The 57,319-nt window shown below is 63.7% G+C and carries 48 protein-coding genes (2 of these 48 cut by a window edge); 24 read left to right on the top strand and 24 right to left on the bottom strand.

What is annotated here, in order from left to right; translation table 11 throughout:
- Positions 1-258 carry the end of a universal stress protein gene (locus IC234_RS09100; RefSeq protein ID WP_190923667.1) on the top strand. It extends 654 nt beyond the left edge of the window, so only the last 258 of its 912 coding nucleotides appear in the window; the start codon falls outside the window, past its left edge; it ends in the stop codon at positions 256-258.
- Between the two features lie 105 nt (positions 259-363).
- Here the strand turns inward: IC234_RS09100 and IC234_RS09095 are convergent, their stop codons facing one another.
- Positions 364-1,779: a cytochrome P450 gene (locus IC234_RS09095; RefSeq protein WP_190923665.1), complete on the bottom strand. Its 1,416-nt coding sequence runs from the start codon at positions 1,777-1,779 to the stop codon at positions 364-366.
- 148 nt (positions 1,780-1,927) lie between these two features.
- Here IC234_RS09095 and IC234_RS09090 point away from each other — a divergent pair, with 148 nt between their 5' ends.
- Positions 1,928-2,230, top strand: coding sequence for a hypothetical protein (locus IC234_RS09090; protein ID WP_190923663.1), 303 nt, complete (start codon positions 1,928-1,930; stop codon positions 2,228-2,230).
- 189 nt (positions 2,231-2,419) lie between these two features.
- Here IC234_RS09090 and IC234_RS09085 read toward each other — a convergent pair whose 3' ends face one another.
- Positions 2,420-3,427, bottom strand: coding sequence for a polyprenyl synthetase family protein (locus IC234_RS09085; protein ID WP_223827581.1), 1,008 nt, complete (start codon positions 3,425-3,427; stop codon positions 2,420-2,422).
- Between the two features lie 124 nt (positions 3,428-3,551).
- On the opposite strand from IC234_RS09085, the gene IC234_RS09080 reads away from it, so the two are divergent.
- Together IC234_RS09080 and folK are read left to right on the top strand one after the other, a co-directional pair.
- A complete protein-coding gene (locus IC234_RS09080) occupies positions 3,552-4,409 on the top strand; it encodes an alpha/beta hydrolase family protein (RefSeq protein WP_190923661.1) in 858 nt (285 codons plus the stop codon).
- Positions 4,406-4,897: a 2-amino-4-hydroxy-6-hydroxymethyldihydropteridine diphosphokinase gene (gene folK, locus IC234_RS09075; RefSeq protein ID WP_190923659.1), complete on the top strand. Its 492-nt coding sequence runs from the start codon at positions 4,406-4,408 to the stop codon at positions 4,895-4,897. Before IC234_RS09080 ends, folK begins: the two co-directional genes overlap by 4 nt.
- A gap of 99 nt (positions 4,898-4,996) precedes the next feature.
- On the opposite strand, the gene fabD is transcribed toward folK, so the two are convergent.
- The 3 genes from fabD to IC234_RS09060 form a co-directional block, all read right to left on the bottom strand.
- The gene (fabD, locus tag IC234_RS09070) at positions 4,997-5,881 is read right to left on the bottom strand and encodes an ACP S-malonyltransferase (protein ID WP_190923656.1); all 885 of its coding nucleotides are present in this window, start codon (positions 5,879-5,881) and stop codon (positions 4,997-4,999) included.
- A gap of 138 nt (positions 5,882-6,019) precedes the next feature.
- Positions 6,020-8,971 carry a T9SS type B sorting domain-containing protein gene (locus IC234_RS09065; RefSeq protein WP_190923646.1) on the bottom strand — a complete coding sequence of 984 codons (2,952 nt, stop codon included), beginning with the start codon at positions 8,969-8,971 and terminating at the stop codon, positions 6,020-6,022.
- Between the two features lie 228 nt (positions 8,972-9,199).
- Positions 9,200-12,157: a T9SS type B sorting domain-containing protein gene (locus IC234_RS09060; protein WP_190923644.1), complete on the bottom strand. Its 2,958-nt coding sequence runs from the start codon at positions 12,155-12,157 to the stop codon at positions 9,200-9,202.
- 264 nt (positions 12,158-12,421) lie between these two features.
- Here IC234_RS09060 and IC234_RS09055 point away from each other — a divergent pair, with 264 nt between their 5' ends.
- From IC234_RS09055 to IC234_RS09045, 3 genes are all read left to right on the top strand, one after another.
- Entirely contained in the window at positions 12,422-13,174 is a 753-nt protein-coding gene (locus tag IC234_RS09055; RefSeq protein ID WP_190923642.1) for a succinate dehydrogenase cytochrome b subunit, read from the top strand.
- Between the two features lie 98 nt (positions 13,175-13,272).
- The gene (locus tag IC234_RS09050) at positions 13,273-15,207 is read left to right on the top strand and encodes a fumarate reductase/succinate dehydrogenase flavoprotein subunit (protein ID WP_190923640.1); all 1,935 of its coding nucleotides are present in this window, start codon (positions 13,273-13,275) and stop codon (positions 15,205-15,207) included.
- A 160-nt stretch (positions 15,208-15,367) separates the two neighbouring features.
- Positions 15,368-16,123 (top strand): succinate dehydrogenase/fumarate reductase iron-sulfur subunit, encoded by a 756-nt coding sequence (locus tag IC234_RS09045; RefSeq protein WP_190923638.1) that lies wholly within the window; start codon positions 15,368-15,370, stop codon positions 16,121-16,123.
- Positions 16,124-16,181: 58 nt separating this feature from the next.
- Here the strand turns inward: IC234_RS09045 and IC234_RS09040 are convergent, their stop codons facing one another.
- The gene (locus tag IC234_RS09040) at positions 16,182-17,351 is read right to left on the bottom strand and encodes an MFS transporter (protein WP_190923636.1); all 1,170 of its coding nucleotides are present in this window, start codon (positions 17,349-17,351) and stop codon (positions 16,182-16,184) included.
- Positions 17,352-17,532: 181 nt separating this feature from the next.
- Here IC234_RS09040 and IC234_RS09035 point away from each other — a divergent pair, with 181 nt between their 5' ends.
- Complete coding sequence (locus IC234_RS09035; protein ID WP_190923634.1) at positions 17,533-18,789, top strand: MFS transporter; 1,257 nt, start codon at positions 17,533-17,535, stop codon at positions 18,787-18,789.
- 111 nt (positions 18,790-18,900) lie between these two features.
- A complete protein-coding gene (locus tag IC234_RS09030) occupies positions 18,901-19,428 on the top strand; it encodes an NADPH-dependent FMN reductase (protein WP_190923632.1) in 528 nt (175 codons plus the stop codon).
- Here the strand turns inward: IC234_RS09030 and IC234_RS09025 are convergent.
- Positions 19,425-19,979 carry a DUF2062 domain-containing protein gene (locus IC234_RS09025; RefSeq protein ID WP_190923630.1) on the bottom strand — a complete coding sequence of 185 codons (555 nt, stop codon included), beginning with the start codon at positions 19,977-19,979 and terminating at the stop codon, positions 19,425-19,427. The genes IC234_RS09030 and IC234_RS09025 overlap by 4 nt on opposite strands.
- A gap of 106 nt (positions 19,980-20,085) precedes the next feature.
- Between IC234_RS09025 and IC234_RS09020 the strand changes: the two genes are divergently transcribed.
- From IC234_RS09020 to IC234_RS08990, 7 genes are all read left to right on the top strand, one after another.
- Positions 20,086-21,027, top strand: a complete 942-nt coding sequence (locus IC234_RS09020; RefSeq protein WP_190923628.1) for a YihY/virulence factor BrkB family protein — start codon at positions 20,086-20,088, stop codon at positions 21,025-21,027.
- Between the two features lie 110 nt (positions 21,028-21,137).
- A complete protein-coding gene (locus IC234_RS09015) occupies positions 21,138-22,589 on the top strand; it encodes a DEAD/DEAH box helicase (RefSeq protein WP_190923626.1) in 1,452 nt (483 codons plus the stop codon).
- A gap of 135 nt (positions 22,590-22,724) precedes the next feature.
- A complete protein-coding gene (locus tag IC234_RS09010) occupies positions 22,725-23,051 on the top strand; it encodes a low molecular weight protein tyrosine phosphatase family protein (protein WP_190923623.1) in 327 nt (108 codons plus the stop codon).
- A 25-nt stretch (positions 23,052-23,076) separates the two neighbouring features.
- Positions 23,077-24,387, top strand: coding sequence for a hypothetical protein (locus IC234_RS09005; protein WP_190923621.1), 1,311 nt, complete (start codon positions 23,077-23,079; stop codon positions 24,385-24,387).
- 41 nt (positions 24,388-24,428) lie between these two features.
- Entirely contained in the window at positions 24,429-25,706 is a 1,278-nt protein-coding gene (locus IC234_RS09000) for a hypothetical protein (RefSeq protein ID WP_190923619.1), read from the top strand.
- Between the two features lie 35 nt (positions 25,707-25,741).
- Positions 25,742-26,683 (top strand): M90 family metallopeptidase, encoded by a 942-nt coding sequence (locus IC234_RS08995; protein WP_190923617.1) that lies wholly within the window; start codon positions 25,742-25,744, stop codon positions 26,681-26,683.
- 127 nt (positions 26,684-26,810) lie between these two features.
- Complete coding sequence (locus IC234_RS08990) at positions 26,811-28,661, top strand: M2 family metallopeptidase (RefSeq protein ID WP_190923614.1); 1,851 nt, start codon at positions 26,811-26,813, stop codon at positions 28,659-28,661.
- A 76-nt stretch (positions 28,662-28,737) separates the two neighbouring features.
- Here IC234_RS08990 and IC234_RS08985 read toward each other — a convergent pair whose 3' ends face one another.
- Positions 28,738-29,754, bottom strand: coding sequence for a fasciclin domain-containing protein (locus tag IC234_RS08985; RefSeq protein WP_223827579.1), 1,017 nt, complete (start codon positions 29,752-29,754; stop codon positions 28,738-28,740).
- 179 nt (positions 29,755-29,933) lie between these two features.
- Here IC234_RS08985 and IC234_RS08980 point away from each other — a divergent pair, with 179 nt between their 5' ends.
- Positions 29,934-30,839, top strand: coding sequence for a hypothetical protein (locus tag IC234_RS08980; protein ID WP_190923612.1), 906 nt, complete (start codon positions 29,934-29,936; stop codon positions 30,837-30,839).
- 71 nt (positions 30,840-30,910) lie between these two features.
- On the opposite strand, the gene IC234_RS08975 is transcribed toward IC234_RS08980, so the two are convergent.
- The 7 genes from IC234_RS08975 to IC234_RS08945 form a co-directional block, all read right to left on the bottom strand.
- Positions 30,911-31,633, bottom strand: a complete 723-nt coding sequence (locus IC234_RS08975) for a pirin family protein (protein WP_190923610.1) — start codon at positions 31,631-31,633, stop codon at positions 30,911-30,913.
- 179 nt (positions 31,634-31,812) lie between these two features.
- Positions 31,813-32,634: a LexA family transcriptional regulator gene (locus IC234_RS08970; protein ID WP_190923608.1), complete on the bottom strand. Its 822-nt coding sequence runs from the start codon at positions 32,632-32,634 to the stop codon at positions 31,813-31,815.
- 116 nt (positions 32,635-32,750) lie between these two features.
- The gene (locus tag IC234_RS08965; RefSeq protein WP_190923605.1) at positions 32,751-33,557 is read right to left on the bottom strand and encodes a hypothetical protein; all 807 of its coding nucleotides are present in this window, start codon (positions 33,555-33,557) and stop codon (positions 32,751-32,753) included.
- Between the two features lie 86 nt (positions 33,558-33,643).
- The gene (locus IC234_RS08960) at positions 33,644-34,567 is read right to left on the bottom strand and encodes a hypothetical protein (RefSeq protein WP_190923603.1); all 924 of its coding nucleotides are present in this window, start codon (positions 34,565-34,567) and stop codon (positions 33,644-33,646) included.
- Complete coding sequence (locus IC234_RS08955; RefSeq protein WP_190923601.1) at positions 34,564-35,238, bottom strand: DUF2306 domain-containing protein; 675 nt, start codon at positions 35,236-35,238, stop codon at positions 34,564-34,566. Before IC234_RS08955 ends, IC234_RS08960 begins: the two co-directional genes overlap by 4 nt.
- Positions 35,239-35,331: 93 nt before the next feature.
- Positions 35,332-37,575, bottom strand: coding sequence for a DNA helicase RecQ (gene recQ, locus IC234_RS08950; protein WP_190923599.1), 2,244 nt, complete (start codon positions 37,573-37,575; stop codon positions 35,332-35,334).
- Between the two features lie 58 nt (positions 37,576-37,633).
- Entirely contained in the window at positions 37,634-38,812 is a 1,179-nt protein-coding gene (locus IC234_RS08945; RefSeq protein WP_190923596.1) for a THUMP domain-containing class I SAM-dependent RNA methyltransferase, read from the bottom strand.
- 343 nt (positions 38,813-39,155) lie between these two features.
- Here IC234_RS08945 and IC234_RS08940 point away from each other — a divergent pair, with 343 nt between their 5' ends.
- Together IC234_RS08940 and IC234_RS08935 are read left to right on the top strand one after the other, a co-directional pair.
- The gene (locus tag IC234_RS08940) at positions 39,156-39,854 is read left to right on the top strand and encodes a hypothetical protein (protein ID WP_190923594.1); all 699 of its coding nucleotides are present in this window, start codon (positions 39,156-39,158) and stop codon (positions 39,852-39,854) included.
- Positions 39,855-40,008: 154 nt separating this feature from the next.
- Positions 40,009-41,403, top strand: coding sequence for a sugar MFS transporter (locus IC234_RS08935; protein ID WP_190923591.1), 1,395 nt, complete (start codon positions 40,009-40,011; stop codon positions 41,401-41,403).
- A 9-nt stretch (positions 41,404-41,412) separates the two neighbouring features.
- On the opposite strand, the gene IC234_RS08930 is transcribed toward IC234_RS08935, so the two are convergent.
- On the bottom strand, positions 41,413-41,958 hold the full coding sequence (locus IC234_RS08930; protein WP_190923589.1) for an RNA 2'-phosphotransferase: 546 nt from the start codon (positions 41,956-41,958) through the stop codon (positions 41,413-41,415).
- A gap of 239 nt (positions 41,959-42,197) precedes the next feature.
- Here IC234_RS08930 and murB point away from each other — a divergent pair, with 239 nt between their 5' ends.
- From murB to IC234_RS08915, 3 genes are all read left to right on the top strand, one after another.
- Complete coding sequence (murB, locus tag IC234_RS08925) at positions 42,198-43,232, top strand: UDP-N-acetylmuramate dehydrogenase (RefSeq protein WP_190923586.1); 1,035 nt, start codon at positions 42,198-42,200, stop codon at positions 43,230-43,232.
- A gap of 119 nt (positions 43,233-43,351) precedes the next feature.
- A complete protein-coding gene (locus tag IC234_RS08920; protein WP_190923584.1) occupies positions 43,352-44,353 on the top strand; it encodes a fibronectin type III domain-containing protein in 1,002 nt (333 codons plus the stop codon).
- Positions 44,354-44,472: 119 nt separating this feature from the next.
- A complete protein-coding gene (locus IC234_RS08915) occupies positions 44,473-46,821 on the top strand; it encodes a phospholipase D-like domain-containing protein (protein WP_190923581.1) in 2,349 nt (782 codons plus the stop codon).
- 83 nt (positions 46,822-46,904) lie between these two features.
- Here IC234_RS08915 and IC234_RS08910 read toward each other — a convergent pair whose 3' ends face one another.
- The 5 genes from IC234_RS08910 to IC234_RS08890 form a co-directional block, all read right to left on the bottom strand.
- A complete protein-coding gene (locus tag IC234_RS08910) occupies positions 46,905-49,811 on the bottom strand; it encodes an MSEP-CTERM sorting domain-containing protein (RefSeq protein WP_190923578.1) in 2,907 nt (968 codons plus the stop codon).
- Positions 49,812-50,014: 203 nt separating this feature from the next.
- Positions 50,015-50,617 (bottom strand): CDP-alcohol phosphatidyltransferase family protein, encoded by a 603-nt coding sequence (locus tag IC234_RS08905; protein ID WP_190923576.1) that lies wholly within the window; start codon positions 50,615-50,617, stop codon positions 50,015-50,017.
- A 42-nt stretch (positions 50,618-50,659) separates the two neighbouring features.
- Complete coding sequence (gene yiaA / locus IC234_RS08900) at positions 50,660-51,100, bottom strand: inner membrane protein YiaA (RefSeq protein ID WP_190923574.1); 441 nt, start codon at positions 51,098-51,100, stop codon at positions 50,660-50,662.
- 262 nt (positions 51,101-51,362) lie between these two features.
- Positions 51,363-51,644, bottom strand: a complete 282-nt coding sequence (locus tag IC234_RS08895; RefSeq protein WP_190923572.1) for a hypothetical protein — start codon at positions 51,642-51,644, stop codon at positions 51,363-51,365.
- Positions 51,645-54,089, bottom strand: coding sequence for an endonuclease MutS2 (locus IC234_RS08890; RefSeq protein WP_190923570.1), 2,445 nt, complete (start codon positions 54,087-54,089; stop codon positions 51,645-51,647).
- Between the two features lie 603 nt (positions 54,090-54,692).
- Between IC234_RS08890 and IC234_RS08885 the strand changes: the two genes are divergently transcribed.
- Positions 54,693-55,103, top strand: coding sequence for a hypothetical protein (locus IC234_RS08885; protein WP_190923568.1), 411 nt, complete (start codon positions 54,693-54,695; stop codon positions 55,101-55,103).
- 34 nt (positions 55,104-55,137) lie between these two features.
- Here IC234_RS08885 and IC234_RS08880 read toward each other — a convergent pair whose 3' ends face one another.
- Positions 55,138-55,335 (bottom strand): hypothetical protein, encoded by a 198-nt coding sequence (locus tag IC234_RS08880; protein WP_190923565.1) that lies wholly within the window; start codon positions 55,333-55,335, stop codon positions 55,138-55,140.
- A gap of 114 nt (positions 55,336-55,449) precedes the next feature.
- On the opposite strand from IC234_RS08880, the gene IC234_RS08875 reads away from it, so the two are divergent.
- On the top strand, positions 55,450-55,842 hold the full coding sequence (locus tag IC234_RS08875; RefSeq protein WP_190923563.1) for a hypothetical protein: 393 nt from the start codon (positions 55,450-55,452) through the stop codon (positions 55,840-55,842).
- Between the two features lie 193 nt (positions 55,843-56,035).
- On the opposite strand, the gene IC234_RS08870 is transcribed toward IC234_RS08875, so the two are convergent.
- Positions 56,036-56,695, bottom strand: a complete 660-nt coding sequence (locus tag IC234_RS08870; protein WP_190923561.1) for a hypothetical protein — start codon at positions 56,693-56,695, stop codon at positions 56,036-56,038.
- A gap of 209 nt (positions 56,696-56,904) precedes the next feature.
- Positions 56,905-57,319, bottom strand: partial view of a hypothetical protein gene (locus IC234_RS08865; RefSeq protein ID WP_190923559.1) — the 3' portion only. Its footprint extends 251 nt past the window's final position; 415 of the gene's 666 nt are visible here — the last part of the coding sequence; the start codon falls outside the window, past its right edge — the gene reads right to left on this strand; it ends in the stop codon at positions 56,905-56,907.

Here is a 57,319-nt window from a genome sequence, read left to right as displayed (position 1 = left end):
CCCCCCTGCGAGATGAGCGAGGTCAACGCCAGCCGCACCGCTACCGGCATCGAGCAATACGCCGAGCAGGTGAAGGCCGATTTGGTGGTCATTCCCACCCACGCCCGCTCCGGGCTCAGCAGCTTCTTCCACACCAGCATTGCCGAGGCCGTGGCCACGCACGCCTTCCCGCCGGTGCTCACCTACCACTTCAGCCACGTGCAGCCCGCCGCCGAGCCCATCCCCGCCTCCGAATACGCTTACCCCATGTTTGTGTAAGCGACTAAACCTTCTGTCATCCTGAGCGCCGCGAAGGACCTTCTCACCGAAGAACAGTTTGCAGCCACTCAATCGGTGCTGACGTGAGAAAGTCCTTCGCGGCGCTCAGGATGACAGATGACGTAGGCGCAGCCGCACCTGGAAATCGCCTTTCGGCCGCAGCGTGACGAGCGGCTGCATGGTCGCGGGGGGCTGCCCTGCTACCCATTCTATCTCAAAAAGCCGCAGCAGCTCCAGCGTGACGAGCTGCATTTCGGTGAGGGCAAACTGCATGCCGATGCACAGGCGCGGCCCGCCGCCGAAGGGCACGTAGGCAAACGGCTGCACCGGCCGCGCCTGGCCCGGCGCAAAGCGGCGGGGCCGAAACTCCTCGGGCGCGTCCCAGTACTTGGCGTCGTGGTGCAGGCCGTGGAAGTAGAGCGAAAACAGCGTGCCTTTGGGGATGCGCAGGCCCTGGTACTCGTCGTCGGCCAGGGCCACGCGGTCCACCATCCAGGCGGGCGGGTAGTGGCGCATGGTTTCCTGCACGGCCCAAAGGGCCTGGCCCAGGCGCGGCAGGTCGTCGAAGGCGGGCGCGCGGCCGGCCAGTACGGCGTCGGCCTGGGCGCGAATGGCCACGGCTTCGGCCGGATGGTGGGCCAGCAGGTAGGTGAGCCAAGTGAGGGCGTTGGCGCTGGTTTCGTGGCCGGCCACGAGCAGGATGAGGGCCTCGTCGAGCACGCGGTCGGGCGTCATGGGCTCGCCGGTGTCTTCGTAGCGCACGTCGAGCAGCATTTGCAGCAGGTCGTCGGGCGGGGTGGCGCCGGGCTGGGCGTTGGCCTGCTGGCGCTCGGCTATGAGGCGGCCCAATAAGGCGCGCAGCTCGGCGGCCAGCGCGTCGTGGTACCGGAACCGGCCCCGCAGCCGAAACCACGGGTTGAGGTAGGGCTGCCGGATGGTGCGCACAAAAAACGCCTGAATCTCGGTGATGAGCCGGGCCAGGCGGTCGAGCTCCGCCTCCGGAAAGTTGGTGCTGAACACCGAGCGGGCAATGATGCGGAACGTGAGCCGCGTCATCAGCTCGTGCACCTCCACGGCGGTGGCGCCGCCCGCCTGCCGGGCCCGGGCCACCAGCGGCGCCAGGGTTTCGGCGGTTATTTCCTGCATCAGCCCCGTGAGGCCCGCCACCCGCTGCCGATGAAAGCCCGGCTGAATGAGCCGGCGCTGCCGGAGCCAGTCGGGGCCGTCGTTGGTGAGCAGGCCGTGGCCTATGTAGCGCGAAAAGCCCTGGGTGAATTTCGACTTGGCGTAGTTGCGGTTGTTTTTCTGCAGAATGTGCTGCGTCAGGCCGGGGTCGCGGGTGAGGATGCTTTTCTCCACGCCGCCGATGTACAGCTGCACGGTGTCGCCGAAGTGCGCCAGGGTAGCGTCCAGCACGGGCAAGGGGTCTTTGGCCAGCGCAAACGAGCGCAGCAACGAGCGCCAGCGCGGCACCCGCGGCAGCTGAAACGCGCCGGCGGTGGCTTTTTCGGAAGCTTCCATGTTCATGTTGTTTGGGCCCGCCACGCGCCGGCCACTCAAAAATACCACCCGCCCGCGGCCACTTCATACTTTTTCGGCCCGGCCGCGTAAACCTCAGCCGGGCCCCGGCCCACGTCCACCTTTTCTTTCCTCCAACCCCCTTGCCCTTATGTGGATTCAGCAAAACCCCAGCACGCCCGCCCCGCTCGCCGATTTGCAAGGCCGCGCCGTGGGCCTCAAGTTTGAGTGCCAGCACTGCAACACCGAAGTCTTCACCGACCTCATCGGCGTGCCCGCCCCCAACGACCAGGCCGACTCGCCCGAGCACGCCGACAACCACGAAATCGAGGAAATTAAGTGCCCCGGCTGCGACATGACCCACCAGCTGGAAGTCGACAGCACCTTCGACGGCGTGACCTTCAAGGTGAGCGACGCGAAGCAGGTGAGCTACCAGGTAGCGGAATCGAAATAGCCGTCTGTCATTGCGAGCGCAGCGCGGCAATCCGTCTTGTTCTCAGCGACTCACCTTCTACTGTGATAAAGCCCTAAACGTGAAAAGCCCCGGCACCATTTCGGTACCGGGGCTTTCTGGTGAAAGAGCGTGTCTGGTTTTGACAGGACGGATTGCTTCGGCCTGTGGCCTCGCAATGACAGCCGCGGGCTACTTCTCCCGCTCAATGGTGTAGTTAATCAGCTCTTCCAGCGACGTGCGGCTCGGCGACTCCGGGAAGGTGTGCAGGATGGCCAGGGCGTCGTCGCGGTACCGCTTCATCGTGTTGATGGCGTAGTCCAGCCCGCCCGATTTCTTCACGAATTCAATCACCTGCTGCACCCGGTCGCGGTGGCCTTCGTTGTTTTTCACGTTGAAGATGACCTTGCGCTTTTCCAGCCAGGAAGCATGCTGCAAGGCATAAATCAGCGGCAGCGTCATCTTCTTTTCTTTGATGTCGATGCCCACGGGCTTGCCGATTTCGGCGGTGCCGTAGTCGAACAAGTCGTCTTTTATCTGAAACGCAATGCCGACTTTTTCGCCGAATAAACGAGCGCGCTCAATCGTTTCCTTGTCGGCCCCCACCGAAGCCGCGCCCACGGCCGTGCAGGAAGCAATGAGCGACGCGGTTTTCTGCCGAATGATGTCGAAATAAACGTCTTCGGTGATGTCTAATTTCCGGGCCTTTTCAATTTGCAGCAATTCGCCTTCGCTCAGTTCGCGCACGGCGTTGCTCACGATTTTCAGCAGGTCGTAGTCGTCGTTTTGCAGGGCCAGCAGCAGGCCGCGCGAGAGCAAATAATCACCGACCAACACGGCAATCTTGTTCTTCCACAGCGCATTGATGGAGAAAAACCCGCGGCGGTAGTTGCTTTCGTCCACCACGTCGTCGTGCACCAGCGTGGCGGTGTGCAGCAACTCGATGAGGGCCGCGCCGCGGAAGGACGAATCGGGCAGCGGGTCGCCGGTGTTGGGTTCGGGGCGGGCGGCGCGGGCCGTGAGAAACACGAACATGGGCCGAATCTGCTTGCCCTTGCGCTTCACGATGTAGCCCATTATCTTGTCGAGCAGCAGCACTTTGGTGCGCATCGACTGGCGGAACTTGTGCTCAAACTCTTCCATTTCGGCCGCAATGGGCGCCTGAATCTGGTCGAGGGAGAAAGTGGGGTGTTGGGGCATTTCGGCAACAATGATACGGCAGAAATAGCAGGGTAAGCCGCGGCGCGGGCCAGAGTGTTTTGTCATTTTGCGCGCGGCTCGCCCGCTCACCATTTCCCCATCTCCCCGGCCCTACCTTCGCTGTATGCTCACTCACGCCTCTTTTTTGCTCAGCGGCCACGGCCACGGCCGGCCTTTCGAGGCCGACGCCACCTTCCGGCCCGATGGCCAGCCCAAGCCGGTGGCGCTGTTTGTGCATGGCTTCAAGGGCTTTAAGGACTGGGGCCACTTTCCGCGGCTAGCCGATTTCTTCGCTGAGCGCGGCTTCGTGTTCGTGAAGCTCAACCTGTCGCACAACGGCCTAGTGGTGGGCGGCACCGGCGATTTGGAAGACCTGGAAGCATTTGCCCGCAACAACTTCAGCATCGAGCTCGACGACATCGGCCAGGTCATCGACGCGCTGTTTGACGGCCACTCGCCCGTGCCCGCCGCCGAAATGGACCTCACGCGCCTGGGGCTGGTGGGCCACAGCCGCGGGGGCGGCCTGGTATTGCTCAAGGCCGCCGAAGACCCGCGCGTGCGGGCCGTGGCCACTTGGGCCGCCATTGCGGAGGTGCACCCGCACTGGCCCCAGGCCGTTTTCGAAGAATGGCAGCGCACCGGCGTGCTGCACGTGCCCAACACCCGCACGGGCCAGCAGCTGCCCATGCACTACCAGATAGTGGAAGACTACCACGCCAACCGCCCGCGCCTCGACATTGCCCACAACGTGCGCCGCAAGCTGCGCCAGCCCCTGCTGCTGGTGCACGGCGACGAAGACGAAACCGTGAACGTGGCCGCCGCCCACGCCCTGCACCAGCTCCGGCCCGATGCCGAGCTGCTGCTCGTGCCCGGCGCCATGCACATGTTTGGCGGGGCGCACCCCTGGCCGCACCAGCAGCTGCCCGAGCCCGCCCGCCTGGTGGCCGAAAAAACGGCTGATTTTTTCCTGCGCACCACGTGAGCGCCACCGTCACTGCCTATCTCCTGCTCGGCAGCAACCTCGGCGACCGGGCCGCGCTGCTGGCCGCCGCCCGCGAGCAGCTGGCCCTGGTGGCCGGCGAACTAGTGGCGGCCTCGGCCCTGTACGAAACCGCGGCCTGGGGCCGCGAAGACCAGCCGGCTTTTCTCAACCAGGCCCTGGCGGTGCGCACTTCGCTCACGCCGCACGAGCTGCTGGCCCACTGCCTGGCCACCGAGCAACGCGCCGGCCGCCAGCGCCTGGAGCGCTGGGGCAGTCGCACCCTCGACGTCGACATTTTGCTGTATGGCCCTGAAATCATCGACGCGCCAACGCTAACGGTGCCGCACCCGCGCCTGGCCGAGCGGCGCTTTGCGCTGGTGCCGCTGGCCGAAATTGCGGGTGGGGTGCGGCATCCGGTGCTGGGGCTGCGCGTGGCAGAATTGTTGGCGCAGTGCCCGGACCTGCTGCCGGTGCGGCGCTGGTATTGAACGTGTACCCCGAAGTTGTGCTTCGGCTCAGAGGAGAACGTTGTACATCGTTCTGCTGAACCGAAGCACAGCTTCGGGGTACATTCAATCGGCGCCTACCTAGCCAATCGTGGCCGTGGGCACAATTTTCTTCACCAGGCCTTGCAGCACCTTGCCGGGGCCGCACTCGATGAATTCGGTGGCGCCGTCGGCGGCCATGCGCTGCACCAGCTGCGTCCAGCGCACGGGGGCCGTGAGCTGGGCCAGCAGGTTGGCTTTGATTTCGGCCGGGTCGGTGTGCGGCAGGGCGTCCACGTTTTGGTACACGGGGCACTTGGCCGCGTGGAAGGTGGTTTTTTCGATGGCCTCGGCCAGGGCGGCGGCGGCGCTTTGCATGAGGGGCGAGTGGAAGGCGCCACCCACGGGCAGCGGCAGGGCGCGCTTGGCGCCGGCCGCTTTCAGGGCTTCGCAGGCCTTGGCCACGCCCTCCGAAGAGCCGGAGATGACGAGCTGGCCGGGGCAGTTGTAGTTGGCGGCCACCACCACGGAGCCGCCGCCGGTGATTTCCTGGCAGATGCGCTCCACCACCGCGTCGTCGAGGCCCAGAATGGCGGCCATGGTGCCGGGCTGCTCTTCGCAGGCGGCCTGCATGGCCTGGGCGCGGCGGGCCACCAGCGGCAGGGCGTCTTCAAACTTGAGCACGCCGGCCGCCACCAGCGCCGAGAATTCGCCCAGCGAATGGCCGGCCGTCATGCCGGGCTGCAGCTCGGGGCGGGCCACAAACTGGGCCACCGAGTGCACGAAAATGGCGGGCTGGGTGACGTCGGTGCGGCGCAAGTCCTCCTCCGAACCCGTGAACATGATGTCGGTGAGGCTGAAGCCGAGCAGGTCGTTGGTTTGGGTGAGCAGGGCGCGGGCGTCGAGGCTTTGGTCGAACAAGTCGCGGGCCATGCCCGGAAACTGGCTGCCCTGGCCGGGGAATACAATGGCGGAAGTCGAGCTCATGGCAATGAGTTGCTGAGGGAGGGAAAATGGATTGGGGGCGCAAGCTGCACAAAAACCCGCATTGCCCCAAAAAAACGGAGCGGACCCCAGGGCCCGCTCCGTGTGCTTTGGCGCCGCGCGCCGCACTGGCAACGGCAGCTATCGGACAATCTCCACCCAGCCCTTGTAGGTGCGCTTGGTGCTGGCCACGTCGGCAAACTCTACCTCGGCCAGGTAGTAGTAGATGCCATCGGCGGTTTTGCCGTCCTTGCCGCCCGAAACGTCGCCGCTAATGGGCCCGCCGCCGTCCCAGTTGATGAGGGCGGGGTCGTCGGCCGTGGTCGTGTTCTCGAAGACCTTGCGGCCCCAGCGGTTGAAGGCCTGGAAGTGCACGCTGCGCACAGGCGAGTTGTTCTTGGGCTTGAACACGGCATTCTGCCCGTCGCCATTGGGGGTGAAAATGTTGGGCAGCAGGAAGAACAGGCAGTTTTCCTGGCAGGCCACGTTGCTCGTGTCGCTCACCGCGCCGCCGGCGGCCACGGCCTGCACCGCGTAGCACCCGCCGGAGTTGGGCAGGTTGCCGTGGTTGAAGGTGGTCTGGCTGGTGGTGCCGATGAGGGCAAACGCGCCCGAGGTGCCCGGGCGGTAATACACGCGGTAGCTGGCCACGGCCGCGTCGCAGCCGGCCGGGGTGTTGCCCAGGGTCCAGCGCAGGGCGTTGGTGTAGGTCTGGCTGCCCGATGATTGGGGCAGCGCCGCCAGGCTGTCGCAATTCGTGGCTTTCAGGCTCAGTACGGGCGTGCAGGGCGGCGCAATCAGCGGGCGGCACTGCTCTTGGCTTTTGTTGAGCAGCGAGCTCAGGAAGCCGGTGAGGGTGTAGCGGCCTTCCGTCTGCACGTAGTAGCAGTAGGTCTGGCCCTTCACCAGCGCGGGGTCGCGGTCCACGTAGCTGCCGCCGCTCAGGCCCGTGGGGGCGGTGGCCACCTGCACGTAGGTGGGGCTGCCCGTGAGCTTGCGGAAAATCCGGACGGGCCGGGCCGAGTTGTCCCACGGCACGTTGTGCGTCCAACTCACCGTGAAGGCCGTGGGCGGATTGGCGGCCAGCACGGTGGTGCGCACGCTGCTGGCCGGCGCGCTGGTTTCGGTGATGCTGGACTGGCCATTGGGGAAGGAGCGCACAAACTCCAGCCGGTAGCTATACTGCCGGTCCAGGGTATTGAGGTTGGTGTCGACGTACGACGTGTCGTTGAGCGAGGTGAAGGTGCGCACCGGCACAAACGTGGCCGGGTTCAGCCCCTCGCCGCGCGAGAGCACGAAGCTGGGCGTGCCCGCAAACGAAGCCCCCGTGGCCGTGCGCGGCTGCGTCCAGCGCACCGCAATCTGGCCGGCGGTGGCGCTGGTGGTTTCCACGTCCACGTTTTTCAGCTGGGCCGCGCGGCCGGCAAAGGTCACGCAGGCCTCGTCCGAAGCCAGGCTGGCGCCGCCCGCGGGCAGCGGGAAGTCGGCGTAGAGGCGGTAGCAATACGTCAGGCCCCGGTCGAGGCCGCGCCCGCCGTTGTCATCAGTGAAGGTGGTGGCGCCGGGCAGCACCGTGCCGATGCGCACGTAGCCCGACGAAGCCGGAATGCCCGTTTCGCAGGCGCCCGGCGCTGGCCCCGGCCCCACTTTGCGGTAGATGTACATGTTGGCCGCGTTGGTGCACGTGTACCGGTCCCAGGTCAGGGTGGTGCTGTTGAGGCCCCCGGTGGTGGTGCTGGCCACGGCCTGCACGTTGCGCGGCGGCGGCCCCACCACCCGAATGCTCCACACCTGCTCGTCAATCAGGGGCTGGTTGGAGGGCGTGGACGCGCCGGGCGGCGTGTCCTGGGCCTTAAACACCACCAAGTAAGGCTGCTGGGCCACGTTGCTGCAGTCAGTGCGCCAGGTGAAGACGCCGCTGGCTACCGGCGGCCCGGCCTGGGTCTGGAAGAACGTAGCCGGCGGCCTGATGCCGGAGAAAGCGAACAACGCAATGGGCGTAGGCGCGGCGCTGGTGCTCGATGACCCGTCCACGGCCGTGACGGTGCCGGTCACGGTTTGGCCTGCCACCACGCACAGGTCGGGCGGCAGCGTCAGGATGGGCCGCAGGTTGTTGGTGTTGATGACCACAATCTGCATGTCGCGCACCACCTCTCCTATCTTGCGCCAGCCCAGGGGCGTGCGGCGCAGCTCTTCTACCCGGAAAGCAAAGTTGTAAGTACCGGCCTGCACGGGCGCATTCCAGGTAATTTGTCCGGGGTTGGCCCTTCGGTTGCTGATTTCAAAAATGGCCGGCACGTTGGGCACCTGCCCGGCCGGTATGCCATTGTAGGGCACTTGGTACGGCACGGTTGGCTGCGTGATGATGGGGTCGTTGGGGTAGCGGAAGTTCGGCACGTCGCTCACCTGTGGGTTGTTGTTGCCGGTAGCGCCGGCGCAGGGCGACCCCACAATTGCATCGGCCAGCAAGGTGGACTTTTGGCTGGGCTGCAGGGTATATACCAGGGAGTCACCGTCGGCGTCGTACGCGCCGGGGTTGTGCACGAACACTTGGTTTACGGCGGCTTTATCTACAGCCGGAGCAGTCAGAATGGGGGTGCGGTTTGCGGCGTAAACGGGCGCAATCTCAATGGTGGTGCTAATGTAAAACGACTGGTTGCCGGAGGCGGTCATGTTCAGCACCCCGGCCACCCGGTTTTCCCCCACGTACTTAATGGTGTATTGGCCGGCTGCGGGAAAGGTGTGCTCGAATAGGTAAATGTTATAGCTCGTATCCGAAAGGCCCGGCAGCGGCCGGCGGCCCCCCACGCGGTCCACGCCCTTGTAGCAGCTCGACGTGCCATCGCCGAAGAAAATGGTGACTTGGTTTTCGTCCACCACATTCTGCCCTTCGGTGGTATAAAGCACCATCTTGAAGAAGATGCGGCGGGGGTTGCGGGCCGCCGTGGTGTCCACTTTGGCCTGAATGTCGCCGGCCCGAATGTGGCTGGCCCGCGCGGCCTCGGGCCGGGCCAGCAACCCGGCCGCGGCCAGCAGCAACAGCAGCAGCAAACGGGCACCGGCGCCTGGTCGGAAGAGGAAAAATGCTTGCATGTCTAATCCAGCTGATGAAGCGCGGCCACGCCCCCGGCGGCCCCGAAAAACGAAAAGTAAAGGACTAACCCGACGCTTGGCGCCAGGTTTCGGCAAAGTAGGGCCTGCGCCCCAAAAATGTACTTACCCGCCCGCCGTACCGCCAGTTAATGCCCCAAAAATCAAGCCCAAAAAGACCTTCCGTGGAGAAGGCTTTTTGGGCTTGATTGCTACGCTTCCGGCCAGGGCCTACCGAACAATTTCGACCCAGCCCCTGTACGTGCGCTTGGTGTTGGCGAAATCGGCAAACTCCACCTCAGCCAGATAGAAGTAAACGCCTTCCGATACCGTCTTGCCCGCACCGGGCGAGGTGCCGCCCGGCGTTCCCGACTCCAGTTCGGGCCCGCCGCCGTTCCAGTTGATGAGGACGGGGTCGTTAGCCGTGGTGGTGTTCTCGAAAACTTTGCGGCCCCAGCGGTTGAAAGCCTGGAAGTGCACGCTGCGCACGGGCGAGTTGCTGCGGGGCCGGAACACGGCGTTCTGCGCGTCGCCGTTGGGGGTGAAGATGTTGGGCAACGAGAAGAACAGGCAGTTGTCTTGGCACGCCACGTTGCTCGTGTCGCTCAGCACGCCCCCCGTGCCCACGGCCTGCACCGCGTAGCACCCGCCATTGAAGGTGAGGTCAGCATGCACGTAGTTGGGCGTGATGGTGGTGCCGAGGAAGGTGAAGGCGCCGGTGGGCGTGGGCCGGTAATACACCCGGTAGCCAGTCACGGTGGCGTCGCAGCCGGTAGGCACGTCGGTCAGCGTCCAGTTCAGGCGGTTGGTGTACCGGTCGCTGGCCGTGGGGAAGTTGGGGCGCGCGGCCAGCTCGTCGCAGTTGGTGGGCTCAAGCGTAAGCTTGGGCGTGCACGGCGGGCTGCTGAGCACGAGGCAGCTTACCTGGCTGCGGTTGATGAGCGAGTTGAGATAGGGCACGCCCGCGTACTGGCCATCGGTCTGCACGTAGTAGCAATAGGTCTGGCTTTTCACCAGTGCGGGGTCGCTGTCGGTGTAGGTGCCGCCGGTGGCCGTGGTGGGGGCCGTGCCCAGGCGCACGAAGGCCCCTGCGCTGCCGGCGCGCCGGAATATCACAGCCGGGCGGGAGGCGTTGTTCCAGGGCACGCTGTACGTCCAGCTGACCCGCACGGCCGTGGCCGCGGCCGAGGTGGGCGCCGTGGTGGTGCGCACGCTGCTGGCCGGGGGCGAGGCCTCGCGCACGGCGGGCCGCGGGTCGCCGGCCGGGAAGGTGCGCACAAACTCCAGCTTGTAGGTATACTGGGTGTCCTGGGTGTTCAGCCCGGTATCGGTGTAGCAGGTGTCAACCAGCGAGGTGAGGGTGGCAATGGGCGTGAACGCGGCAGGTGCCTGCCCCGCGCCGCGCGACAGCACGTAGCTGGGCGTGCCCTCGAAGGTGCCGCCGCCCACCGGCCGCGGCCGCGTCCAGCACACCTGAATCTGGCCGGTGGCGGTCGAAGTGTTTTCCACGTCTACCTTCACCAGCCGCGCCGAGGTGCCCTGAAACGATACGCAGGCCTCCTGCGAGGCAATGCTGGAGCCGCCGGCCGGCAGCGGAAACTCGGCGTAGATGCGGTAGCAGTACGTCTGGCCCCGGTCGAGGCCCTGCGGGTTGCCGTTGGCGTCAAGGTTGCTGTCGGTAAAGGTGGTGGCCGTGGCCGGCACCGAGCCGATGCGCACATATCCCGCCGAAGCCGGAATGCCCGTTTCACAGGGCCCGGGCACGAAGCTCGACGGGTTTACCTTGCGGTAGATGTAAATCTGCGAGGCGTTGGTGCACACGTAAGGATTCCAGGTGAGCGTGGCGCTGGCCACCGTGCCACCCGTGGCCGGGGCCGCGCGCAGGTTCTGGGGCGGCGGTCCCACCACCGTGATGCGCCAGGCGCGCTCGTCAATCAGGGGCGAATTAGAGGGCGAGGGCGGGCTGGGGTTGTCCTGGGCCTTAAATACCACCAGGTAAGGCTGGCGGGCCACGTTGCTGCAGTCAGTATTCCAGGTAAATGTGCCGCTGGCCTGCGGCGGGCCGCTTTGCGTCTGGCGGAAAGAGGCCGGCGGAATGATGCCCGAGTACGCAAACAGCGTAATCGGCGTTTGGGGAGCGGTGGCCGAAGCCACGTCCACGGCAGTCACGTTGCCGGTCACGGTTTGGCCGGCTATCACGCAGATGTCGGCCGGCACCGTGATGAGCGGCCGCAGGTTGGCCGCCGCCGTCACAATAATCTGCATGTCGCGAATCACCGAGCCAATTTTACTGCGGCCCAGCGGCGTGCGGCGCCACTCTTCCACCTCAAAAGCCACGTTATACGGCCCAAGCGAGATGGGGGCGTTCCAGGTGATTTGCCCGGTGTAGGGGTCTTGCACGAAAATGGCCGGCGCCCCCGGCACCCCGGTGGGCGTGCCCGGAAACGCCACCTGCACCGGCCCCGGCGCAATGGCCGGGTCGTTGGGGTAGCGAAAATTGGTAATCTGCACCGCAGCGGGGTTGTTGGTGCCCGTGCCGCTGCACGGCGCCCCCTGCGTGCCCGTAATGCCCAGCGGCACCTGCTGGCTGGGCCGCAGGTGAAACGCCAGCGAGTCGCCGTCGGCGTCGTAAGCGCCCGGGTTGTGCAAAAACACCTGGTTGATGGCCGCGTTATCCACGGCTGGGGCCGTGAGGATAGGCGAGCGGTTACGGCCCAGCGAGGGGTTGATGGTGAAGGTGGTGCTGATGTAGAACGTCTGGTTCACCGAGTTGTCGGTGTTGCGCACCCCGGGGTTCCGGTTTTCGCCGATGTAGCTCACCGTGAAGCTGCCGCTGGAGGGGTAAGTATGCTCGAAGTAGAAGATATTGTAGCTCGTATCGGGGTTGCCCGGCACCGGCCGGCGGCCGCCAAAGCGCGGCACCGGGGTGCAGGTAGAAGTGCCATCGCCAAAAAAGAAGGTGGCATTATCGGCCGGCACACTCGAACTATTGTCGGTGTACAGAATCATCTTGAAGAAGATGCGGCGCGGATTGCCCGGCGAGGTGGTGTCCACCTTGGCTTGGATGTCGCCGGCGCGCAGGTGGGTGGCTTGCGCCGCGCGGGGCCAGCCGCCCAGCACCAGTAGTACGCCCAGCAGCAGCGCCGCCGGCGCCCATGCCCTTACTCGAAGCGGAAAAAACTGTGTCATATCAAGCAGATAACGAAAGAAAAGAAGCCTGGCCTCGGCGCGGCAACGATTGCTGCCCATCCCACGCTGCCCTGCCTTGGCAAACCACACCGCGCCCGTGCGTGTTAACGATGCCGGCGGCGGATAGATTCACCACGCCGGTCATAGTTTATCGAAATACGCCCCGCAGCCAAGAATAAAGCCCACGCGTTGCCCGGTTAGCAGGCGGGGGCTACCTTTGAGCCCTCAAAACACACCTCTTCACTTGCCCAGTTTGGCTACTATATGAGTTGGATAACAAAAACCTTAACCAGCAGCATCGGCCGGAAAATCATCATGTCGGTCACGGGCCTGTTCCTGTGCACCTTCCTGGTCGTTCACCTCATCGGTAATTTGCAGCTGTTTAAGCACGACCAAGGCGCTGCTTTCAACACGTATTCCCATTTCATGGGCACCAACCCGGTCATTCGCACCATCGAGTGGGGCCTGGTGCTGGGCTTCGGTTTCCACATCTTCGAAGCTTGGGCGCTCACCCGCCGCAACAAGGCGGCCCGCTCGCAGGGCTACGCGCAGTGGCACGCCGAGAAAAACTCGGAATGGACCTCGCGCAACATGGGCATTTTGGGCACCATCATCCTGATTTTCCTGCTGGTACACCTCTACAACTTCTTCTGGCGCGCCCGTTTTGGCGGCCTGCCCAAAGTGGGCGGCGCCAACCCCGAAGTGCGCGACCTCGACAACCTGTACCTGGCCGTGGTCGACTCCTTCCACGTGTGGTGGTACGTGCTGCTCTACGTGCTGGCCCAGATTAGCCTCGGCTACCATTTGTGGCACGGCTTCCGCTCCGGCTTCCAGACCCTGGGCCTCAACCACCGCAAGTACACGCCCCTCATCAAGTACGTGGGCTACGTGTTTGCCGTGGTGGTGTCGGCGGGCTTCGCCTCCATGCCGCTCTACTTCTTCCTGTTCACCAACGCCCAGGGCGAACTGGCGGCCAACGCTCCCAGCCTGCTGCACACCGTCGCGTCGGCTTTCTAAGCAATTCGGTTGGCCGGTAGAAACCCGCCGCGCGCCGCAACACCTTGGGCGCTCAGCTGTTCTACTACCAAACGTCACTCCATCACTCCGCTCCCAGTATGCTGTTGGATTCCAAAATACCCGAAGGCCCCCTCGCCGAAAAGTGGGAAAAGCACAAGTTCAACGTGAAGCTCGTGAACCCCGCCAACAAGCGGAAGTATGACATCATCGTGGTCGGCACGGGCCTGGCCGGCGCTTCGGCAGCGGCCTCGCTTGCCGAGTTGGGCTACAACGTGAAGGCCTTCACCTACCACGACTCGCCCCGTCGCGCGCACTCCATTGCGGCACAGGGCGGCATCAACGCCGCTAAAAACTACCAGAACGACGGCGACTCCGTGTTCCGCCTGTTCTACGACACCATCAAGGGCGGCGACTACCGCGCCCGCGAAGCCAACGTGTACCGCTTGGCCCAGGTGTCGGTCAACATCATCGACCAGTGTGTGGCCCAGGGCGTGCCCTTTGCCCGCGAATACGGTGGGCTGCTGGCCAACCGCTCTTTCGGCGGTGCCCAGGTAAGCCGCACGTTCTACGCCCGCGGCCAAACGGGACAGCAGCTGCTGCTGGGTGCCTATTCGGCCCTGAGCCGCCAGATTGCCTACGGCAAGGTGAAGATGTACACCCGTTCCGAGATGCTCGACGTGGTGGTGATTGACGGCCAGGCCCGCGGCATCGTGACGCGCAACCTGATTACGGGTGAGATTGAAACCCACGCGGCCCACGCCGTGGTGCTGGCCACCGGCGGCTACGGCAACGTGTTCTACTTGAGCACCAACGCCAAATACTGCAACGTGACCGCCGCCTGGCGGGCCCACAAGAAAGGCGCTTACTTCGCCAACCCCTGCTTCACCCAGATTCACCCCACCTGCATTCCGGTGAGCGGCGACTACCAGTCCAAGCTCACGCTGATGTCGGAGTCGCTCCGCAACGACGGCCGGGTGTGGGTGCCCAAAACGGTGGAAATGGCCGAGCGCGTGCGCCAAGGCCAGATTAAGCCGCAGGACATTGCCGAAGACGACCGCGACTACTTCCTGGAGCGCAAATACCCTGCTTTCGGCAACCTGGTGCCGCGCGACGTGGCTTCGCGCAACGCCAAATTGATGTGCGACGAAGGCCGCGGCGTGGGCAGCACTGGCCTGGCCGTGTACCTCGACTTCTCCGAAATCATCAAGCGCACGGGCGCCGAGGCGGTGAGCCAGAAGTACGGCAACCTGTTTGCCATGTACGAGAAAATCACCGACGAAGACCCGTACAAGCAGCCCATGCGCATCTACCCCGCCGTGCACTACACCATGGGCGGCCTGTGGGTGGACTACAACCTGCAAACCACCGTGCCCGGCCTCTACGCCACCGGCGAGTGCAACTTCTCCGACCACGGCGCCAACCGCCTCGGCGCCTCGGCCCTGATGCAGGGCCTGGCCGACGGCTACTTCGTGATTCCCTACACCATTGGCGATTACCTGGCCAGCACGCCGCCCAAGCCCGTGAGCACCGACCACCCGGCCTTTGCCGAGTCGAAAGCCTACGTGCAGGCCCGCACCGAGCGCCTGCTCAGCATCAACGGCACGCGCACGCCCGACCAGTTTCACAAAGCCTTGGGCCACATCATGTGGGAGTATTGCGGCATGGCCCGCAACGCCGAAGGCCTGCGCCACGCCAAAGCCGAGATTCAGAAGCTGCGCTCGGAGTTCTGGAGCGACGTGAAAATCGTGGGCTCGGGCGAGGAAATGAACCAGGCCCTGGAGAAAGCCGGCCGCGTGGCCGACTTCCTGGAGCTGGGCGAGCTGATGGTGGACGACGCCCTGAACCGCAACGAGAGCTGCGGCGGCCACTTCCGCGAAGAGTACCAGACCCCCGAAGGCGAGGCCCTGCGCAACGACGACGAGTACGCGTACGTGGCAGCGTGGGAATACCAGGGCGAAAATCAGCCTGAGAAACTCAACAAGGAAGAGCTGACGTTTGAAAACGTGAAGCTCACCCAGCGCAGCTACAAGTAATACCCTGTCATGCTGAGTGCAGCGAAGCATCTTATCACGCTGACGCCAGTTTAGTTACTACCCCCACCGAGCCCGGCGTGATAAGGTCCTTCGCGGCGCTCAGGATGACAAACGAGATATTTAAAGAAAGATGGCCGGTTCCAACCCCAATGCTAAACCGATGAACCTGACCCTGAACGTATGGCGGCAACCCAACCGCCAGGCCCAGGGGAAAATGGTGGAGTACCACGTAAAAGACATTTCGCCCGACATGTCCTTCCTGGAGATGCTCGACGTGCTGAACGAGGACTTGCTGCACGCCGGCCAGGACCCGGTGGCGTTCGACCACGACTGCCGCGAGGGCATTTGCGGCTCGTGCGACCTGTTCATCAACGGCCGTAGCCACGGACCCGAGAAGGGCACCACCACCTGCCAGCTGCACATGCGCAAGTTCTCGGATGGCGACACCATCACCATCGAGCCCTGGCGCGCCAACGCTTTCCCGGTCAACAAAGACCTGAGCGTGGACCGTTCGGCGTTTGACCGCATCATTCAGGCCGGCGGCTACGTGAGCGTGAACACCGGCGGCGCCCCCGACGGCAACGAGATTCCGATTCCGAAGGAAATTGCTGACCGCGCGTTTGAGGCGGCTACCTGCATCTCGTGCGGCGCCTGCGTGGCGGCCTGCAAGAATGCTTCGGCCATGCTGTTTGTGTCGGCCAAGGTGTCGCAGCTGGCGTTGCTGCCGCAGGGCCAGCCGGAGCGAAAGTCCCGCGTCGAAAACATGATTGCGCAGATGGACAAGGAAGGCTTCGGCGCCTGCTCCAACATCGGCTCGTGCGCAGCGGAGTGCCCGGTGGGCATTTCGCTCGAAAACATTGCCATTCTGAACCGCGAATTCCTGGCCGCCAAGGCGACTTCGAACAACCTGGCGTAAAGCTTCGCACCAGACAATAAAAAAGCGCGACGGGCAGCCGTCGCGCTTTTTTTGTGCCTTACTTCTCCCCTTCTACCCGCAGCTTGGGCACCACCCACACCACCAGCAGGCCCAGCACCGACACCAGGGCGAACGACCAGCGCAAACTCGCCGCCTTGGCCACAAAGCCCACCAGCGGCGGCACCATCAGAAAGCCGAAGTAGCTGACCGTCGACACCGACGCAATGGCCGCGCCCGCGCTCAAGGGGTTGGCACGGCCCACCAGGCTGAACACCAGAGGAACTACGCACGACACGCCCAGCCCGCCCAGCACGAAGCCCAGCCCCGCCACTACGGGCGTGGGAAAGGCGGCGGCCAGCAGCAGCCCGGTGCTCATGAGCAGGCCGCTGGCTTGCAGGATTTGCTTGATGCCGAAGCGGCCCACCAGCCAGTCACCTAGGAAGCGGCCCGACGTCATGGCCACCATGTAGAGGGTGAAGCCCAGGCCGGAAATGGCTTTGGGCGCGTGGGCCGCTTGGGAGAAATACACGCCGCTCCAATCATAAAACGTGCCTTCGCACGCCATGGAGGCGAAGGTGATGAGGCCGTATTTCAGCACCGTTTTCTCGGGCCAGGTGAAGAAGGACTTCTTTTCGGGAGCCGGCGGCAGGGCCAGCGTTTGGGGAAAGAAGGCAAAGGCCAGCGCCGTAAGGCCCACGGAGACGGCGGCGAAATGCACGGTGGTGCTCACGTCGCGGCTAATGAGCAGTGCCCCCAGCCCCGCCGCCGCAAAGCCCGCCACGCTCCAGATGCCGTGAAACGTGGCGATGATGGAACGGTTGTACAGCGTTTGCACGCCCACCGATTGGGCGTTCACCGACAGGTTGAGCAGGTTGCGCGAGCACCCGAAGCAGAACAGGAGCACGGCCAGCTGCCAGGTATGCGCCGCAAACCCCAGCAGGCCCAACGCCAGATTGTAGAGCACGGCCCCAACCAGCATTACCTGCCGGCTGCTGAAGCGCTGCAACAGCTGCCCGGTCACGGGCAGCGTGAGCATGAGGCCGGCCGGCAGGGCCAGCAGCACGCCGCCCAGCTCGGCAGCGCTCAGCCCCAGGCGGTGCTGAATGACGGGGATGCGCGAGGCCCAGGTGGCAAACCCAAACCCCGACACGAAGAAAAACAACGCAATGGCCACGCGGGCCCGCGTGGGCGACACCCGCAACGGCGACTCAACCAATACTTCACTCATAATTCAGGGTGGCCGGGAGGCCCTGCGGCGCAAAGTAAGGCCACTGCGGCAGCGAGGGACCTGTTTCCTGTGGCTTTGGGCGGGCATAGCGGCAAAATCAGTTTCGCGCAAAGGCCTTCCTATACGGCGGCTTTGCCTCGGAAGTGCCGTCGCCGGCCGATAATGGCGTTATTTTGTGGCAATGCCGCCCCTCCCCCGCCGAACCTTACCGCTGCTGTACGCCCTGATTTTGGTTGACGTAGTGGTAGGGGCTGCCGTGGGCCCGGTGCTGCCCGATTTTGTGCGCGGCCTGCGCCAGCCGCAGTTGTGGCTGAGCGTGGGCACGGGGCTGTTTCTGGGGGTGCAGCTGTTTTCGGCGCCGCTGCTGGGGCGGCTGGGCGACGGCTACGGGCGCAGGCCCATCTTCATTCTTTCGGCGGTGGGCACGCTGCTGGCCAATGCCCTGCTGCTGCCCGTGCGCGCGGGTTTGTACTTCGCCAACCGCGTGTCCGACGGCCTCACCAACGGCATGTACGCCACGGCCCGCTCGGCCATCACCGATGCGTCGCCGCCCGAGCGGCTGTTTCGCAACCTGGGCATCGAAGGCGCCATCATTTCGCTGGGCTTCGTGCTGGGGCCCATGGCGGCAGGATTGCTGCTCACGGCCCTGCAGGTGCCCGCCGGCCAGCAGGCCACCTACGTGGTGCGCCTGGCCCTGGCCCTGGCCGCCCTCAACGTGCTGCTGGCCCTCGCCCTGCCCGAAACCCACCAGCAGCGCAACGGCGTGCGCGGCGCCGAGCTGCGCACCGAGCTGGCCCGGAGCATCAACCCGCTCACGCTCTGGGCCCGGCTGAGTGCCAAAAATGCCAGCAACCCCGGCATCCGGCGCATTGTGCTCACGCAGGTGGCCCTCACGCTCAGCACGGGCTACTACTTCTACTTCGTGCCCTTCGCCAGCCTGAGCGCGCTGCGCATGGATGCGCGCGCCATCTCCTACTTCTTCATGTTTTTCGGAGCATTAAGCGTAGGGCTTAATTACGTGTTCTACACCTACTTTGCCGACCGCATCAACCAGCGCCGGGCCATTGTGTGGCTGGCGGCGCTGGGCACGCCGGTGCTGGCCGGCTACGGCCTGGTGGGCACCTCGCGCGTGGCGCTCTACGTCCTGGTCACCCTCGACTGCCTCACGCTTTCGCTCATTCAGGGCCTGCTGGAAGGGCTGCTGGCCCGCCGCACCACCGATACCGACCGCGGCGAGATTTTTGGGCTGAACCAAGCCTTTCAGGGCCTGGCCAGCTTTGGCACCACGCTGGTGTTCGGGGTGCTGTCGGTGCTGGACCTGCGGCTGCCGTGGGCGTGGTTTGCGCTATGCCTGGCCGCAGTGGCCTGGCTGGCGGCACGGCGCCCCCAGCCCCCGCCGCCGGCTGACATTGCTGCGGGCAGGCCGTTTCTGCACTGAATCTGGCTTTGAATAGGCCACGCGGCGCGGCCAATTGCCGCCCGTTCGTAACCTCTGGCCGGCCCAATGGGTTAGCCTTGCACAACCCTTCGCCAGCCCTGCTATTTCGCTTTGATTACGCTCCTTTCCGGCACCAACCGGCCCAACTCGCGCGCCCGCCGCATCGCCAACTATTACCGCACCGTGCTCGCCGGGCTCGGGTCTGAAAGCCAGATTCTGGATTTGGCCGAGCTGCCGGCCGACTTTCTGGCCACGGCCCTCTACGCCAACGTGGGCACCAACCCCGAATTCAACCGCTTGGCCGCCATGCTCGATGCCAGCGACAAGCTGGTCATCATCACCCCCGAATACAACGCCTCGTTTCCCGGCGCGCTCAAAGCGTTCATTGACGGGCTGGCGTATCCGGGCGGCATTGCGGGCAAAAAAGCGGCGCTGGTGGGCCTGAGCAGCGGCGGCCAGGGAGGCCTGCTGGCCATGGCCCACCTCACCGACGTGCTGATGTACCTCGGCACCTCGGTGCTGCCCCAGCGCGTGCGCCTGCCCTTCATCAACCAGGACCTGAACGCCGAAGACGGCCTCAACCACGACCTTTCGCGGCAGCTGCTGCGGGAGCAGGCCAAGGCACTGCTGGCGTTTTAGCCCCCGGCCACCGGCTGCACATCCGCACTCTGCCGGGCCAGCACGCGCCGAAACACCACCCGAAACACCGCGTACAGGACCGCCACCAGCGGCACGGCCGCCAGGGCCCACAGGAGCAGCGCGCCCAACTGGGCACGCCACAGCAGCTTGCCCACCGCCACCCAGCCTTCGTCGTCGATGAGGCGGCGCAGGCCGCCCACGGTGAGGTGCGCCACCCGGTGCCCCTGGCCCAGCAGGATGGCGCCGGCGCGCAGCATGGGAATGAGCAGCGCCAGCTGAAACGCGCTCATGAGGTGAGCCGCCAGCTGCATGGCCGCCACATTGAGCCGCAGCCGTAGCGCCGTGGCCGCGCTCACCACGGTGGTTACGCCAAAGGTGGGCACCAGCCCAAACGCCACCCCCAACGCCACGGTCAGGGCCAGCTTTTCGGGCGAGAGGCCGGCCTTGAGCAGGCCCACAAACGGGTCGATTACTTTGCGCCGAAACCAGGAGTGCGGCGGCGCGGCGGCGGGCGCGGCCACGGGCGGAGAAGGGGTTTCGGGAAGGGGCATAAAGAAAAACAACGGGGCCCTGCACCGGGCCATTCAGCAGCCCGTACCTTCGCCAAGGGGGCGTTCTTTTTACGGCTGCGCTCCAAAATGTTGCCTTTTGGGCGTTATGACAAAGTTAGGTTCTCCGGCCGAGCTGCCGGGCCCCTGGTGGCGCGAGCTGCCCATTTTGCTGCACCGTGCGGGCCGCGAGCTCGGCGCCAACGACCCGCTGCGGCTGGGGGCGGCCACGGCGTTTTTTACGTCGTTTGCGCTGCCGCCCATCCTCATCATCCTCATTGCGGTGCTGGGCTCGCTCTATTCTACCTCGATGGTGCGGCTGCTGCTGCTGAGCAAGCTCAGCACGGTGCTGGGCGCGTCGGCGGCGGGGCTGGTGTCGCAGATTGTGATGAACGTGGCCGACCCGCAGCGCAGCCGCTGGGTGACGTGCGCAGGGTTCGCGTTTCTGGTGTTTGTGGCCACCACGCTGTTCACCATCATTCAGCACTCGCTCAACCAGCTTTGGCAAATTCGGCCCAAGCGGGGCACGGGCAAAGTTTCGCAGGCCCTCCGCGAGCGGGCGCGCTCGGCGGGCATTTTGCTGGCCACGGCCGTGCTGTCGCTGCTGGCTTTTGCCTCCGATGCGGCCCTGGGACTGTTTGCCGAGAGCATCCGGGACTTCGACGCCACCTTCGGCTACTACGTGGTGCGCGTGCTGAACGCGCTGGTAGCCTGGCTGATACTGGCAGCATGGTTCGGGGTCACGTTTCGCACGCTTAGTCTGGCCAAGGTACCGTGGCGGGCCGTCACGCGCGGGGCGGCGCTCACAGCCGTGCTCATCAGCCTGGGCGAAGTGGTGCTGGGCCAGCTGCTGGTGGCCCGCGACCTGGGCCCGGTCTACGGGCCGGCCTCCAGCCTGGTGCTGGTGCTGCTGTTTGTGTTCTATTGCGCCATGATATTCTATTTCGGGGCGGCATTCACCAAAGCCTACGCCCACCGGATTGGGCTGGACATTCGGCCCAAAAAGTCGGCCGTGCGCTACCGGCTGGTGAACGTGGAGGACGAACCCTAAGAAAACGGAGGGGCCGCTTGGATAGGCAGTGAGCCCTTCTTACCAGGCGGCAACGGGGCAGAACGAACGGGTTGTTTAACCGGCCTTTCCCGCTGCCGTACCTTTGCCCCGTGCAAAACCCCGATACCTCCGCCGCTGGCGCCGCCCCGCAAGCCACGCCCTCGCCCAAGCCCGACCTGCAATTCGCCGATTTCGCCCTCTCCCCCGCCCTGCTGGCGGGCGTGGCCGACCTGAATTTCACCCAACCCACCCCCGTGCAGCAGCTGGTGCTGGCCCCGGCTTTGGAGGGGCAAGACGTGGCGGGACAAGCGCCCACCGGCTCGGGCAAAACCGCCGCCTACGGCTTGGCGGTGCTGCAGCAGGTCGACCCCACCTCGGCCACCATGCAGGCCCTGGTGCTGGTGCCGGCCCGCGAGCTGGTGCTGCAGGTGCGCGACGCTCTGCAGCGCCTGGGCAAGCACGTGCCCAACCTGCGCGTGGCCGGCTACTACGGCGGCCACGCCATGCGCGAGGAAGTGAAAGGCCTGCAGCAAATGCCCCACGTGGTGGTGGCCACCCCCGGCCGCATGCTCGACCACTTGGAGCGCCGCACCATCGTCCCCAACCGCCTAAAAGTGCTGGTGCTGGACGAAGCCGACAAGCTGCTGGAACTGGGCTTTCAGGAAGAAATGGCCACCATCATCAGCCGCCTGCCGCAGCGGCGGCAAACGCTGCTGTTCTCGGCCACCATGCCGGATAAGGTGCTGGGCCTGGTGCGCGAGTACCTCACTCGGCCCCGGGTGATGAACGTGGGCGGCTCCAACGCCACCACTCTGCCCGAGAGCCTGGTGCTGCGCGGCCACGTGGTGAGCGCCGCCGACCAGAAGCCTGCCGCCCTGTTCCACCTCATTTCGCAGCCCGACGCGGGCCGCTCGCTGGTATTTGCCAACACCCGCGACCGGGTGGAAGAGCTCACCCGCTTCCTGCGTGGCCGGGGCCTGGCCGCCGAAGCCTTGCACGGCAAAATGCTGCAGCCCGAGCGCGACAAGAGCATGATGAAGCTGCGCAACGGCTCGGCCACCGTGCTGGTGGCCACCGACGTGGCCGCCCGCGGCCTCGACGTGAACGACCTCGACACCGTGGTGCAGTTTGACCCGCCGCACGAGACGGATACCTTCCAGCACCGCGCGGGCCGCACGGCCCGCGCCGGCGCCGTGGGCACGGCCCACCTCATTGTGACGCCGCCCGAGCAGCAGAAAATTCAGCAGTGGCCCACCGCCAAAAACGTGCAATGGGCAGGCCTGCGCCCGCCCGCTCTGCCGGCCGCCGCACCCAAAGCCCCGCGCCCCAGCACCGTCACGCTGCATGTGTCGGCGGGCAAGGGCGAGAAAATCAGCCGGGGCGACCTGGCCGGCGCCTTTGTGAGCGTGGGCGGGCTGGAGCGCGACGCCGTGGGCCGCATCGAAGTGTTTGACCACCACAGCTTCGTGGCCGTGCCCGAGGCACAGGCCGAAGAAGTGCTGGCCCGCATGCAGGGCGCCAAGGTGAAAGGCAAGAAAGTGAAGGTGGCCCTGATTCGGTAAGTAAATAAAGTAAATAACGCCGACTGTCATCCTGAGCGCAGCGAAGGACCTTCTCACGCCTGAAAATGCTGCCGTGAGAAGGTCCTTCGCTGCGCTCAGGATGACAGACGATTTCCAGCCCCGCCAAACTGTCCCATGCGCCTGCTCTTCATCTGCAGCCAGAACAAGTGGCGCAGCCTCACGGCCGAGCGGCTTTTCGACGCCCACTCCCACTACGAAGCCCGCTCGGCCGGCACGGAACCCGGCGCGCGGGTGCGCGTCACGGCCGGGCACCTGGGCTGGGCCGAAACCATCTTCGTGATGGAGCGCCGCCACGCCGACCGGCTGCGCGAGAAATTTGCCGAAGAGCTGCGCGGCAAAACCCTCGTGGTGCTGCGCATTCCCGACAAATACCCGTTTGGCGACCCGGCGCTGATTGCGCTGCTGCGCACGAAGCTGGCCACGCATTTGCCGTTACTTTAGGGGCTTCATTCTACCACATTGCCCCATGCTGCGCCGGCTACTGCCTTTGTTTGCTGCTTTTTTCGGCTTTATTTTTCAGGGCCGCGCCCAGGCCTACGAGCCCGGCCTGCTGGTGCGCGCCACCGGCGACACCCTGCGCGGCGAAATTGAAAACGGCTTTTGGCTGGAACCGCCCGCTTTCATCCGTTTTCGGGCTGCGGCCGGCGCGCCCAGCCAGCTTTTTCAGCCGCGCCAGCTGCGGGCCGTGGTGTTTGCGCAGGGCCGGTATTTCCGGTACGAGTTGCTGCCCCTCAACCACGCCGCCGAAACCAATCTGGCCAAGCTGCCGCGCGGCAACTACTTCGACGTGAAGCAGGACTCGCTGCTGGCCGAAGTGCTGGTAGACGGCCCGGCCGGCTTGCAACGCGTGGTGCAGCCCGGCGCCGTGCACTACTACGTGAGCGCGCCCGGCCAGCCCGTGCTGGAGCTGAGCGACCGGAAATACCTGCGCATGAACCAGAACGGCTCGTGGGAAGTGGCCGACGGCAACAACTACCGGAACCTGCTGGCCCTGTATTTTGGCCCCTGCCCGGCGGCTGCGCAGGCGGCCGAGCGGGCTCCCTTCACCGCCGCCGGGCTGGCCGCGGTGGTGCAGGCCTACAACGCTACGTGCAGCCCCGCCAAGCAGGCGGGCCGCAGCTGGCTGGCCACGGCCAAGCCGCGCCGCCGCATGTCGCTGCAGGGCGGCGTGCTGGCCGGCGCGCGCTACAACCGCATTGAAAATATGACGGGTTTCACCGACGGGGCCTGCGTCGACTGCCGGGTGAGGCCCTTTGGCGGCCTGTACGCCGAGCTTTTTCAGCCCAGCCGCACGGCAGCGGTGTATGGTGAACTGAGCCTGAGCCCCTACAGCAACCAACTGCTGTACTACAACGGCTATTCGAGCTCTGGGACGCAGTACTTTGCCGTCGACTACTGGGCGCTGCTGGGCACGGCGCGGCTGGGCCTGCGCTTCTACTTTCCGCTGCCGCGCGAAAAGCAGTTTATGCTGGGCATGGGCTATGAGTTGAACAGCATCATTCGGGCCCGAGTGAACAGCACGGGCACCGCGCTACCCAACGACTTGGGCACCAAAGACCTGTACGCCGCGCCCACCATATTGCCCAACCTGACGCTGGGCTGGCGCAGCGGGCGCACCACCATCAGCGCCGATGGCCAGAGCTACCGCAATAACGCCGGCAGCTTCGACCTCTTTTCCAACTTGGTCGGCTCAAACTACGCCCTGCGCCTGGCCCTGGCCTACCGCCTGGGCCGCAACCACGACGCCCCCGCGCCGCGCCCCACCGGGGGCAACTAGCGTCATACTTTCTATTCTCCTGCCCTCCTTCTCCGTCGCGCATGCCCGTACGTCTACTTTTTCTGCTTTTACTCTTTACGGGCGCTATCACCCAAAGCACGGCCCAAGCTTATGAGCCCGGCCTGCTGGTGCGCGCCAACGGCGACACGCTGCGCGGCGAAATCGAAAACAGTTTTTGGCTCGACCCGCCCAAGTTCATTCATTTCCGCCCCACTGCCACGGCCGATGCCGTGACGCTACTGCCGCGCCACCTGCGCACCGTGCTGTTTGCCGGGGGCCGGTATTTCCGGTTCGAAGCCCTGCCCATCGACCACGCCGCCGAAACCCGCCTCGACCGCCTGCCCAAAGGCTACCATCCCGACGTGCGCACGGATTCTCTGCTGGCCGAAGTGCTGCTGGAAGGGCCCGCTTCGCTGCTGCGGGTGGTGCGCTACAGCGCCACGCACTATTTCGTGCGGCGCCCTGGCCAGCCCGTGCTCGACCTCAGCGGGCGCAACTACTTGCGCGCGAGCTCAATGGGCAAGATGGTGGTGGTCGACGCCAATAATTACCAGGCGCAGCTGGAACAGTATTTCGGCGATTGCCCGGCCGCGAGCTCGGCCGCCCGCGCCGCGGCCTTCACGCCCGAGGGGCTGGCCCGCGTGGTGCTGGCCTACAATGAATCCTGCGCGGCTGAACGTGCGCCCACGGCCTCGTGGGTGGCGCAGGCCATCAGCCAAAAGCGGCCCGCGTTTCAGGCCGGCGTGGTGGCCGGAGGCCGCTCCCTGAAGCTGGGCGGATACGGCACGGGCGAGCGGCAAAACAGCCCGTTTGCCGGCGTGTATGGCGAAATATTTTTGCCCAACCGCTCCATATCGGTGTACAGCGACTTGAGCGTGAGCTTGTTCGACGGCAAGGGCCGGACGCTGGCGTACACGAGCGAGCGGACGGTCATCATCGACAATAAGCTCGTGACGGTGTCCGAACCCGTGTATAGCGCCTTTGCCTACCGCGCGGGGCTGGCCTCGGGCCGGGTGGGCCTGCGGTTTCATTTTCGGTCGCGGCGGCCGCAGCGGCTGTTTGTGGGGTTTGGCGTGGAGGGCAATCGGATTTTTGCGCCTAACGTCCGCATCACCGACGGCCCGGCGGCCACGCCCAATGACGAGGACCTCAGCAAACCCACCATGCCATTCATTCCGGAGCTCGGCCTGGGCTGGCGCAACCAGCGCGTGGCCGTGAGCCTTGATGCCCTGGTCGTTGCCGCGATGCGCCTGGGACTAACTTACCGCCTCAGTCGCAATCCAGACGTAGCCAAAGCCACCGCTGTCGCCCGGCCCTAACCCAACCCCAGCGGGCCGGCACCGTACCAGCGGCCATGCCTTATTTGATTTCCCTGGCCGTGCTGGCGGCCGTGCTCTACGCCTTTTACCGCTACGCCACCGCCGACAGCCGACGCCGCACCGAGGCCCTGGCCGAAGAATTTCCGGCCGCCTGGCGCCAGATTCTGGCCGAGCGGGTAGCATTTTACCTGTCGCTCACCAAGAAGGAAAAGGTGCGGTTTGAGAAGCAGGTGCAGGTTTTTCTGGCCAGCACGCGCATCACGGGCGTGCAAACGGAGGTCGACGACGTCACGCGCCTGCTGGTGGCGGCCTCGGCCCTGATTCCGGTGTTCGGCTTTCCGGAGTGGGAATACGGCAATCTGGGCGAGGTGCTCATCGTGCCCGATGCCTGGAAGCTGGAAAACGACCCCGACAAGGAGGTGAAGCCGCTGCAAGGCACGCTGCTGGGCTCGGTGCAGAACTTCCAAAACCAGCACTATATGCGCCTTTCGAAAGCGTCGCTGGAACAGGGCTTCCGCGACGGGCTGGACCGCCAGAACGTGGGCATCCACGAATTTGCTCACCTGCTCGATGAGGCCGACGGCGTGATTGACGGCCTGCCCAAAGCCGCCCTGCCGCCCGAGCTGCTGCAGCCCTGGGCCGCCGTGATGCAGCGCGAAATTGCCGCTATTCAAGCCGGCAAGTCCGAAATCAACCCCTACGCCGCCACCAACGAGGCCGAGTTTTTTGCCGTGGTCACGGAGTATTTCTTTGAGAAGCCCGAAAAGCTGCAGGAAAACCACCCCGAGCTGTACGAGCTGCTGAGCCGGGCCTTCCGCCAAAACCCCAAAAAGCGCTTCCTGCGCTTTGCCACCGACCCACGCGAATGGCTGAAAACCCTGCGCAGCCGCCGCAAGTTTGGCCGCAACGACCCGTGCCCGTGCGGCAGCGGCAAGAAGTACAAGGAATGCCACTTGGGGCAGGCGCAAACTGCTTGAACGTCATGCTGAGCTGGTCGAAGCACCTCTACCGTGGAGGTAAATCAATTACTCTCGCGGGAGAGATGCTTCGACCAGCTCAGCATGACGCACCTTTTTTCATTGGCAAAATGCATTTCTTTGCCCCATGAAAAAGCACCTGCTTCCCCTCATGGCCGCTGCCACGCTGGCGGCCTGCGCGCCCACCGCGAAAACACCCGTGGCCACCACGCCGGCCGCCCCGATGGCCCCCACCGTGCCGCCCACAGCCCCCGATTACCGCGCCCAGGCGCAGCAATTTCTGGACGGCTACAACGCCGACTACGTGCGCCTCTACACCGCGTCGAGCGAGGCCGAGTGGCGCTCAAACACGCACATCGTGGCCGGCGACACGGCCAACGCCGGCGCCACCACCCGCGCCAACCAGCGCATGGCCGCCTTCACCGGCAGCGCCGACAACATCCGCCAGCTGCGCGAGCTGCTGAGCCACAAAGCCGACCTCACCGAGCTGCAGGTGAAGCAGCTGGAAACGGCTCTCTACAACGCCGCCAACAACCCCCAAACCGTGGCCGACGTGGTGAAAAAGCGCATCAGCGCCGAAGCCGCGCAGACGGAAAAGCTCTACGGCTTCGACTATAAGTACGCCGGCAAATCCGTGACGACCAACGACCTCGACGAGCTGCTGCGCAAGGAAACCAACCCACAGAAGCGCCAGCAGGTGTGGGAAGCCAGCAAGGCCATCGGCCCCACCCTGAAAGACGGCCTGCTGAACCTGCGCGACCTGCGCAACCAGACCGTGCAGGCCCTGGGCTATCCAGACTACTTCACCTACCAGGCCAGCGACTACGGCCTGACCCGGGACGAAATGATGGCCCTGGTGCGCAAAATCAACGACGAGCTGCGCCCGCTCTACCGCGAGCTGCACACCTACGCCCGCTACGAGCTGGCCAAGAAATACCACGTGAAGCAGGTGCCCGACTACCTGCCCGCCCACTGGCTGCCCAACCGCTGGGGCCAGAGCTGGGGCTCGATGGTGGACGTGAAAGGCCTGAACCTCGACGCCGTGCTGGCCAAAAAAGGTGCCGAGTGGCAGGTGAAGCAGGGCGAGCGGTTTTACCAGAGCCTGGGCTTTCCGGCGCTGCCGGCTTCGTTTTACGAGAAAAGCAGCCTCTACCCGCTGCCCAAAGACGCCACCTACAAAAAGAACAACCACGCCTCGGCCTGGCACATCGACCTCAACAACGACCTGCGCAGCCTGATGAGCGTGGAGGCCAACACCGAGTGGTACGAAACCGCCCACCACGAGCTGGGCCACATTTTCTACTACCAGTCCTACTCCAACCCCGACGTGCCGCCGCTGCTCCGCCAGGGCGCCAACCGCGCCTACCACGAAGCCTTTGGTTCGATGATGGGCCTGGCCGCCAAGCAGCAACCCTTCCTGGAAGGCCTGGGCCTGGTGAAGCCGGGCACCAAAACCGACCAGACCCAGCAGCTGCTCAAGGAAGCGCTGGACTACGTGGTGTTCATCCCCTTCGCCTCGGGCGTGATGAGCGAATGGGAAAACAGCTTCTACGCCGACAAGCTGCCCGCCGACCAGCTCAACGCCAAGTGGTGGGCCCTGAGCAAGCAGTACCAGGGGATGGTGCCGCCCACCGCGCGCGGCGAAAACTACCTCGACCCGGCCACCAAAACCCACATCAACGACGACCCCGCGCAGTACTACGACTACGCCCTGAGCTACGTCATCTTGTTCCAGCTGCACGACCACATTGCCAAAAACATCCTGCACCAAGACCCGCACGCCACCAACTATTACGGCAGCAAGGAAGTGGGCCAGTTCCTGCGCGACATCATGCGCCCTGGCTCCAGCCGCGACTGGCGCGTGGTGCTGAAAGAGAAAACCGGCGAGGACCTCTCGGCCCGCGCCATGGTCGACTACTTCCAGCCGCTGATGGCCTACCTGAAAGCCCAAAACAAAGGCCGGAAATACACCATGTAAGCTGCCATAGCCAGCATAAAAAAGGCCGACTCTTACACAGAGTCGGCCTTTTTGCGTTTTTGTATTGTTGCGCCAGCTACGGCAGCAGCACGCGGTCGATGACGTGCACCACGCCGTTGGTGCATTGCACGTCGGGAATCACCATGTTGGCCGGGGTAGCATTGCCGTTGCCTTTGGCCGTGAGCACGCCGTTGGTGAAGGCGCCCAGCGCAATGGGGCCGCCGGCCGCGGCGATGGTGGAATTTTCGGGCAGTTCGGGCGTGAACTTGCCGCCCTGCGTGCCGCCCACCACCACGTGGTTGAGCAGTACCGCCGTGACCGTGGCCACGGGCAGCTTGCGGATGTCGGCGGGCACGTTGAGCGGCACGTTTAGCAAGACACCCAGGTCCTTAAACGCTTGGTCGGTGGGCGCAAAAACGGTGAGCTTGGCGCTGCCAGGCGTGCCCGTCAGGGCCGACTGCAGGTTGCAGTACACCACGGCTTCAACCAAAAAAGTGAGCTCGGGCTTCACAAACACGCTGCCGCTTTGCAGGGCCAGGGCCGAGTTGAGCACGTCGGCGCCCGTGGCCAGCAGCACTTTGTCGATGGGGTGAATGAGGCCGTTGGCCGCCTGCACGTCCTTGCCGAGAATCTTCGAGCCGTTGACGTACTGGCTGCCGTCGGGGCGCTGAATGATGCGGCGCGTGAGGCCCAACGCCGAGGCCGACGTGCTGCCCGGCGCGAGGGCGCCGCCCGGCAGCGTGCCGCTGAACACGTGGTAAAACAGCGTGTTGCGCAGGAACGGCTGCTGCAGGGCCGTCAGGTCGGCGGCCGAGTTGAGGCCCAGGCGGGCAAAGGCCGCGTTGGTGGGGGCAAACACGGTGAAGTTGCCGGAAGGGTCGGCTTCGTTTTTGTTGCCGAGCAGCACGGCCACGTCGCCGCGAATGGCGGCGTCTTCCAGCGTCTGGAAATCGGGGTTGGTGACGGCGATGTTTGTTATGGTTGGCGCCACTTCGCTGTTCTTGGCGCAGCCACCCAATGCCAAAAGTGCCAGAAGCAGCACGCCGGCTTTAGAAGGGAAATAATTTTTCATCGGGTAAATCGTAAGGTTCATCGGGCAAATAGAGTTGTTGGCCATACTAGGTTGAATACAAACGCATTTCGCGGGCCGTCGGATTGCGCTAAGGTAAATCCGAAGCCCTGAATCAGCCCGTAAATTGCGCCATTGATGCTTTGCAGCAATTACCCATTCACTCGCACGCGCCCTCTTACTTCTTAAGCATTCTTGATATTATGCAAAAATACGTTACCCTGGCTGTTGCCTCGCTCCTGCTGGCGGCTTCCGCTCCAGCCGCTCGCGCCCAAAGCTTGGTGAGCGGCTTTATGGCGGGCAAACACCACGGCTCGGTGGTGGTGTCGGGCACCACCGAAAGCTACACCAGTGCCTACCTGGCCCCGGAAAAAATTGAGGGCGTGCCCATCTTTCAGGAAGTGCGCGTCAACTCCGTGAACCTCTACGGCACCTACGGCCTCTCCGACAAGGTGGACGTGGTGCTCAGCCTGCCCTATATCCAGTCGAAGGGCAAAGCGCCGGGCACCGTGATTAACGACCTGAACGCGCTGTATTCCACCCAGGGCTACACCAACGTGCGCCAAGGCTTTCAGGACGTGACGGCGCTGTTCAAGTTCAAAACTTACAGCCGCGAGCTGGGCAGCAGCATTCTCGACTTGCTCGGGGTGGTCAGCTTCAGCACGCCCCTGAGCAACTACCAGAGCAACACCGGCTACGGCTACATCATCGCCATCGGCAACCGCGCCACCAAGTACACGGCCGCCGGCGTGGCGCACCTCAAAACGGCGTCGGGCGTGTTTGCCACCGGCCAAATTGGCTACAGCCTGCGCACCGGCCCGGTGCCCCACGCCCTCATCGGCGAAGCCAAAATCGGCTATGCCGGCCCCAAAACCTACGTAGAAGGCTTTGCCTCCTTCCAGGAATCGAACGGTGGCACCGACATTTCAGAAACAGGCTTTACCGGATTTTTTCCGTCTACGCGCGTCAACTACGTGCGCCTCGGGGCCAGCGCCTACCGCCCCATTGCCAACGGCTTCGGCCTCACGCTGGGCGCCAGCACCTACGTGGCCGGCCGCAACATCGGCAAGTCGACCGGCTTCTCGGCGGGCGTCACGTATAATTTCTAGCCGTTTGGCACCGAACAAAAAAAAGCCGGCCCCTGGAGGCCGGCTTTTTTGTTCGGTGACGCATTGGAGAGCTAGTAGTTCGACTCGCTCGAAGGCAGGTCAATCAGGATGAACTGGGCGTCCTTGCTGGCGCGCACATGCACCACGTCGTCGTTGGTCATGCGGGCCTGGTCGTTGGGGCCGAGCTCGGTGCCGTTCACGAAAATCACGCCTTCTTTCACGTAAATGAAGGTGAGGCGAATGGGAAACGTCTTGAACTCGATTTCCTTGCCGCAGTCCAGGTTGGCCCAGTATACGGTGCTGTTGGAGTTCATGTACACCACGTCTTCCAGCACTTTCTGGCCGGTCACGAGGGGCACCAGCTCGTTCTTGTTGCCGCTGATGAAACCAATGTCTTTCTGTTCGTAGCTGGGCGCCAGGCCTTTCTGGCCGGGAATGAACCACAACTGGTAGAGGTGCAGGGGCTTGTCTTGGCGGTTGAATTCGGAGTGGGCCAGCCCGGTGCCGGCGGTCATGCGCTGCACTTCGCCGGCTTTGATGGTGGTTTTGTTGCCCATCGTGTCTTGGTGCTGGATTTCGCCTTCGAGCACCAGCGTCACGATTTCCATCTCCGAATGCGGGTGCTGCGGAAAGCCCGACTGCGGCGCCACGCTGTCGTCGTTGAACACCCGGAGCGGGCCAAAATGCATATTGTCGCGGTCGAAATAATCGGCGAACGAAAACAGAAAATAGCTGCTGAGCCAGGCGGCGGGGGCAGCGTGGTGGCGGTCGGCAGCGGAAAGGTATTTGAGCATAGAGGGTGGCGCGTGAGGGTGGGCGTGCCCCGCATACGCGCCAGTTGCCTCAGAAGTTAGGCCCAGCAAACGGCAAAGCCCTGCCGCAGGCGCGACAGGGCTTTGTGAGGACAAGAAAACGGCCGAGCCAAATGCCTCGGCTACGCGCGGCATGACGGGTTACGCTTGCGCTCTACTGGCTACGCCCTTTTCAGCAGCGCCACCTGCTGCTGCAGGTCGAGCACGAGGCTGGCCACGCGCTCCAGCGAGAGCTCGGCAATCGGGAACGTGCTGCTGATGTAGCTCTTGGCTTCCCAGATTTCGAGCACGTCGTCCACGTTCAGGTCGTAAGGCGAGAAGTTGGGGTTGTCGGAGTGCAGCACAAACATGGCCCCGGAGCGCAGCTTGTTGAAAAGGCGCTTGAACACGATGCCTTCGCGCTTGCTCACCACGATGCACGGCGTGCCGTCCTTGATGGTGCTCCAGTCCTCCACGTAGCGGCCCACGATGACCGTGCCGCTGGCAATGGGCAGCATGGAGTCGCCCGCAATTTCGAAGGCTCGGTACGTGCCCGTGTTCGAGAGCATGGGCAGGCGGAACTTGGGCAGCACCTCCAGGTACTCGGGGTCGGCGTAGCCGTTGAGGTAGCCGGCGGCGGCCTTTTGGGGCACCCACTCGATGTTTTCGTTCTGGTCCTTGTCCACGGTCAGGGCCAGGATGCGGAGCTTGCCGCCGGCCGGCGTGGTGGGCGGGTCGGTGTCGTCTTCGGCGCCGCTGGCTTCGGGGGCCGGCACCGAGCCAATAATCTTGGCGTTCTTCTTCTTGCTGAAGTCGGTGGTCACGAGCTGGTCGAGCGTGATGCCGAACAAGCGAGCCATGTTGACGAGCGTAGCGAGGCGGGGCTCGGCGCGGCCTTCTTCGTAGGCGCCCACCAAGGAGCGTTTGATGCCGAGCTTGTCGGCCATCTGGGCTTGCGTGAGGGCGAGCTCGCGCCGGCAAAACTTGAGGTTGGTATTAATCATCGGGAGGGGCAGCGGCCGGGAATGGCGTTGGTTTCAACGCGAATTCGGCTGGTGAAGTTAGCAACGCAAGTGCGAAGTTACTAATTCACTTAGCTAATAATTTTCTGCCCACCACTTTAGCGTCGAGCCAGTTGTCGCTCGGCCCACCATTCGTCGTTTTTCCAGAAGTCGTTCCAGCCCACGCGGGCGTATTTGGGGTTCACGAACGAGTTGCGCTCGCCGATGTCGAAACGCGCAAGCACCTGCCGCGTCACGGCCGTGCCCTGCTTCCAGAGGGCGGGCACGGCGGTTTCGGCGGTGGCGTCTTCGCGCCACTGGCCGTCGAAGAGCAGGCCGCCGTTGCGCGTGGCCGGGTTGTGGGTGTAGGTGGCCAGTTGGGCGCGGTGGCCGGGCGCGAGGGTAAAATCCAGGGCCAGGCGGCCGTCGAACTGGCCGCCCAGGCCGTGCGGGCTGGTGGCTTGCAGGGCAAAGCTGCCCGTGGCGCAGTAGGTGGGCACTTTGGTTTCGCTGTCTTCGGCGTACCCGGCCTGCTCATTGGGCAGGCGCTGCACCTGCTGCAGCTCGATGCTGCCGCGGAAGGGCGTCACGTCGCCGTAGCAGCGAAACTTGCCGGCCACCAGGTAGCGGCCGGGGCTTTTGGCATCGGCCCGCACGGTGGTGAACACGAATTCGAGCCGCCGCCCGTCGTAGCCGAAGCAGCCGTTGAGCACGTCCTCGGTGCCGCTTTGGGGCTGGTGCTGCCACAGCTTGCCCAGGTTGGCGCGGGCCAGCAGGGCATGGCGGGCGGCGTTGGAGAGGATGGCGCCGGGCGCGGCCAGGGCGGCCGTGGTGGCTTTGGCGGCGGGTCCGGGCACCGGCGACAGGACGTTGAGGTGCAGGGTGCCCAGCAGCGCCGGAGCCGTGAAAAGCAAGGAGTACCGCATATGCCCGTAAGTGAAGGAAGTGAGTGCCCAGCTATATTGCTAGATGGCGCTTGTGCTCTCCTAACGTGGGGTGTGCGGCTTTAGTATTAGAGCGTGAGCGAGGGTTTGGGCGAGTCGGCCCACCATTCGTCGTTTTCCCAAACCTCGTTCCAGCCCAGCTTGGCGTATTTGGGGTTGACTTCGCCACCCCGGTCGCCGATGCCGAAATCTTTGTACACCTCGGGAGCAGCGGCAAACACGTCAGCGGCTACCACAAACGTCTTTACTTCCCGGGTCGTCAGGTTGCGCCGCGCGCCGTGCACGAGCATTTCGCTACCGTTGGCAGGCACGCCTTTATGCACAAACGGGGCCGTGACGTACCCCAGCCGACCACGGCTGGCAACGTGAAAATTGAGCACGGCTTCTCCGCGAAATACGCCGCTATTTGGGGCCGCTGCTTCCTGAATTGCCAGTTCGGCGCGCAGGGTGTAGGGATGCGACAGCCGCCGGGCGCGCTCATACTGCGCCTCTGCCGAATCGTTGGCGGCCGCTTCCGTCAGGGTCGAATCTTGCTGCTGAGACGTGAATTCATCATAATCCCAGGGCGCCTCCAAATCGGCAATCTGCCGCACCGTGAGTGTGCCCTCGAACGGCCGGATATTTTTCCGGTAGCGGCATTTGCCCCGCACGTGGTACACCTCGGGGTGCCGGGCATCGCGCTGCACGCTGGTAAAAGCCAGCGCAAACCGGTAATGGTCGGGGCCAAAGAAACCCTGCAGCGTTGGGTTCTCCCGGCGATATTGGGTATCGCCCTGCCACAGCTTCGATAAGTCGATTTCGCGCAGCAGCTGCCGCATGGGCCCTGTGAGCGTATCGGCAGCGGCGAATAGCGACGGCAACGCTTTTTCGCCGGCTTTGGCCACTAGAACGGGCGCGCTGGCAGCTACCGCAACATTGGTGGCGACCGGTTTCTGCTGTTGGCAGGCAGCCAGCAGGCCAGCCAGTAAAAACGGGTAGAACGTTTGCTTCATGCCGCCAATTTACTGCGCAGCTCCGGCATGAACTCGCGCAGGAAATACCGCCCCAGCCCTGTTTCCAGCAGAATTTCCATCCCTATCAAATTGCCCACCCACGAAAGCCACGTCACCGTCAGATACGTCTCAATGGGCTTGGTTTCGAACACGTAATACATCACGTAGCTTTCGCCGCGCAACGCTAGTGCCGCCAGCGTCACGGCGAAGCTGCGCAGCATCCAGTCCACGTGCAGGCTCCACTGGCGCTGGCGGGCGGCCTGGTAGGCCCGCCAAGTGCAGCCCCACCACACCAGGCACTGCAGCGTGAAGCCCACCTGGGCCGCCAGCCCGCCGTTGGCAAAGCGGGCCAGAATGAGACCCGACGGCGCCGCCAGGGCCAGAATACCGATGACGTAGCCCTTGCCCAGCTGCCGGTGCAGCCCCGGCCCGCGCCGCGCCAGCACCGGCAGAAACTGCAGCAACCCCAACACCAACACCACCAGGCTGGTGGTGATGTGCACGTAGAACCCCAGTCGGAAAAACGGGTTGTCGTTGGTTTCGTCGCTTTTGGTAGTGAGGAAGTTAATGCCCTTTTCAAAGGTGTAGTAGGGCAGCGTTTTGGTGAGCATCAGGCCCGCGAAGGCGGCGATGAAAGCGGCGGCAAGAAAGAGGACGATTTTTCGGAGCATAAAAGCAGCGCGTTCGGGCGATAACCGGCAAATAAACTGAAGCGGCCCGCCGTGGGTACCGGCGGGCCTGCTTGCAACATTGACTTATCGGAATTATTGCCCGCGCAGGCGCTTGTGGTACAGCGCGGCCATGCGCAGCTGGAAGTAGTCGTACTTCTCGCGCAGGTGGTCGAACAGGTCGCGCAGCGACGCCTCGTTGCCGAGCTGGGCGCGGGCCGTAAGGATTTCGGCCAGCTCCGAGTCGCTCACGAAGTCGTGGATGCGCAGCTCGCGGCCCTTGGCGTAGGCCGTGTAGAGGTGCGTTTTCACGGTGCTCAGGGCCAGGCCGCGGCGCTCGGAGATGTCCTCCGGCGTGAGGCCCATGTGGTGAAACTGCACGGTGGCGTCCTCGGAGTCGCCTGCCGACTTTTCGGTTTTCTCGGCCTTGGCCAGGCGCGGGCGCGGCTCGTTGAACATGCTGTCCGAATCGGACGGCACGTACTGCCCGCCGCCGTCCTCCAGAATCAGCTTGATGAAGGCCTCGCCGTAGGTTTCGAACTTCTTCATGCCCACGCCCGAAATGCCCAGCATGCCCACGCGGTTGACGGGCCGCTCGGCGGCCATTTCCTGCAGCGTGGCGTCCGAAAACACTACGTAAGGCGGCACGCCCTGCTCGTCGGCAATGGCCTTGCGGAGCCGGCGCAGCTTCTCAAACAGCTGCGCCTCGGGCGTGCCGATGGTGGCCGTGGAAGCAGCGTTGGCAGCCTTCTTGCTGGCGCGGGTGGGCTTTTCGGCCTTCTCGGCGGGCTGGAACTTCTTGAGCGGCAGCGCGAGCTGGCCCTTCAGCACTTGGTGGCCGCGCTCGGTGATTTTCAGGGCGTAGCCTTCCTCGTAGGCGATGTAAAACAGCCCGTCGTTCAGCATCTGGTGGATGTAGCTGTACCAGTCGAGGTAGGGCAAATCGGAGCCGGCGCCGTAGGTTTTTATCTGGTCGTAGCCGCCCTGTAGCACGGCCTGGTTGCGCATGCCGCGCAAGATGTCAATCAGCAGGTTGATGGCCACCCGCTCGCGGCTGCGAAACACGGCCGAAAGGGCTTTCTGGGCAATGAGGGTGCCGTCGAAGGTGGTGGGCGGGTTGCGGCAGATGTCGCAGTTGCCGCAGTCCTGCGGCAGCGTTTCGGAGAAGTAGTTGAGCAGGATTTTGCGGCGGCAACTGGCGGCTTCGGCAAACTGCTGCATGCGCTCCAGCTTGGCGGTGTTGAGCTGGGCCTGGCGCGCGGGCACGTCCTTGGTCACCATCTCGCGCATCTGCATCACGTCGGCGAAGCTGTAGAACAGGATGGCGGTGCTGGGCGCGCCGTCGCGCCCGGCCCGGCCGATTTCTTGGTAGTAGCCTTCGATGTTTTTGGGCAAGTTGTAGTGCATCACCCAGCGCACGTTGCTCTTGTCGATGCCCATGCCGAAGGCAATGGTGGCCACGATGACCTGCAAATCGTCCTGCAAAAAGGCTTCCTGCACCTTGCCGCGCTGCAGGGGTGTCATGCCAGCGTGGTAGTGGCCGGCCTTCACGCCCTTGGCGATGAGCTTCTGGGCCACGGTTTCGCAGGTTTTGCGCGAAAGGCAGTAAATGATGCCCGGGTCCTGCGGGTGGCGGGCAATGTAGTCGAGCACCGAGCCCATGCGGTCCTGGCCCGGCCGCACCAGCAGGTTGATGTTGGGCCGGTCAAAGCTGGAGAGGAACACCCGGGGCTCGTGCAGGTTGAGTTGGGTGATGATGTCGCGCTTGGTGAGGCGGTCGGCCGTGGCCGTGAGGGCGATGATGGGCGTGTTGGGGAAGTGCGTCCGCAGCGCGCCGAGTTGGGTGTACTCGGGCCGAAAATCATGGCCCCAGCTCGAAATGCAGTGGGCCTCGTCGATGGCAAACAGGCTGATGTTTACCCGGTTCAGAAACTGCAAGAAGCCGTCGCTTAGCAGCTTTTCCGGCGACACGTACAGCAGCTTCAGGTGCCCGCTCACGGCCGCCCGCGCAATGTCGTTGGACTCCGACTGCCCCACGCTGCTGTTGATGTAGGCCGCCGCGATGCCGTTGGCTTTCAGGGCTTCCACCTGGTCCTTCATCAACGCAATGAGCGGCGACACCACCACGCAGGTGCCCTCCGACACCACGGCCGGAATCTGGAAGCAGACCGACTTGCCGCCGCCGGTGGGCATGAGCACCACGGTGTCTTTGCCCCCCAGAATGTTCTGGATGATGTCGGCCTGCATGGGCCGGAAATTGTCATAGCCGTAATACCGTTTCAGGGCCTGGCGGGCGGCGGGCAGCAGGTCGGGAGGAGCGGTAGTTAAGGTATCGGACATGACGCAGGCGGAGTAATTAGATAAAAATAACAGGCGGGGCCAGGAAGTTCCAAGCAGATTAGTTTTGGGCCGGGCCCTCGGCCGGTTTGGGTTCACGCTTGGAACCCCGGTACAGCTCATACTTCAACAACCGGCAATCGATGGGGCCATTGAACAGCGGAATGCGCCGCGCCGGCTTCAACCCGATGCTCTTGGCTGCCTCTAGGTTGCCGGTAAAAATGCAGGCGTTGTAGCCCTGAAAGCCCGTTTTCAGCGTATCGCCGATGGTTTTGTAGAGCGCCGCCATCTGAGCCCCCTCTCCTATTCGCTCGCCATACGGCGGGTTGGTGAGCACGATGCCGGGCGCTTCCTTGGCGGGCGCGGCGGCATCTTTCACGTCGCGCACCGAGAGGCGCACGCAGTCCTCCAGCCCGGCGGCGGTGATGTTGGCGGCGGCCATGTCGATGACTTTGGGGTCGAGGTCGGAGCCAGCGAGGTAGGCTTGCGGCTCTTCAAGGCGTTGGGCTTTGGCTTCTTCGCGCACCTGCTCCCAGAGTTTTGGGTCGAAGTCGTACCAGTTTTCAAAGCCGAATTTGCCTTGGTGGAACAGGCCGGGCGCGATGCGCTGGCACATCAGCCCGGCCTCGGTGAGTATGGTGGCCGAGCCGCACAGGGGGTCGATGAGCGGCTGCTTGCCGTCCCAACCCGAGAGCAGCACCAGGCCGGCGGCTAGCACCTCGTTCAGCGGGGCCTCGTTGGTGTGCTGGCGGTAGCCGCGGCGGTGCAGCGAGTCGCCGGCCGCGTCGAGGCTCAGGATGACTTCGTTCTCCGTCATGCGCAGGTGCAGGCGGATGTCGGGGTTGCGGGTGTCGATGCTGGGCCGCTCGCCGGTGCGGGCCCGAAACTGGTCCACAATGGCATCTTTGGTGAGCTGGGCCACGAACAGCGAATGCTCGAACGTGGAGCGGTTCACGACGGGCGTGATGGCGAAGGTTTGGCCGTGGCCGATGAAATCCTGCCAGTCAATGCGGCTCACTTCACGGTAGAGGGCCTTTTCATCGGCGGCGTAAAAAGCGGCGAAGGGCCGCAGCAGGCGTATGGAAAGGCGGCTCCAGAGGGCCACTTCGTAGAGCAGGCGGTGGTCGCCGATGAACTCGACGGCGCGGGAGCCCACGTGCGTGATGTCGGCGCCAAGGTCGTAAAGCTCGTCGGCGAGCAGTTCTTCCAGGCCGAACTGGGTGGTGGCGGTGAGGTGCATAAGTAGCGCGGACTTTGTAGTCCGCGGCCACAAAGGTCGGGAATAGCGCGCGGGGAAAGTCCTTCAACCAGCCCACGCGGCATTGAGCTTCCTTTTTTCTCTATCTACGCGTCCTGGCAATCGTGAATGTTCTTCCGGCGAAAGCATTCATCGCCCTTGAACTCACACTTCTGTCCCCTTGCGTTGATTTGCTATCCGTGCAACCGTCAAGCTGATTCAAATATTCCGCTGTAGCCTGTAGCTTTAGCAACACACCAACCAACCTGAACGCAGCCTGATAGGGTAAGCGTTTAATTACAACCTTAAGATGCGCGGCAGAGTCCCCCTGTTTGCCATATTGCTAGTGGCTCTCACGTTAGCCGGCTGCGGCAATTCCCCAACTTCAAATCCAACTGCTGAAATTGTCGTCCAGCGGCAAGCAGGCGCTGGCAGCACCAAGGCCGCGTCGTTATGGAGCCCTCCAAAATTCGGCACCGCGCCCCGTATAAACCCAGACAGTGTTGAGCTCACGGCGTTGGTGAGAAACGTCTACGAATGGCACGTAACCAAATACCCAAACTACGGATTCCCGCTACAGGTCAACACCCCATCCGATAGCCTACTCACAGGCATCGACTGGGCCGCCTACAATAACAATTATGCAGCTTTTAAAAAGACCGGCTTTTTCTCCAATGAATTCCTGGCCAGGCACCGGGCAATTGCCCTGACAATTGATTCATCGGTCAGACAAGCAAGTGCTGAATGGCGAAACGCAAACGACGGCATTCCATTGTGGTATTCCGATGCTGATGATTGGTGTAACTGTCAGGACAACCCCGACAATTACTGGCAGCGACTTACCCTCAGCAATTTGAAGTTTGGTGCTGACACGGCCACGTTCAACTGGACCTGGGATGAAAAAGACGGCATAGCCCCTCCTTTCAGCTATGCGATGAAAGCGAAAAAAGTGAACGGTGCCTGGAAAATCAATTACATGGAGGGGTTCCGGAATTACGGCACCGCTGCCGATTACAACCAGAGAATGAAGCCTAGCCGACAGTAATGCAACTGCCGGCAGTTGCTCACTAGCAGCAGTCATTCAGCCGTTATTGCTTATCCATGGGTTGGATTTGCCAAGTCGGCTCACTCGCTTTATCACGTAATCCTTCCTTAAAGCCGGCCCTATGTGGCCGGCTTTTTTGTACCTTCCGCCGCGTATGGCTATTCCAGTTTCTTCAGCGGCTACCACTGCCGCACCCGCTCGCTCCTACGCCGGCCCCATGGTGCTGATGACCACGCTGTTCTTCCTGTTCGGCGCCGTCACCAACTTCAACGACGTGCTCATGCCCTACCTCAAGGACGTGTGCCAGCTCACCGATTTGCAGTCCTCAGCCGTGCAGTCGGCCTTTTTCGGGGCGTATTTTCTGATGTCGCTGCCGGCCGGCTGGGTGCTGCGGAAGCTGGGCTACCAGCGCGGCATTGTGGTGGGCCTGCTGGTGATGGCCGTGGGCGCGCTACTCTTCATTCCGGCGGCCGACTCGCGCGCTTTTGCGCTGTTCCTCACGGCGCTGGCCACGCTGGGCGCGGGTATCACGCTGCTGCAGGTAGCGGCCAATCCTTACGTGAGCATCCTGGGGCCGGCGCGCGGCGCGGCGGCGCGGGTGAGCGTGGTGGGCGTGGCCAACAACTTCGGGGGCAGCCTCTCGCCGCTGGTGGGCGGCCTGGTGCTGTTTGGCGGCTCGGTGGCCCTGAAAGCCCGGCTGGCGGCCCTGCCGCTGAGCGAGCGCCTGGCCGAGGAATCGCAACTCGTGAAAGGGCCTTACATCGGCCTGGCCGTGTTTTTGGTGCTGCTGGCGGCCATGTTTTTCTTCCTCGTGAAGTTGCCCGACATCGAAGGCATTCCCGAAGAAGCGGCCGAAGAGGCCCGGCCCATGGCACCGGGGCGCACGTCGGCGCTGGCGTTCCCGCACTTGGTGCTGGGCGTGGTGGCTATTTTCGTGTACGTGGGCGTAGAAGTAGGCTTGGGCTCGTTCCTCATTCGCTACGGCGAGTCGCAGGGCATTCAGCAGCTTTCCAGCTTCACCCAAAGCCTGGTGCGCGGCCTCAACGTGGCCACCAACTACGTGGGCGTTCTCTTCGGCCAGGACCCCGCCCCCATCGACACCGCCGCCGGCTTCACCAAGGCCGTGGGCGCGGTGCTGGTGTCCTCGTATTGGTTCGGCTCGCTGATTGGGCGCGTGGTGGGCATCCCGCTGCTGCTCAAGTTTCACAACCGCGCCCTGTTGGTGGCGGTGTGCGCGGCGGGCGTGGCCCTGGTGGGCGCGAGCATCCTGAGCACCGGCGAAACGGCCCTGTGGCTCATCGTGCTCTGCGGGCTGATGAACTCCATCATGTGGCCCGTCATCTTCCCGCTGGCCATCACCGGGCTGGGGCCGTTCACCAAACAAGGCTCGTCGTACCTGATTATGGCCATTGTGGGCGGGGCGCTCATTCCGCCGCTCATGGGCTGGCTGGCCACGCACGGGGGCGGGCTGCGGGTGGCGTTTGTGGTGCCGGCGCTGTGCTACCTGTACCTGCTGTTTTATGCGCTGAGCGGCTACCGGGTGCGGTAATTCCCCGTTCTACAGTTCCTGAATAAACAGGTGTGGCACGGCATCCACCAGCCACACGCCGTTGCCCGACTCGTAGAAAACGCCGCCCGCGGCGTGTAACCCAGCCGCATCAATTTTCAGGATAACGGGCCGGCCCCGCCGGGCGCCCACCCGCCGAGCGGTTTCCTCGCCGGGCGAGAGGTGCACGTGGTGGCGGTCCATTTTCTGCAAGCCCTCACGCCGGATGGCCGGCAAGGCGGCCGGAGCCGTGCCGTGGTACAGCACAGGCGGCGGCACGGCGGGCGCTAGCTGCAAATCAACTTCTACGCTATGGCCTTGCTGGGCCCGAATGCGGGTGCCGGCGGCATCGAAGGCGAAGCGCTTCTTGTCGCTGCCTTCCACAATTTCGGCCAGTTCGGCCGGACTGATGGGCGTGCCATGCGCCGCGCAGGCGGCTAGCAATTCGGCCACCCCAACCCAGCCGCCCTCCTGCAAGCTCAGGCCGATGGCGGCCGGCTGGTGGCGCAGGTGTAGGCTCAGAAACTTACTCAGACGAGTGGTTTGCTTGGTATCCATGGCGCCAAAGGTCGCCAAAGAATCCTTGCCTTATGTCCAACTCTGTAGCAGCCCAAGACTTGCGCAATTGCTAACAGCACAAGTTTCTTATCTGGGGTATAAGCACGCCGTGATTGGCATAAATACCACTATTTAAGAGCACAACTTGCTTAAGGGCGGTACAAACAGGGCAGCCGAAGCACAAACATCTCTCACGGTTGGACGCCCGCGCCATGCCCGGCCGCCGGTACCTTTGCGGCATGGTTCTCGAAGAAAACGTTTCCCTCCGCCCTTACAACACCTTTGGCCTCGACGTGAAGGCCCGCTATTTCGCCCGCTTTGCTTCCGCCGATGAGCTACGCGAGCTGCTGCAGCAGCCCCAGGTACAGGCCGCCGAAAAGCTCATTCTGGGCGGGGGCTCCAATCTGCTCTTTACCCAAGACTTCGACGGCGTGGTGCTCAAAAACGAGATTCGCGGGCTGGAAATCCTGCGCGAAGACGCCGACACCCACACCGCGCTGGTGCGGGCCGGGGCCGGCGAAAGCTGGCACGGCCTCGTGGAATACGCGCTGGACCAGCAACTGAGCGGCATCGAAAACCTCTCCCTCATTCCCGGCACGGTGGGCGCCGCGCCGCTGCAAAACATCGGCGCCTACGGGGCCGAGCTGCGCGACACCTTCGACCGCCTCGAAGCCGTCGAGATTGCCACCGGCGCGCTGCGCGTGTTCACGGCCGAGGAGTGCGGCTTCGGCTACCGCGAAAGCGTCTTCAAAAACGTGCTCAAAGGGCAATTTGTGGTCACGGCCGTGGTGCTGCGCCTGCACCGCCAAGCCCGGCCCAACGTGCGCTACGGCGCCATTGCCGAAACGCTGGCTGAAATGGGCATCGAGGGCGAGCCCACCCCGCACGACGTGAGCCGGGCCGTGGTGCACATCCGCCGCAGCAAGCTGCCCGACCCGGCCGAAATCGGCAACGCGGGCTCGTTTTTCAAGAACCCCGAAGTATCGCAGGCCAAGTTCGACCAGCTCAAGCAGCAGTACCCCGACCTGCCCGGCTACCCCGTGCCCGGCGGCGTGAAGGTGCCCGCGGGCTGGCTCATCGAGCGGGCCGGCTGGAAGGGCCTGCGCCGCGGCGCAGGCGCGGGCACCCACGGCGTGCACGCCCGCCAGGCCCTGGTGCTGGTGAACCACGGCGGCGCCACCGGCGCCGAAGTGCGGCAGCTGGCCGAAGAAATCATAGCCTCCGTGCGCGAGCAGTTTGCGGTCGAGCTTCATCCGGAAGTTAATATTTTGTGATAAAATAGTATTGCAACAAAATAGGGCAATTACTGTGAATGAGCACAGCGAATGAAGAATTTATAACGAGATTTGCGTAAGCTCTTCTTTCTCGGTCTACATATTCTTCAATTCACGCCATGACCAAGCTGCTCACTTTCGTTTCGCTTTTTGCCGGCCTGACGGCCACCGCACAGGCCGCCCCCGGCCCCGCCGCTCCTCCCGTTCTCACCGTGAAAGCCGCCCGGGCCCTCGGGGCCGGCAGCACCGTCACGGTGCGCGCCGTGGTGCTCAACGGCGCCGAGATGGGCAACATCCGCTACATCCAGGACGCCGAGGCGGGCCTGGCCCTCTACGCCCAGCCGGCCAAGCTGCCGGGCTACGGCGAGCTGCACGCCGGCGACAGCATTCAGGTGACGGGCCAATTGAAGCTCTACAACGGGCTGCTGGAAATGGACCCCGTGGCCTCGTTTCACAAGCTGGCCGGCGGCGTGCGGCTGCGCGCCCTGCAGGTGCCCCTGGCGCAGGCCACCAGCGCGTTTGTGGAAGCCAACGAAGGCCGCCTGCTCGAAATCACGGGCGTGCCGCGCCTGCTCACGCCCGCCGGCACGCCCGTCACGGCCCTGGCCGGCAACGCCAACTACCTCATCAATGGGCAGCCGGGCACGCTGGTGCGGGTGGGCGCCGCCAGCACCGGCCCGGGCGGCCTCGTGGATGCCACGCCGCCCACCGAAACCTTTGACCTGCGCGGCGTGCTGAGCCAGTACTCGCCCAGCGGCACGGGCGGCTACCAGCTGCTGCCGCGCCTGGCCTCCGACTTGGTGCTGGGCGGCGGCCTGCCCCGCCTCACCGAAGAGCCCGTGCCGGTGGACGTGAGCCCGACGGGCTTCACGGTGGTGTACTCGACTCTGAACGCCGGCGACACACGCGTGCGCTACGGCCTCAACGCCCAGGAATTGAAGGAGGTGCGGACCGATGCCACTCTCACCACCCGCCACAGCCTCACGCTGAGCGACCTGATTCCGGGCACCACTTACTACGTGGAGGTGAGCTCGCGCAACGCCGCCGGCACCGAAACGGCCGCGCCCGTGCCGTTCATCACCAGCAGCGGCAAACGGAGCCGGCCGGGCACCAAAAACTAGGGGCCGCTGTTGGGCCGGCCGTGGGAGCAGGGCCGCTGGTTTCGTTGAAATTCAGCATCTTTGTAATTCGGCTTCCCACATTTTTAAAGACCTAACCGTTTCATCACACTCGCTTCTTTATGAAGAAATTTACCCTGCTGGCGCTGCTGGCGTGCGCCACTTCGTGGCACGCCGCGCAAGCTCAGACACCCATTACCATTGCGGCGGCACGGGCCCTGGCCCCCACCACCAACACCACCCAAGGGCCCACCGTGACGGTGCGCGGCACGGTGACGAACGGCGACGAGTTGGGCTCGTCGGTGAGCATCATTCGCTACATTCAGGACGGCACGGCCGGCATCGGGGTGTACACGACGGGCGGCGCCACGGGCCCGCTGGTGTCGCAGCTCGTGCCCGGCGACAGCATTCAGGTAACGGGCGGGTTGAAAATGTTCCGCGGCCTGCTCGAAATTGACCCCATCACGTCGGTGACCGTGCTGGCCGGCAACCGGCCCATTCCGGCGCCGGTGGTGTTTCCGTCGGCCCAGGCGGCTTCGGCCTACGCCGAGCAGTACGAGGGCATGCTGGTGCGCATCAACGGCCTGACGTCGGTGAACACGACCGGCGGCGCGTCGGTGACGTCGTTCACGGCCAACACCACTTACCGCCTCAACAACAACTCGACGCTGGTCACCTACGTGCCCACCAACTCCAACGGCCCCGACGGCCTCATCGGCAAGCCCAGCCCCACGGGCACGTTCGACGCCGTGGGCATCATGAGCCAGTATAGCTCGTCGGCCACGTCCACCACGGGCGGCTACCAGCTGCTGAACCGCAAGTACCCGGACTTCATCCAGGGCCTGACGCCCAACCTGACCAGCACGCCGAAGCCGACCAACATCAGCACCACCGGCTTCACGGTCACGTTCAACACGGCCAACGCCGGCAACACCCAGCTGTCGTACGCCACCAGCCCCACCGGCACGTTCACGACGGTGGCCGGCAACACGGCCCTCACCACGGCCCACACCCAAACCCTGACGGGCCTGCAGCCGGCCACGGTGTACTACGTGCAGGCCGTGTCGGTGAACAGCGTGGGCCGCTCGGAGTCGCGCGTGGTGCCCATGATTACGGCTTCGCTCTCGTCGGGCCGCATGCGCACCTACTTCACCCGCCCCGTGGATAACACGCTGGCCCTGGCCGGCAACGCCGCCGTGTACGCCCCCAACGGCAGCGTGGCCGACACGCTGGCCCGCTACATCGGCCGCGCCACCCAGACGCTGGACATCACCATCTACAACTGGAACAACGCCGCGATTCTAAATGCGGTGAACGCCGCCCAGGCCCGCGGCGTGGCCGTGCGCGTGATTTACGAAGACGACAACGCCAACGTGAGCATTGGCAGCCTGAACGCGGCCATCCCGCGCATCTTCCGCCCGGCCCAGACCGGCAGCAGCGGCAGCTCCATCATGCACAACAAGTTTGTGGTGATTGACGCCAACAGCACCAACCCCAACGTGCCCATGGTGTGGACGGGCTCGACGAACTGGACCCCGGCCCAGCTCAGCACCGACCGCAACAACGTGGTAACCGTGCAGGACCAGAGCCTGGCCCGCGTGTACACGCTGGAATTCAACGAGATGTGGGGCAGCGCCACGGCCACGCCCGGCACGCCCCTGTTTGGCTCGCGCAAAACCGACAACACGCCCCACTACCTCGTCATCGGCGGCAAGCAGGTGGAATCGTGGTTTTCGCCCACCGACAACGTGAACGCCCACCTCATCGAAACCGTGCGCACGGCCGACTACGACATGCACATCCTCTCGATGCTGGTGACGCGCACCGACATCGGCCGCGCCATTGCCGACCAAGTGACGCAGCGCAACATGGCGCAGTGCTCCGACGGCCTGACCAACGACACCAGCGGCGTGGCCGGCTTCGTGTTCCGCACCATTCGGAGCGGCATGGGCTCGCGCTACCTGCTCGACAACCGCACCGGCATCATGCACCACAAAACCCTGATTGTGGACGCCAGCGCCCCGCAGTCGGACCCGACGGTGTTCGTGGGCTCGCACAACTGGACGGCTTCGGCCGACACCGAGAACGACGAAAACACCCTCGTTATTCACGACCAGCGCATCGCCAACCAATACTACCAGGAGTACGCCGCCCGCATTGCCGAGCAAAACCAGGGCGTAACGGCCTGCCGCATTGCCCTGGCCACCCGCACCGGCACGGTGCAGGCCAGCACCATGCAGCTCTACCCCAATCCCACCAAGGGCAGCTTCAACCTGCACTTGGCCAGCACCTCGGCCCGCACGGCTACCGTGGTGCTGCGCGATGCCACCGGCCGCGTGGTGCTCACCCAAACCCAGCCCCTTACCGGTGCCGACCTGACCATCGACGCCACGGCGCTGAAGGCGGGCCTGTACATGGTGCAGGTAACCACTCCTGAGGCCACGCAAGTGAGCCGCGTGGTGGTGCAGTAACCCTTCGCCTACCAATGCAAAAAAGGCGGCTTCCCTCGGGGAGCCGCCTTTTTTTATGCGCATTTCGGCAATCTCCCGCTGCCTTAGCCCACGGCCGGACGCGCGCGGCGCAGGTACCAGCCCGCCAGCAGGACGCCGGCCGCCAGCAGCAGCGCGGCGCCTCCGTCAACGGGCGTTTGGGCCGGTGGCGGAGCATCTTTCTCCAGGGTATCGAGCGAGGCGTTCGCCGCCAGGGTTTCGGCCTGCTTACGGTACAGCGCGGCCTTCTGCGCGTCGTTTTCCAGAGCAAGAAAAGAAGTAAAAGGCGTGAGGATGCCGGCCCGGAAACTGGCCTGGATGAATGGCACCCGCTCCTGGTCGGTCACTTCGGGGTGAAACGTTTGCCATTGGTGGTAGCCGCTCAGCAGCAGGCCCGTGAGCCAGCGGTTGGTGGGCGCGGCGGCCGGGTCGGGCACGGCCGGTCGCTGGCTCAGCACAATGCTGGGCGTATCCGTATCGGGCAGGTAAGCGCGCGGATGGGCGGCGGTGGGCCAGGCCCGCACGGCCGCCGGCCCGCCCGCGGGCGGAGCCGCCGCTAGCGGCATGCGGGCGTCGTGGCGCAGCGAATGGGGCACGAGTTGGCCATCGGCCCCCAGCACGTAGAACACGTCGCTCTCCGGAAAGGCGCTGCTGAACTCCTCAAAGTCGGAGTCTAGCACGGCGTGGTCCGGATTGTCGGTTACGGCCACCAGCACCGGGTACGTGGGGGCCGGGTGCTCCTGCGAGTCGAACAACACGCGGCGGATTGCGCCCGTGAGATAGAAGCCCCCGGCAAGGGGCATGCGGCTCAATTGCGCGGCCCAGTCGGCGCCAGCGGGGACGGGCGTGGTGGCCGCATTCACGATGCTGAACCGCGCAGGGGCCCCGTTGGGCAGCGGCCGGGCTAGCACGTCCGCAACGCGCACCTCGTACGTCGCCGAAGCCTGCCCCGCCGAGGCATCGAGCAGAAAGTGGTAATACGGACGCCGCCGAACCAGCGGCAGGCGCTGCTTGGCCAAGGCACTCACGTAGGTCACGCCGCTGCCGGGCACGGCCACGGGGGCGGCCACGGGCGGTGCCGCGGTGGCGTCGCCCAGGGTGAGCACGCGCCCGTCGACGGTGAGGGTGCACGGTTCCTTGTGCAGCAGTTGAATGCGGGTACGGCGCACCTCGCTGCCCGACACGGGGTATACCTGCACTGAGATTTCGTTGGCCCGGCGATAGACGAGCAGGCCGGGGTCGCGGCTGCGGTTTTCATTCAGAATCTGGGCATACACCCAGGTAGCCGCCCGCTTCTCGGCCAGAATGCCCCGCTCCTGCCGATTGCCAATGGTCAGGTAATAGTCGCTCACCCAGCAGCCAATAGGCAGGGCGATGGCCGTGCGGTATTCGCCGTTTTGAATAGTGGGGAATGGGTTGGCAATTTCCAGGTTCACCCAGCTCACCCAGGCCTGCTGGCGGGCGTCGTAGGTGCTGGTGGCGGTGGCGGTGCGCAGCTGCGGCGCCGTGGGCGCGGGCCTCGGCGCGTCGGTCGACCACCCCGGCGCCCACCGGTAACCGGAGGAGGTGCCTACAAAAATGCGGTCTAGCTCACTCAGCTTTTCTTCCGACAGCATGAGGTTGTCGAGCACCAGCCAGTTGAAATACGTGGACAGGTAAGGCTGCTGCGAACCGAAGAGGAAATCGATGCCACGGTCTTTGTTTTGGCGCACCACGCCGAGCGTGGCAGCCAGCGCCGAGGGGTCGATGTGCTCGGTTTTGCTAAAGTCGGGAGTGTATACATAAGCCAGGGCCTCGTGCAGCACTTGCCGCCGGTGCCAGAAGCTTCCCGTAACCGCCAAGGGCAGTACCGCCAGCCCACCCAACAGCGCGGCCCGCACCACGGCCCGCGAAAACACCAGTTGGAGTGCGGTCACGTCTTCGTGTAGCTGGCGCACGTGCACTACGAACAACATCAACGGCGCCAGCAGCAAAAAACCGGTACCAATGAGGATAATGGCCGGAATGGCCAGCGGCAGAAAGGGCAGGAACACCAGGAAAAAATAGAACGTGTAGCCAAACAGCGCACTCCGGCCCAGCAGCTGCACCAACCGCACCCCTGGCCGGGGGCTGTCGGGCAGGCACAGCAGGAGGGCGTTCAGCGCAGCCAAAGCATAAAACCATGGACTGGTGAAATTGCCGAATACGCCGCTGTCGCTGTGATGAAAGCCCTGCCCAAACAGCAGGCCGTTGTTTACGCCCAACCCCACCAATGGCAACACGAGCGTAATGATAACCTTCCAGACCAGGCTGGTTTCAGCCCAGAAGCCATTCCGGTGCTGCGTGATGATGAACAATGCCCGCACCAGAAAGAAAAAGAAGCTCAGCGTACTGATTACCGCCCCGAACACGACAAGGGTACCGACCACTTCGTCCCAGCGGCCGGGCGTGTAGGGCTCGGCCGAAGCGCCTCGGGTGTGGTCGCTAATCCAGCTCACCACCCAGAACACCAGCCACCACCCAAACGGCGTGACCACCGCCAGCAAGATGTTGGGAGCCGCGCTGTGGGGCTGGTCGTCGGGTGTGAACTTGGCCACCAGCGCCAGCATGGCGTACGCCAGCGTGGGCATCAGGAAAGTCCAGGCCATCAGCAGCGGTTCGGTGGGCAACATCCAACGCGGCACCGCGCCCGGCGGCAACAGCTTGTTCGACTCCACCGTGAGCAGGCACAGCCACAAGCTGTAGCCGACCAGCACGGCCACGCTAAACCAGCCCCCCAAGGGCCGCTGCCGGGCCAACTGCGTGCCCGCGTAGCACGCGGCCACCACCCCCATGGCCAGCAGCGCCAGCCCGTACGCTTGCCACAGGGCCACGCTGCTGGCCGGCAGCAGCGTGTGCACCACCGCGAACTCGCCGGAACAGAGCAGCAGCAGCACCGCTGTTGGGAAAGTATTCGTCAGGAAAAGCCATTTCGGATTGCGTAAGCTGTGCATGGAACGAAAGCCGGACTCGTCCGGAGCTAGTGAAGAAATACGCGCAGGCACTCGTGCCCAATAGCCAAGCACACACTAGGCTGGCGACTGGCAAGGCCACAGCAAAAGTATTTTAAAGAACTTTGTATTTCAAAGTATTTAATCAAAAGAGCTGCTTCTTCTGTTAAAAAGGGCGTTTCCAACCCCAAACCGCCTTTTTTATTTCATCCATTCAGCAGCTTGTGCCGCCTGATGGGCTTGTGCTGACGTAGCCAGAGCGCGTGGAAACAAGTAGGCACGTCGTTGGTCCACGTTCGCAGAAGGAGCACAATGGCCACTATTTCGAGCCGGCTCGCCGCCCCTATCCAAAACGAAACGGCGAATAACACGCGGGACTCGGCAGTTAGGAGAATCTGAACCAGCGCGGCGGCCGAAACCAGCACCCACGCCTTCGCACCCCAGGAGTGCGTGGCGATTTCCTTGCGAAACCGGAGGTAGCTCACGGCATACGTCAGCCCTTCCAGCGCGAGCAGCAGCCACAGTTTGGTGGCGTGGCGCGCAAAGAAACCCGGGCAAGCCAAGTAGGTGGCCAGCAACACCAGCCCCCAAAACACTTGGTCGACGGCCGAATCGAGCCGACGCAGTTTCTCGGTCGACACGTTCAGCTGCCGGGCCACGATGCCGTCGAACACATCGGTGAGCACGCCCAGCACAATCAGCCCCACGGCCAGCGCCCCAAAATGCGCCACGCGCCCATAGCTGCACGCTACCAGCAGCCCCCCGATGACGAGCCGGGAATAGACGAGGGCCAGCGGAACAGATTCCATGGCCGATGTAGCACGAGGCATAGCAAGGCGGCAACCGATGAGCTACTGGCCTAGGTCGAATTGCTCGGGCCGGCCCTGGCGCATGGTGTCGCGGGTGTTTTTCTGCACGGCAATGGCAGCAAACAAGCTCAGCACGAAAGACATGGCGTAGAAGCCCTTCTCGCTCAGCGTGAGCGTGGCGTTCCAGAGGCCCACGGTGAGGAGCAGCACCGTGAGCAGGACCGACACCCAGCTGATGCCGTAGTACAGGTTGGTGACGGGAATGCCTTCGAGGCGGTCGCGCACGCTTTTCTGCACCGAAATGGCGGCGAACAGTCCGTACATCAGCACCGTGAAGTAGTAGCCTTTTTCGTTGAGGCCCATCTGCGCGTTCCAGAGGCCGACGTTGAAGGCGACCACGCCCACGAGCAGCGCCACCCAGGAGGCGGCAATGAAAGCCGGAGAAGTTTGCGGAACGGACGGGCTGGGGTGTTGGGGTTGCATGGCGGTTGAAGGGTGAAGGCATGACTGCGGGCCGAAAGCTACTTCGCAGCTGTTGGCAATGCTGTGCAAACCTACGGGCCAGCCGATGCCGGCCGCTACGTATTTTTTGGCATTACCTGACTTTTCAAGTCAGCCGCATTTCACCCAACAACTATCGAAACCTTTTAAAAATAAGCCCAGGCCTTATTCAGACCTGGGCTTATTTACAACACATGGGACATTACGAACGCTGGTTAACCGCTATGCAAACTCAGCTCGCGTCTTATAATTCGCTGTTATCGTTCTTGGCTTTGGACGCTAACCGAGGCTGCCGGAACTTCAAAATACCCCACCAACCCAAGAATAATCCGAAGGTTAGTTCCAAGGCAAAGGTGACGAAGGCTTCTTTCACCTCCAGATGCAGGCCGGGATTATTGGGCAAGGCGGCCCGCAGCTGCAGTGCTCCAGCCAGCACCTGCAGGCTTTTCGATAGCATACCAATGGCCAAGCACAAGCCAAACAGTCCGGCCAGTACGCGCCCAGCTTTATTGGTGCGGCCAGCCATTTACTTCAGCACCGCAATGGTTACGCCATCCCCGCCCCTATCGGCGTGCTCGTCGGCCACGCTGGCCACGGCGCGCTGCGAGCGCAGGTAGTCGCGCACCACCTGGCGCAGCACGCCGTTGCCGCGGCCGTGCAGGAACTTGATTTCGGGCATGCCCAGCATCACGGCGTCGTCGACGAAGCTCATGGTTTTGGTGAGGGCGTCTTCGGCGCGCTCGCCGCGCAGGTCGAGCGTGGGACTGAAGCCGGCCATGCGGTCGGTGATGTTCACGCTGTTGCCGCCGCCCGCGCCGCTGCCGCCCAAGCGGCCGGCTTTGGATTTGGCGGCCTGCTCCCGCTCGCGGATTTCGGCCCGGCCCAGCTTTTCGAGCTGGTTGAGTTTGGTGAGGGTTTTCATGCCGCCGAACATCACTTCGGCGGTCTGGCCCTTCACGCTCACCACTTCACCGTAGCCGTCCTGGCCAAATAGGGCCACTTTATCACCGGGCTGCACGGCGCCGGCCACGGCCCGCTCGCGGGTCGGCTTGGGCTTGGGCGGCTCTATCTGCAATTCGGTGCGCACGAAGGTGTCGAGCTTCTCGCGGGCCGCCTTGTTGGTTTCCTTCTCGGCGTTGCCCCGGCGGATTTCGCCGATGGTGGCCTCAATCTGCTGGTTGGTGTTCACCAAAAGCGCTTTGGCCTGCTGCTTGGCGGTGCGCAGGGTTTCGAGCTTGGTGTCTTCGAGGTGCTGCTTGAGGTCCTGGTATTCCTGGGCGGCTTTTTTGAGGCGGCGCTCGGCTTTGGCAGCTTCGGCGGTGCGCTGTTCGAGCTCGGTTTTCTCCTTTTCGAGGCCCTCGAGCAGGCGGTCGTAGCGGATTTTATCCTTGCCCACGAGCCGAGTAGCGCGCTCCACCACGTCTTTGGGCAGGCCGATTTTGCGGGCAATTTCGATGGCGAACGAGGAGCCCGGCTTACCCACTTCGAGGCGGTAAAGCGGCTGCAGCTTCTCCGGGTCGTAGCGCATGGCGCCATTCACGAGGTGCGGCGTGCGCTCGGCGAAGTTCTTGAGGTTGGTGTAGTGCGTGGTGATGACGCCGAACACCCGCGACTTGTTCAGCTGGTCGAGCACGGCCTCGGCGATGGCGCCGCCCAGGCTGGGCTCGGTGCCGGTGCCGAATTCATCAATGAGCACCAGGCTTTTCTTGCCGGCCAGCAGCAGGAACTGCTTCATGGCCAGCAGGTGCGAGGAATAGGTCGAGAGGTCGTTTTCCAGGCTCTGCTCGTCGCCGATGTCGAGGAAAATGTCTTCGAAGACGCCGGCTTCGGAGTTGTCGGCGCAGGGGATGAGCAGGCCCATTTGCAGCATGAACTGCACGAGGCCCACGGTTTTCAGGCTGACGGATTTGCCGCCGGCGTTGGGGCCGGAGATGACCAGGATGCGCTGTTCGTGGTTCAGCTCCAGGTCCAGCGGCACCACTTCGCGGGGGTCGCCGTTGTCGCGCTTGTGCTGGGCGAAGGCCAACTGCAGCAGCGGGTGGCGCACGCCGTGCCATTTGAGCAGCGGCTTGTTGTGCAGTTGGGGGAGCTGGCAATCGAGGGTGACGGCCAGGCGGGCTTTTGCTCTAATAAAGTCAATCAGCCCGAGGTAGCCGTAGGCTTTGCGCAGGTCCGGAATGTGGGGGCGCAGCTGGTCGGTGAGGGCCGTGAGGATGCGAATCAGCTCGCGGTGATAGGCGTTGTCGAGGTCCTTGATGTCGTTGTTGAGCTCGAACACCTCGGCCGGCTCGATGTAGACGGTCTGACCCGAGGCCGATTCGTCGTGAATCAGGCCCTTCACCTTCCGCTTGAACTCGGCGATGACAGGCAGCACCAAGCGCCCGCCCCGGATGGTGGGCTCGGCGTCGGAGGGAATCCAGCCTTCGGTTTTGGCCTGGCGCAGGATGCCGGCAATCTGCTTGCGCAGTTGCCCTTGCCGCGCTATCAGCTCCTGCCGAATCTGGCGCAGCAGCGGGCTGGCGTCGTCGCGCACGGCGCCGTCGTCGTCCACCACTTTGTCGAGGGCGGCCAGCAGGTTGCGGTCGACCTGCACGCCAATGCCCAGCAGGCGCAGCGTTGGGTACTGGTCCTCGTCGGCCTGCGAGAAGAAAGTAAGAGCCTGCCGGATGGTGCGCAGGCTCATTTTCACCTCAAAAAACGCGGCCACGTCGAGGTAGGCGCCCGGCAGGGCGGCGCGCTTGAAGTGCACCTTGGCGTCGTAGTAGTGCGAGGCCGGAAAATCGGCGCCGGAGCGCAGCAGGTAGGCGAATTCGTTGGTTTGCTGCAGCAGTTTGAGCAGGGGCTCGTGCTTGGGCTGAAACTCCATGCGGGCCACGTACTGCCGGCCCAGGGCCGAGAGGCAATTGGCTTCGAGCTGCTCGCGCAGGGTGCTGAAGCCGATTTTTTGTTCGAAGTGTTGGGGTAAGAGCAAGAAAGTAGTCTTTCGGTATTCGGGAATGGGATACGAAGGTAAACAGCGGGCCGGCCGGGAAGATTCGCCAGAAAGCATTAAGAAATGGCGGGGGCGGCGGCTGGCGGGCAGGGTGCGGGCGGCAAACCTTCGCTGACGGGTATAATATGACTGTGAATTCTAGATTTATGTCGCTAATTGCTGTGTTATGTACTCATCATCGCAAATTATTGACTTAAAATACATGTACTGTGGCTAATAATGCACTGTTTATTTCTACTGATTATGTGTGATTGCCTGCATAATAGGTGTAAGTTTCTTGAGTTAATATATTACAGACTACTTACCAGGTGTTTGTGGCTCCTAACACATAATATATGACTAGCAATGGCTTGTAAAAGGCTTGTAATAACTATGTTGCGGGGGCTGGCTGAGTAGACCAGGGCTTTTTTGCCGTTATCGTAGCCGTTCTCACGTTGGTGTATGAGGTAGAGACGCAATATTTTGCGTCTCGTCGTCGAACGTTATGTTCGGACGATTCCAGCACGAACCGTTCAACGACGAGACGCAAAATATTGCGTCTCTACCTCGTTCAATAAGCCAATACTACATCTGTACCGCTTTATGCCTGATACTCCTGTGCTGCCCGAAGACGCGCCCGGCCTGGCCGACCAGTTTGCGGCCCGTCTGGCCTTGCGCGACAACCCGGGCCCGCCCCCGCCGCCCAGCCAGGCGCCGGAAGCCATTGCGGCCCGGGTGGCAGCGTGGCTAGGGGCGCAACATGACGTGGGCAACCGCCGGGGCCGGGCCGCCCTGAGCGCGATGCTATTGGTGCTGGTGCAGCAACCCGATGCCGCCACCGCCGACCTGCAAGCGGCCAGCGGCTTGGGTCCGCGCATGGCAGCCCGCGCCACCCGCCGCCTCGAAGCGCTGGGGCTGACCGAGTGGTTTTACCGCAGCCGCACGCGCTTCCACCGCCTCACGCGGGCCGGGGAGGATGCGCTGCTGCCCGTGGTGGCGGGGAGGGCGGGCTGAATGGCCGTTTTCTTGAACGGTAAAGTAACTGGTTTTACTCCGTCTTCTTGGTGCCTAGGTTAATCAGAAAATTCATAATACCCAGGAAGAGGGCAAAGCCAACAACGCCCCAGAGTATCATTTCGCCCAATCCCCAAAAGGTTTCGGCAGCCTTGAGTCCATCGGCATAGGCTAAGACAGAGCAACCCGCCACGAGCAGCAGGATAAACAGAGCGTGGCGGCTCAATTTCATTTCCCTAAAGTAGCGCGTTCGCGTTCCTCGTTTTCCTTGCCACCATTTCGCTGAACTGAGTAGACGTTCGGTTCTTTGGCGGCAAATAGCACTTGCCACCTATTGCTGCTGTGCATGTATAAATTCAATTTGATAGGGGGCATGCTGCTCGTGGTGCTCTGCTGCGCGGTCTTGCCGGGAAAGCTCGTCGAGCGCGAGGTGGCCAGGGCCGGGGCGCTGATTCCAGTGGAGGTTATTAAGGTGAATTGCAATGCCTCAGGGGCGTTTCGGTTTATGCACTTTCGCTTCCAAGGCAAGCAACACTCGCTCAAGATTGACCCAGCGAGTTGCCAACGCCTTCAAGTCGGCCAAACCACGCTGCTCCGGCATCTGGACACGCATCCGGATGTATTCCTATTGCCCAGCAATTACAGCCCAGGGGAAAGCCTTTCTTGGTGCGCCCTCTTTTTCTTAGGAAGCTACGCCATCATAAGCAGCGTGATGCGGCTACGTCGGCGGCGTGCCTGAACGCTGAGTTTTGTGGACTCTAATCCGGCCAACCATGCGCCACTGCGTAGCTGCGCCGCTGGAGCTACTCCCCTGCCGCCCGCGAGTAGCCCAGACGGCCCGGCGGCGGGGGTGGCGGGGCGGGGTTTAACCAACCAAGCTTTTCTAAAGTAGGCACCTCAAAAGACGTAGGCGACGCCTGTTAGTGGGAGGCCTACGCCGCTGGGGTAGCCCGCTGGTTGCGGCGGTACAGGCCCAGGTATAGGGCCGTGAACGTGAACAGGCGCAGCGACGCGGTCCATTCCACGCCGGGCACGAACAGCAGCAGCACGCCCAGCGCCATCAGCGCGTAGCACAGCCAGGCCAGGGCGCGGCCCAGCCCGCGCTGGTAGAAATTGGGCCGGTATAGGTTTTCGGCCGGCACGCCGGTTTCGGCCTTCTGGCCCAGCATGGCTTCGCCCAGCGCGAGCACGGTCACCAGGTTGGGCAGGCTGGCTTCGGCCGCGGGCACAGCCTTGGCGGGGCGGTCGCCCAGGTAAACGGTGCCCGCAGCGCCAAAAAACAGCTTTACATTGGTGACATCGGTGCCGTTCTGGGCCTGAATATCGCTGTAGCCCTCAAAGTCGGTTAGCGGGTATTCGCGCACCGGCCAGCCGTAGGCCGCGGTGCGGCCGCGGGGCTCAAGGCGCAAGGCCGTGGGCGTGAGCACCGCCAGCATGGGCAGCATGCCGCGGCGCACCAGCGGCCAGCCCACGGCCAGCAGCGGCAGGCTACCGAGCCCCAACTGCACGGCCAGCCGGTGGTCGTCGTTCCACAGGATGGCGGCCACTGCCAGCGACATCAACCCCAGCGCGGGAAGGAGAAATCCGGCCATTGTCAGGCCCATGCGAATCAAGACCACGTGGCTGCGCAAAGGACCAGTGGCCGCGGCTGCAGCAGGTTCCGGGGTTGCGGTTGAAGGGGCTGAAGGGGCACTCATGCGAGCAGGCTTGGGGTGAGAGGTCCCCAAATTATCTGTCGGTTATGGTAAATGCAAACTTGAATCTATTCACCAACAGCTGCGAAACACGGGTCTGTATCGCTTCAACCGCCTTTTCTTTTGCCGCTAGCCGCAAGCCACGCGCCGAAGTATATCAAAACATTACCGCACACCAGAAAGAGACTGCCCCATTTCACAGGTTTGGCACTGGTGAATACGCTCCATAGAAGCCAAGCTAGCCCAATAAAGAGCAACACCATCACCGCTGTTGAAATAGGTTTCTCAAAAAAGGTTTTTTCTCGGAGTGTAGGTCTTATTTCGCCAGCGTGGAGTTGGTATACACCCAATTCGGCCTCAAATGCCTCCACAATCCGGCAAAGGCTTTGGCCATTACTCAGGTTTGTATTGATTGCTATTTTCAGCTTTATGCCATCTGTTGACGTCACCCGAAATTGCTCGGCATTGTTGAAGTCGGTGAAACGATAAGCGGCTATTTCAGAAAAGCGCATGAGTCGGGTT

It is taken from the genome of Hymenobacter armeniacus (genome assembly GCF_014699055.1).
Taxonomy (GTDB): domain Bacteria; phylum Bacteroidota; class Bacteroidia; order Cytophagales; family Hymenobacteraceae; genus Hymenobacter; species Hymenobacter armeniacus.
The sequence above is the reverse complement of the archived record's forward strand: the minus strand, read 5'-3'. Positions and strand labels throughout refer to the sequence as shown.

Excerpts from the sequence above, each read along its gene's own strand:
- IC234_RS08945 (WP_190923596.1), bottom strand. The coding sequence starts at position 38,812 with ATGCACCTCACCGCCACCACCCAGTTCGGCCTGGAAGAACTGCTCGCC.
- IC234_RS09095 (WP_190923665.1), bottom strand. The coding sequence starts at position 1,779 with ATGGAAGCTTCCGAAAAAGCCACCGCCGGCGCGTTTCAGCTGCCGCGG.
- fabD (WP_190923656.1), bottom strand. The coding sequence starts at position 5,881 with ATGAGCTCGACTTCCGCCATTGTATTCCCCGGCCAGGGCAGCCAGTTT.
- IC234_RS09000 (WP_190923619.1), top strand. The coding sequence starts at position 24,429 with ATGCCCGTACGTCTACTTTTTCTGCTTTTACTCTTTACGGGCGCTATC.
- IC234_RS09050 (WP_190923640.1), top strand. The coding sequence starts at position 13,273 with ATGCTGTTGGATTCCAAAATACCCGAAGGCCCCCTCGCCGAAAAGTGG.
- IC234_RS08975 (WP_190923610.1), bottom strand. The coding sequence starts at position 31,633 with ATGCTCAAATACCTTTCCGCTGCCGACCGCCACCACGCTGCCCCCGCC.
- IC234_RS08990 (WP_190923614.1), top strand. The coding sequence starts at position 26,811 with ATGAAAAAGCACCTGCTTCCCCTCATGGCCGCTGCCACGCTGGCGGCC.
- IC234_RS08960 (WP_190923603.1), bottom strand. The coding sequence starts at position 34,567 with ATGAAGCAAACGTTCTACCCGTTTTTACTGGCTGGCCTGCTGGCTGCC.
- IC234_RS09005 (WP_190923621.1), top strand. The coding sequence starts at position 23,077 with ATGCTGCGCCGGCTACTGCCTTTGTTTGCTGCTTTTTTCGGCTTTATT.
- IC234_RS09040 (WP_190923636.1), bottom strand. The coding sequence starts at position 17,351 with ATGAGTGAAGTATTGGTTGAGTCGCCGTTGCGGGTGTCGCCCACGCGG.
- IC234_RS09090 (WP_190923663.1), top strand. The coding sequence starts at position 1,928 with ATGTGGATTCAGCAAAACCCCAGCACGCCCGCCCCGCTCGCCGATTTG.
- recQ (WP_190923599.1), bottom strand. The coding sequence starts at position 37,575 with ATGTCCGATACCTTAACTACCGCTCCTCCCGACCTGCTGCCCGCCGCC.
- IC234_RS09065 (WP_190923646.1), bottom strand. The coding sequence starts at position 8,971 with ATGCAAGCATTTTTCCTCTTCCGACCAGGCGCCGGTGCCCGTTTGCTG.
- IC234_RS08955 (WP_190923601.1), bottom strand. The coding sequence starts at position 35,238 with ATGCTCCGAAAAATCGTCCTCTTTCTTGCCGCCGCTTTCATCGCCGCC.
- IC234_RS08910 (WP_190923578.1), bottom strand. The coding sequence starts at position 49,811 with ATGCACAGCTTACGCAATCCGAAATGGCTTTTCCTGACGAATACTTTC.
- IC234_RS08995 (WP_190923617.1), top strand. The coding sequence starts at position 25,742 with ATGCCTTATTTGATTTCCCTGGCCGTGCTGGCGGCCGTGCTCTACGCC.
- IC234_RS08965 (WP_190923605.1), bottom strand. The coding sequence starts at position 33,557 with ATGCGGTACTCCTTGCTTTTCACGGCTCCGGCGCTGCTGGGCACCCTG.
- IC234_RS08985 (WP_223827579.1), bottom strand. The coding sequence starts at position 29,754 with ATGAACCTTACGATTTACCCGATGAAAAATTATTTCCCTTCTAAAGCC.
- IC234_RS08970 (WP_190923608.1), bottom strand. The coding sequence starts at position 32,634 with ATGATTAATACCAACCTCAAGTTTTGCCGGCGCGAGCTCGCCCTCACG.
- IC234_RS08895 (WP_190923572.1), bottom strand. The coding sequence starts at position 51,644 with ATGGCTGGCCGCACCAATAAAGCTGGGCGCGTACTGGCCGGACTGTTT.
- IC234_RS08935 (WP_190923591.1), top strand. The coding sequence starts at position 40,009 with ATGGCTATTCCAGTTTCTTCAGCGGCTACCACTGCCGCACCCGCTCGC.
- IC234_RS09020 (WP_190923628.1), top strand. The coding sequence starts at position 20,086 with ATGACAAAGTTAGGTTCTCCGGCCGAGCTGCCGGGCCCCTGGTGGCGC.
- IC234_RS08880 (WP_190923565.1), bottom strand. The coding sequence starts at position 55,335 with ATGAAATTGAGCCGCCACGCTCTGTTTATCCTGCTGCTCGTGGCGGGT.
- IC234_RS09010 (WP_190923623.1), top strand. The coding sequence starts at position 22,725 with ATGCGCCTGCTCTTCATCTGCAGCCAGAACAAGTGGCGCAGCCTCACG.
- IC234_RS09035 (WP_190923634.1), top strand. The coding sequence starts at position 17,533 with ATGCCGCCCCTCCCCCGCCGAACCTTACCGCTGCTGTACGCCCTGATT.
- IC234_RS08930 (WP_190923589.1), bottom strand. The coding sequence starts at position 41,958 with ATGGATACCAAGCAAACCACTCGTCTGAGTAAGTTTCTGAGCCTACAC.
- murB (WP_190923586.1), top strand. The coding sequence starts at position 42,198 with ATGGTTCTCGAAGAAAACGTTTCCCTCCGCCCTTACAACACCTTTGGC.
- yiaA (WP_190923574.1), bottom strand. The coding sequence starts at position 51,100 with ATGCAACCCCAACACCCCAGCCCGTCCGTTCCGCAAACTTCTCCGGCT.
- IC234_RS08920 (WP_190923584.1), top strand. The coding sequence starts at position 43,352 with ATGACCAAGCTGCTCACTTTCGTTTCGCTTTTTGCCGGCCTGACGGCC.
- IC234_RS08905 (WP_190923576.1), bottom strand. The coding sequence starts at position 50,617 with ATGGAATCTGTTCCGCTGGCCCTCGTCTATTCCCGGCTCGTCATCGGG.
- IC234_RS09055 (WP_190923642.1), top strand. The coding sequence starts at position 12,422 with ATGAGTTGGATAACAAAAACCTTAACCAGCAGCATCGGCCGGAAAATC.
- IC234_RS08885 (WP_190923568.1), top strand. The coding sequence starts at position 54,693 with ATGCCTGATACTCCTGTGCTGCCCGAAGACGCGCCCGGCCTGGCCGAC.
- IC234_RS08870 (WP_190923561.1), bottom strand. The coding sequence starts at position 56,695 with ATGGCCGGATTTCTCCTTCCCGCGCTGGGGTTGATGTCGCTGGCAGTG.
- IC234_RS08980 (WP_190923612.1), top strand. The coding sequence starts at position 29,934 with ATGCAAAAATACGTTACCCTGGCTGTTGCCTCGCTCCTGCTGGCGGCT.
- IC234_RS09045 (WP_190923638.1), top strand. The coding sequence starts at position 15,368 with ATGAACCTGACCCTGAACGTATGGCGGCAACCCAACCGCCAGGCCCAG.
- IC234_RS08915 (WP_190923581.1), top strand. The coding sequence starts at position 44,473 with ATGAAGAAATTTACCCTGCTGGCGCTGCTGGCGTGCGCCACTTCGTGG.
- IC234_RS08875 (WP_190923563.1), top strand. The coding sequence starts at position 55,450 with ATGTATAAATTCAATTTGATAGGGGGCATGCTGCTCGTGGTGCTCTGC.
- IC234_RS09060 (WP_190923644.1), bottom strand. The coding sequence starts at position 12,157 with ATGACACAGTTTTTTCCGCTTCGAGTAAGGGCATGGGCGCCGGCGGCG.
- IC234_RS09080 (WP_190923661.1), top strand. The coding sequence starts at position 3,552 with ATGCTCACTCACGCCTCTTTTTTGCTCAGCGGCCACGGCCACGGCCGG.
- IC234_RS09025 (WP_190923630.1), bottom strand. The coding sequence starts at position 19,979 with ATGCCCCTTCCCGAAACCCCTTCTCCGCCCGTGGCCGCGCCCGCCGCC.
- IC234_RS09085 (WP_223827581.1), bottom strand. The coding sequence starts at position 3,427 with ATGCCCCAACACCCCACTTTCTCCCTCGACCAGATTCAGGCGCCCATT.